At 40.6% G+C, this 52,839-nt stretch carries 79 protein-coding genes; 73 read left to right on the top strand and 6 right to left on the bottom strand.

Translation table 11 applies throughout. The annotated features are described in order from the left end of the window. Nucleotides 1–98: 98 nt before the first annotated feature. The 4 genes from NSS92_RS19420 to NSS92_RS19405 all read right to left on the bottom strand — a co-directional run bounded on the left by NSS92_RS19420 (nt 99) and on the right by NSS92_RS19405 (nt 3,035). On the bottom strand, nt 99–1,382 hold the full coding sequence (locus NSS92_RS19420; RefSeq protein WP_165379112.1) for a tyrosine-type recombinase/integrase: 1,284 nt from the start codon (nt 1,380–1,382) through the stop codon (nt 99–101). Next, complete coding sequence (locus NSS92_RS19415; RefSeq protein ID WP_340870426.1) at nt 1,375–1,869, bottom strand: ImmA/IrrE family metallo-endopeptidase; 495 nt, start codon at nt 1,867–1,869, stop codon at nt 1,375–1,377. Before NSS92_RS19415 ends, NSS92_RS19420 begins: the two co-directional genes overlap by 8 nt. Nucleotides 1,870–1,946: 77 nt before the next feature. Next, a complete protein-coding gene (locus tag NSS92_RS19410) occupies nt 1,947–2,597 on the bottom strand; it encodes a hypothetical protein (RefSeq protein WP_340870424.1) in 651 nt (216 codons plus the stop codon). 18 nt (nt 2,598–2,615) lie between these two features. Further along, complete coding sequence (locus tag NSS92_RS19405) at nt 2,616–3,035, bottom strand: helix-turn-helix domain-containing protein (protein ID WP_340870422.1); 420 nt, start codon at nt 3,033–3,035, stop codon at nt 2,616–2,618. Between the two features lie 121 nt (nt 3,036–3,156). Here NSS92_RS19405 and NSS92_RS19400 point away from each other — a divergent pair, with 121 nt between their 5' ends. The 54 genes from NSS92_RS19400 to NSS92_RS19135 all read left to right on the top strand — a co-directional run bounded on the left by NSS92_RS19400 (nt 3,157) and on the right by NSS92_RS19135 (nt 35,371). Beyond that, nucleotides 3,157–3,396, top strand: a complete 240-nt coding sequence (locus tag NSS92_RS19400) for a helix-turn-helix domain-containing protein (RefSeq protein ID WP_003213298.1) — start codon at nt 3,157–3,159, stop codon at nt 3,394–3,396. A gap of 54 nt (nt 3,397–3,450) precedes the next feature. After that, a complete protein-coding gene (locus NSS92_RS19395; RefSeq protein WP_340870420.1) occupies nt 3,451–3,648 on the top strand; it encodes a helix-turn-helix domain-containing protein in 198 nt (65 codons plus the stop codon). A 108-nt stretch (nt 3,649–3,756) separates the two neighbouring features. Further along, nucleotides 3,757–4,002 carry a helix-turn-helix domain-containing protein gene (locus NSS92_RS19390; protein ID WP_234879704.1) on the top strand — a complete coding sequence of 82 codons (246 nt, stop codon included), beginning with the start codon at nt 3,757–3,759 and terminating at the stop codon, nt 4,000–4,002. 2 nt (nt 4,003–4,004) lie between these two features. Then, the gene (locus NSS92_RS19385; protein ID WP_340870417.1) at nt 4,005–4,280 is read left to right on the top strand and encodes a hypothetical protein; all 276 of its coding nucleotides are present in this window, start codon (nt 4,005–4,007) and stop codon (nt 4,278–4,280) included. After that, nucleotides 4,281–4,457 carry a hypothetical protein gene (locus tag NSS92_RS19380; RefSeq protein ID WP_187442205.1) on the top strand — a complete coding sequence of 59 codons (177 nt, stop codon included), beginning with the start codon at nt 4,281–4,283 and terminating at the stop codon, nt 4,455–4,457. A gap of 176 nt (nt 4,458–4,633) precedes the next feature. Continuing rightward, a complete protein-coding gene (locus NSS92_RS19375; protein WP_340870410.1) occupies nt 4,634–4,828 on the top strand; it encodes a hypothetical protein in 195 nt (64 codons plus the stop codon). After that, on the top strand, nt 4,825–5,043 hold the full coding sequence (locus tag NSS92_RS19370; protein ID WP_099681652.1) for a YqaI family protein: 219 nt from the start codon (nt 4,825–4,827) through the stop codon (nt 5,041–5,043). Before NSS92_RS19375 ends, NSS92_RS19370 begins: the two co-directional genes overlap by 4 nt. 101 nt (nt 5,044–5,144) lie before the next feature. Beyond that, complete coding sequence (locus NSS92_RS19365) at nt 5,145–5,420, top strand: hypothetical protein (protein ID WP_099681651.1); 276 nt, start codon at nt 5,145–5,147, stop codon at nt 5,418–5,420. Further along, on the top strand, nt 5,413–7,377 hold the full coding sequence (locus tag NSS92_RS19360) for an AAA family ATPase (RefSeq protein WP_340870404.1): 1,965 nt from the start codon (nt 5,413–5,415) through the stop codon (nt 7,375–7,377). The genes NSS92_RS19365 and NSS92_RS19360 overlap by 8 nt, the downstream gene beginning before the upstream one ends. After that, entirely contained in the window at nt 7,370–8,287 is a 918-nt protein-coding gene (locus tag NSS92_RS19355; protein ID WP_340870402.1) for a recombinase RecT, read from the top strand. The genes NSS92_RS19360 and NSS92_RS19355 overlap by 8 nt, the downstream gene beginning before the upstream one ends. After that, nucleotides 8,284–8,988 carry an MBL fold metallo-hydrolase gene (locus NSS92_RS19350; RefSeq protein ID WP_340870399.1) on the top strand — a complete coding sequence of 235 codons (705 nt, stop codon included), beginning with the start codon at nt 8,284–8,286 and terminating at the stop codon, nt 8,986–8,988. Before NSS92_RS19355 ends, NSS92_RS19350 begins: the two co-directional genes overlap by 4 nt. A 201-nt stretch (nt 8,989–9,189) precedes the next feature. After that, nucleotides 9,190–9,993 (top strand): hypothetical protein, encoded by an 804-nt coding sequence (locus NSS92_RS19345; RefSeq protein ID WP_340870397.1) that lies wholly within the window; start codon nt 9,190–9,192, stop codon nt 9,991–9,993. Nucleotides 9,994–9,995: 2 nt separating this feature from the next. Continuing rightward, the gene (locus NSS92_RS19340) at nt 9,996–10,283 is read left to right on the top strand and encodes a replicative helicase loader/inhibitor (RefSeq protein WP_340870396.1); all 288 of its coding nucleotides are present in this window, start codon (nt 9,996–9,998) and stop codon (nt 10,281–10,283) included. Next, a complete protein-coding gene (gene dnaB / locus NSS92_RS19335) occupies nt 10,255–11,547 on the top strand; it encodes a replicative DNA helicase (protein WP_340870392.1) in 1,293 nt (430 codons plus the stop codon). The genes NSS92_RS19340 and dnaB overlap by 29 nt, the downstream gene beginning before the upstream one ends. Before the next feature lie 14 nt (nt 11,548–11,561). Further along, complete coding sequence (locus tag NSS92_RS19330; RefSeq protein WP_340870390.1) at nt 11,562–11,759, top strand: hypothetical protein; 198 nt, start codon at nt 11,562–11,564, stop codon at nt 11,757–11,759. Next, nucleotides 11,756–12,415, top strand: coding sequence for a hypothetical protein (locus tag NSS92_RS19325; RefSeq protein WP_340870388.1), 660 nt, complete (start codon nt 11,756–11,758; stop codon nt 12,413–12,415). The genes NSS92_RS19330 and NSS92_RS19325 overlap by 4 nt, the downstream gene beginning before the upstream one ends. Then, a complete protein-coding gene (locus tag NSS92_RS19320) occupies nt 12,412–12,903 on the top strand; it encodes a hypothetical protein (RefSeq protein ID WP_340870387.1) in 492 nt (163 codons plus the stop codon). The genes NSS92_RS19325 and NSS92_RS19320 overlap by 4 nt, the downstream gene beginning before the upstream one ends. Before the next feature lie 18 nt (nt 12,904–12,921). Further along, nucleotides 12,922–13,623: a hypothetical protein gene (locus tag NSS92_RS19315; RefSeq protein ID WP_340870384.1), complete on the top strand. Its 702-nt coding sequence runs from the start codon at nt 12,922–12,924 to the stop codon at nt 13,621–13,623. A 287-nt stretch (nt 13,624–13,910) separates the two neighbouring features. Further along, nucleotides 13,911–14,192, top strand: a complete 282-nt coding sequence (locus tag NSS92_RS19310; RefSeq protein ID WP_340870382.1) for a hypothetical protein — start codon at nt 13,911–13,913, stop codon at nt 14,190–14,192. A gap of 73 nt (nt 14,193–14,265) precedes the next feature. Next, nucleotides 14,266–14,469 carry an XtrA/YqaO family protein gene (locus tag NSS92_RS19305; RefSeq protein WP_034282417.1) on the top strand — a complete coding sequence of 68 codons (204 nt, stop codon included), beginning with the start codon at nt 14,266–14,268 and terminating at the stop codon, nt 14,467–14,469. 32 nt (nt 14,470–14,501) lie between these two features. Next, a complete protein-coding gene (locus tag NSS92_RS19300) occupies nt 14,502–14,726 on the top strand; it encodes a hypothetical protein (RefSeq protein ID WP_340870380.1) in 225 nt (74 codons plus the stop codon). Between the two features lie 208 nt (nt 14,727–14,934). Then, the gene (locus NSS92_RS19295) at nt 14,935–15,135 is read left to right on the top strand and encodes a DUF6877 family protein (protein ID WP_340870378.1); all 201 of its coding nucleotides are present in this window, start codon (nt 14,935–14,937) and stop codon (nt 15,133–15,135) included. A 20-nt stretch (nt 15,136–15,155) separates the two neighbouring features. Then, the gene (locus NSS92_RS19290; RefSeq protein ID WP_106065062.1) at nt 15,156–15,368 is read left to right on the top strand and encodes a hypothetical protein; all 213 of its coding nucleotides are present in this window, start codon (nt 15,156–15,158) and stop codon (nt 15,366–15,368) included. 1 nt (nt 15,369) lies between these two features. Next, nucleotides 15,370–15,678 carry a hypothetical protein gene (locus NSS92_RS19285; RefSeq protein ID WP_106065063.1) on the top strand — a complete coding sequence of 103 codons (309 nt, stop codon included), beginning with the start codon at nt 15,370–15,372 and terminating at the stop codon, nt 15,676–15,678. A gap of 280 nt (nt 15,679–15,958) precedes the next feature. Continuing rightward, on the top strand, nt 15,959–16,318 hold the full coding sequence (locus tag NSS92_RS19280; RefSeq protein ID WP_106065064.1) for a hypothetical protein: 360 nt from the start codon (nt 15,959–15,961) through the stop codon (nt 16,316–16,318). Between the two features lie 2 nt (nt 16,319–16,320). Then, nucleotides 16,321–16,584, top strand: coding sequence for a hypothetical protein (locus NSS92_RS19275; RefSeq protein WP_340870373.1), 264 nt, complete (start codon nt 16,321–16,323; stop codon nt 16,582–16,584). Nucleotides 16,585–16,600: 16 nt separating this feature from the next. Continuing rightward, nucleotides 16,601–16,942 (top strand): hypothetical protein, encoded by a 342-nt coding sequence (locus NSS92_RS19270; protein ID WP_340870371.1) that lies wholly within the window; start codon nt 16,601–16,603, stop codon nt 16,940–16,942. Between the two features lie 17 nt (nt 16,943–16,959). Further along, the gene (locus tag NSS92_RS19265) at nt 16,960–17,370 is read left to right on the top strand and encodes a hypothetical protein (RefSeq protein WP_340870368.1); all 411 of its coding nucleotides are present in this window, start codon (nt 16,960–16,962) and stop codon (nt 17,368–17,370) included. Next, nucleotides 17,367–17,717 (top strand): hypothetical protein, encoded by a 351-nt coding sequence (locus tag NSS92_RS19260; protein ID WP_340870365.1) that lies wholly within the window; start codon nt 17,367–17,369, stop codon nt 17,715–17,717. The genes NSS92_RS19265 and NSS92_RS19260 overlap by 4 nt, the downstream gene beginning before the upstream one ends. Further along, nucleotides 17,714–17,923 carry a hypothetical protein gene (locus tag NSS92_RS19255; protein ID WP_340870363.1) on the top strand — a complete coding sequence of 70 codons (210 nt, stop codon included), beginning with the start codon at nt 17,714–17,716 and terminating at the stop codon, nt 17,921–17,923. The genes NSS92_RS19260 and NSS92_RS19255 overlap by 4 nt, the downstream gene beginning before the upstream one ends. Before the next feature lie 33 nt (nt 17,924–17,956). After that, nucleotides 17,957–18,160 (top strand): hypothetical protein, encoded by a 204-nt coding sequence (locus tag NSS92_RS19250; RefSeq protein ID WP_262089546.1) that lies wholly within the window; start codon nt 17,957–17,959, stop codon nt 18,158–18,160. A 70-nt stretch (nt 18,161–18,230) separates the two neighbouring features. Further along, complete coding sequence (locus NSS92_RS19245) at nt 18,231–18,614, top strand: ArpU family phage packaging/lysis transcriptional regulator (RefSeq protein WP_340870357.1); 384 nt, start codon at nt 18,231–18,233, stop codon at nt 18,612–18,614. Between the two features lie 90 nt (nt 18,615–18,704). Beyond that, nucleotides 18,705–20,411 carry a ribonuclease YeeF family protein gene (locus NSS92_RS19240; protein WP_340870437.1) on the top strand — a complete coding sequence of 569 codons (1,707 nt, stop codon included), beginning with the start codon at nt 18,705–18,707 and terminating at the stop codon, nt 20,409–20,411. Nucleotides 20,412–20,423: 12 nt separating this feature from the next. Continuing rightward, nucleotides 20,424–20,828, top strand: coding sequence for a hypothetical protein (locus NSS92_RS19235; protein WP_340870355.1), 405 nt, complete (start codon nt 20,424–20,426; stop codon nt 20,826–20,828). A 476-nt stretch (nt 20,829–21,304) separates the two neighbouring features. Next, nucleotides 21,305–21,487 carry a hypothetical protein gene (locus tag NSS92_RS19230; protein WP_165379089.1) on the top strand — a complete coding sequence of 61 codons (183 nt, stop codon included), beginning with the start codon at nt 21,305–21,307 and terminating at the stop codon, nt 21,485–21,487. 90 nt (nt 21,488–21,577) lie between these two features. Then, entirely contained in the window at nt 21,578–21,922 is a 345-nt protein-coding gene (locus NSS92_RS19225; protein WP_041506882.1) for a hypothetical protein, read from the top strand. Between the two features lie 55 nt (nt 21,923–21,977). Beyond that, nucleotides 21,978–22,493: a ParB N-terminal domain-containing protein gene (locus NSS92_RS19220; RefSeq protein ID WP_340870348.1), complete on the top strand. Its 516-nt coding sequence runs from the start codon at nt 21,978–21,980 to the stop codon at nt 22,491–22,493. Beyond that, on the top strand, nt 22,490–23,101 hold the full coding sequence (locus tag NSS92_RS19215) for a Mom family adenine methylcarbamoylation protein (protein ID WP_340870345.1): 612 nt from the start codon (nt 22,490–22,492) through the stop codon (nt 23,099–23,101). The genes NSS92_RS19220 and NSS92_RS19215 overlap by 4 nt, the downstream gene beginning before the upstream one ends. 135 nt (nt 23,102–23,236) lie before the next feature. Further along, on the top strand, nt 23,237–23,485 hold the full coding sequence (locus tag NSS92_RS19210; RefSeq protein ID WP_340870343.1) for a hypothetical protein: 249 nt from the start codon (nt 23,237–23,239) through the stop codon (nt 23,483–23,485). 46 nt (nt 23,486–23,531) lie between these two features. Next, nucleotides 23,532–24,416 carry a phage terminase small subunit gene (gene terS / locus NSS92_RS19205; RefSeq protein WP_340870339.1) on the top strand — a complete coding sequence of 295 codons (885 nt, stop codon included), beginning with the start codon at nt 23,532–23,534 and terminating at the stop codon, nt 24,414–24,416. Nucleotides 24,417–24,424: 8 nt separating this feature from the next. Beyond that, the gene (locus NSS92_RS19200) at nt 24,425–25,729 is read left to right on the top strand and encodes a PBSX family phage terminase large subunit (protein ID WP_340870435.1); all 1,305 of its coding nucleotides are present in this window, start codon (nt 24,425–24,427) and stop codon (nt 25,727–25,729) included. Then, on the top strand, nt 25,726–27,255 hold the full coding sequence (locus tag NSS92_RS19195; protein WP_340870336.1) for a phage portal protein: 1,530 nt from the start codon (nt 25,726–25,728) through the stop codon (nt 27,253–27,255). The genes NSS92_RS19200 and NSS92_RS19195 overlap by 4 nt, the downstream gene beginning before the upstream one ends. Next, nucleotides 27,252–28,163, top strand: coding sequence for a phage minor head protein (locus tag NSS92_RS19190; protein ID WP_340870332.1), 912 nt, complete (start codon nt 27,252–27,254; stop codon nt 28,161–28,163). The genes NSS92_RS19195 and NSS92_RS19190 overlap by 4 nt, the downstream gene beginning before the upstream one ends. Before the next feature lie 70 nt (nt 28,164–28,233). After that, nucleotides 28,234–29,103, top strand: coding sequence for a hypothetical protein (locus tag NSS92_RS19185; RefSeq protein WP_340870330.1), 870 nt, complete (start codon nt 28,234–28,236; stop codon nt 29,101–29,103). A gap of 46 nt (nt 29,104–29,149) precedes the next feature. Then, on the top strand, nt 29,150–30,307 hold the full coding sequence (locus tag NSS92_RS19180) for an XkdF-like putative serine protease domain-containing protein (RefSeq protein ID WP_340870328.1): 1,158 nt from the start codon (nt 29,150–29,152) through the stop codon (nt 30,305–30,307). Between the two features lie 23 nt (nt 30,308–30,330). Continuing rightward, on the top strand, nt 30,331–31,260 hold the full coding sequence (locus NSS92_RS19175; RefSeq protein ID WP_106048419.1) for a phage major capsid protein: 930 nt from the start codon (nt 30,331–30,333) through the stop codon (nt 31,258–31,260). A gap of 5 nt (nt 31,261–31,265) precedes the next feature. Further along, nucleotides 31,266–31,655, top strand: coding sequence for a YqbF domain-containing protein (locus NSS92_RS19170; protein WP_340870326.1), 390 nt, complete (start codon nt 31,266–31,268; stop codon nt 31,653–31,655). 5 nt (nt 31,656–31,660) lie between these two features. Beyond that, nucleotides 31,661–32,053, top strand: a complete 393-nt coding sequence (yqbG, locus tag NSS92_RS19165) for a protein YqbG (protein ID WP_340870324.1) — start codon at nt 31,661–31,663, stop codon at nt 32,051–32,053. Next, on the top strand, nt 32,050–32,406 hold the full coding sequence (locus NSS92_RS19160; protein ID WP_340870322.1) for a DUF3599 family protein: 357 nt from the start codon (nt 32,050–32,052) through the stop codon (nt 32,404–32,406). The genes yqbG and NSS92_RS19160 overlap by 4 nt, the downstream gene beginning before the upstream one ends. Further along, on the top strand, nt 32,403–32,909 hold the full coding sequence (locus NSS92_RS19155; RefSeq protein WP_340870320.1) for an HK97 gp10 family phage protein: 507 nt from the start codon (nt 32,403–32,405) through the stop codon (nt 32,907–32,909). Before NSS92_RS19160 ends, NSS92_RS19155 begins: the two co-directional genes overlap by 4 nt. A 4-nt stretch (nt 32,910–32,913) precedes the next feature. Continuing rightward, nucleotides 32,914–33,369 (top strand): phage portal protein, encoded by a 456-nt coding sequence (locus NSS92_RS19150; protein WP_340870318.1) that lies wholly within the window; start codon nt 32,914–32,916, stop codon nt 33,367–33,369. A 25-nt stretch (nt 33,370–33,394) separates the two neighbouring features. Then, a complete protein-coding gene (locus tag NSS92_RS19145; protein ID WP_340870433.1) occupies nt 33,395–33,577 on the top strand; it encodes a hypothetical protein in 183 nt (60 codons plus the stop codon). Between the two features lie 2 nt (nt 33,578–33,579). Continuing rightward, nucleotides 33,580–34,926: a phage tail sheath family protein gene (locus NSS92_RS19140; RefSeq protein WP_335350960.1), complete on the top strand. Its 1,347-nt coding sequence runs from the start codon at nt 33,580–33,582 to the stop codon at nt 34,924–34,926. A 1-nt stretch (nt 34,927) separates the two neighbouring features. Beyond that, on the top strand, nt 34,928–35,371 hold the full coding sequence (locus NSS92_RS19135) for a phage tail tube protein (RefSeq protein WP_340870313.1): 444 nt from the start codon (nt 34,928–34,930) through the stop codon (nt 35,369–35,371). A 216-nt stretch (nt 35,372–35,587) separates the two neighbouring features. Here NSS92_RS19135 and NSS92_RS19130 read toward each other — a convergent pair whose 3' ends face one another. Next, nucleotides 35,588–35,644 carry a putative holin-like toxin gene (locus tag NSS92_RS19130; protein WP_229200408.1) on the bottom strand — a complete coding sequence of 19 codons (57 nt, stop codon included), beginning with the start codon at nt 35,642–35,644 and terminating at the stop codon, nt 35,588–35,590. Nucleotides 35,645–35,829: 185 nt separating this feature from the next. On the opposite strand from NSS92_RS19130, the gene NSS92_RS19125 reads away from it, so the two are divergent. The 17 genes from NSS92_RS19125 (at nt 35,830) to NSS92_RS19045 (ending at nt 50,698) form a co-directional block, all read left to right on the top strand. Next, nucleotides 35,830–36,279: a phage tail assembly chaperone gene (locus NSS92_RS19125; protein WP_340870309.1), complete on the top strand. Its 450-nt coding sequence runs from the start codon at nt 35,830–35,832 to the stop codon at nt 36,277–36,279. A 29-nt stretch (nt 36,280–36,308) separates the two neighbouring features. Beyond that, nucleotides 36,309–36,455, top strand: coding sequence for a hypothetical protein (locus tag NSS92_RS19120; protein ID WP_095117862.1), 147 nt, complete (start codon nt 36,309–36,311; stop codon nt 36,453–36,455). 3 nt (nt 36,456–36,458) lie between these two features. Continuing rightward, nucleotides 36,459–41,438 carry a transglycosylase SLT domain-containing protein gene (locus tag NSS92_RS19115; protein WP_340870306.1) on the top strand — a complete coding sequence of 1,660 codons (4,980 nt, stop codon included), beginning with the start codon at nt 36,459–36,461 and terminating at the stop codon, nt 41,436–41,438. Beyond that, nucleotides 41,431–42,093, top strand: a complete 663-nt coding sequence (locus NSS92_RS19110; protein WP_340870304.1) for a LysM peptidoglycan-binding domain-containing protein — start codon at nt 41,431–41,433, stop codon at nt 42,091–42,093. Before NSS92_RS19115 ends, NSS92_RS19110 begins: the two co-directional genes overlap by 8 nt. An 11-nt stretch (nt 42,094–42,104) precedes the next feature. Continuing rightward, a complete protein-coding gene (locus NSS92_RS19105) occupies nt 42,105–43,199 on the top strand; it encodes an XkdQ/YqbQ family protein (protein ID WP_340870302.1) in 1,095 nt (364 codons plus the stop codon). Next, entirely contained in the window at nt 43,196–43,477 is a 282-nt protein-coding gene (locus NSS92_RS19100) for a DUF2577 family protein (protein WP_003212795.1), read from the top strand. The genes NSS92_RS19105 and NSS92_RS19100 overlap by 4 nt, the downstream gene beginning before the upstream one ends. Then, nucleotides 43,477–43,905 (top strand): DUF2634 domain-containing protein, encoded by a 429-nt coding sequence (locus tag NSS92_RS19095; protein ID WP_340870299.1) that lies wholly within the window; start codon nt 43,477–43,479, stop codon nt 43,903–43,905. Before NSS92_RS19100 ends, NSS92_RS19095 begins: the two co-directional genes overlap by 1 nt. Beyond that, nucleotides 43,898–44,944, top strand: coding sequence for a baseplate J/gp47 family protein (locus NSS92_RS19090; protein ID WP_340870296.1), 1,047 nt, complete (start codon nt 43,898–43,900; stop codon nt 44,942–44,944). The genes NSS92_RS19095 and NSS92_RS19090 overlap by 8 nt, the downstream gene beginning before the upstream one ends. After that, the gene (locus tag NSS92_RS19085) at nt 44,931–45,854 is read left to right on the top strand and encodes a YmfQ family protein (protein WP_340870294.1); all 924 of its coding nucleotides are present in this window, start codon (nt 44,931–44,933) and stop codon (nt 45,852–45,854) included. Before NSS92_RS19090 ends, NSS92_RS19085 begins: the two co-directional genes overlap by 14 nt. A gap of 12 nt (nt 45,855–45,866) precedes the next feature. Further along, a complete protein-coding gene (locus NSS92_RS19080; RefSeq protein ID WP_106065091.1) occupies nt 45,867–46,250 on the top strand; it encodes a phage tail-collar fiber domain-containing protein in 384 nt (127 codons plus the stop codon). 17 nt (nt 46,251–46,267) lie between these two features. Then, on the top strand, nt 46,268–47,461 hold the full coding sequence (locus NSS92_RS19075) for a hypothetical protein (RefSeq protein WP_340870289.1): 1,194 nt from the start codon (nt 46,268–46,270) through the stop codon (nt 47,459–47,461). A 10-nt stretch (nt 47,462–47,471) separates the two neighbouring features. Further along, nucleotides 47,472–47,819, top strand: a complete 348-nt coding sequence (locus tag NSS92_RS19070) for an XkdW family protein (RefSeq protein ID WP_226803876.1) — start codon at nt 47,472–47,474, stop codon at nt 47,817–47,819. Next, nucleotides 47,809–47,997 carry an XkdX family protein gene (locus NSS92_RS19065; RefSeq protein WP_106156812.1) on the top strand — a complete coding sequence of 63 codons (189 nt, stop codon included), beginning with the start codon at nt 47,809–47,811 and terminating at the stop codon, nt 47,995–47,997. The genes NSS92_RS19070 and NSS92_RS19065 overlap by 11 nt, the downstream gene beginning before the upstream one ends. Nucleotides 47,998–48,058: 61 nt before the next feature. After that, nucleotides 48,059–48,271, top strand: a complete 213-nt coding sequence (locus tag NSS92_RS19060; protein WP_008344062.1) for a BhlA/UviB family holin-like peptide — start codon at nt 48,059–48,061, stop codon at nt 48,269–48,271. A 15-nt stretch (nt 48,272–48,286) separates the two neighbouring features. Beyond that, on the top strand, nt 48,287–48,550 hold the full coding sequence (locus tag NSS92_RS19055; protein ID WP_340870284.1) for a phage holin: 264 nt from the start codon (nt 48,287–48,289) through the stop codon (nt 48,548–48,550). A gap of 56 nt (nt 48,551–48,606) precedes the next feature. Next, complete coding sequence (locus NSS92_RS19050; protein ID WP_340870282.1) at nt 48,607–49,416, top strand: peptidoglycan recognition protein family protein; 810 nt, start codon at nt 48,607–48,609, stop codon at nt 49,414–49,416. 418 nt (nt 49,417–49,834) lie between these two features. Next, entirely contained in the window at nt 49,835–50,698 is an 864-nt protein-coding gene (locus NSS92_RS19045; protein ID WP_135032775.1) for a hypothetical protein, read from the top strand. A 39-nt stretch (nt 50,699–50,737) separates the two neighbouring features. On the opposite strand, the gene NSS92_RS19040 is transcribed toward NSS92_RS19045, so the two are convergent. Beyond that, nucleotides 50,738–51,037: a YolD-like family protein gene (locus tag NSS92_RS19040; protein ID WP_340870279.1), complete on the bottom strand. Its 300-nt coding sequence runs from the start codon at nt 51,035–51,037 to the stop codon at nt 50,738–50,740. A 320-nt stretch (nt 51,038–51,357) separates the two neighbouring features. On the opposite strand from NSS92_RS19040, the gene NSS92_RS19035 reads away from it, so the two are divergent. Together NSS92_RS19035 and NSS92_RS19030 are read left to right on the top strand one after the other, a co-directional pair. Then, nucleotides 51,358–52,476: a Rap family tetratricopeptide repeat protein gene (locus NSS92_RS19035; protein WP_340870277.1), complete on the top strand. Its 1,119-nt coding sequence runs from the start codon at nt 51,358–51,360 to the stop codon at nt 52,474–52,476. Then, nucleotides 52,466–52,627 carry a RapH phosphatase inhibitor gene (locus tag NSS92_RS19030; protein ID WP_340870275.1) on the top strand — a complete coding sequence of 54 codons (162 nt, stop codon included), beginning with the start codon at nt 52,466–52,468 and terminating at the stop codon, nt 52,625–52,627. The genes NSS92_RS19035 and NSS92_RS19030 overlap by 11 nt, the downstream gene beginning before the upstream one ends. Nucleotides 52,628–52,839: the final 212 nt, after the last annotated feature.

Raw genomic sequence — 52,839 nt, 5'->3', positions numbered from 1 at the left:
AGGATGTTTCAACAAATATTATTATATTTAATTCCCCCTTAGAATACAAGGGGGAAGGCTATTTTTTTATTTTTGATGAGAAATCTTTCAATTTTGTATTATGCATTATTTTTAACCTTGGGGACGACTTGGGGACGGAAATTTCCTATCTCTGAATTTGTGTTTCTCAGATGTTTAGGATCAAACTTGTTAAAGTGATTCGCTGCACTCTTTTTCATTTCATCTGTTACATGGCCATATATATCAGATGTTGTTCGGGCGCTAGCGTGTCCTGCACGTCTTTGAATAGCACTTATGCTCTCACCGGCTTCCATCAATAAAGCAACCATAGTGTGACGCAAATCATGTAAACGGATATTTTTTATTCTATACTTTTGTGTAATTCGATTCCATTTGGTCGTTGGTGTTGTAAAGTAATAAGGCTTTCCAAACCCACTATGAAAGATGTATTGATGATCTCCACCCTCCCAGGCATCTTTTAGCTTTTCCTTCTCTCTTTTCCACATATGATAGTATAGAGACAATTCATTCATATACCAATCTGGCATCTGAACAAATCGTTTTGAACTTTTTGACTTAGGGTCTTTCACATGCGGTTTACCTTGAATGGTCTTTGAAAGAGATCGGTTTATTCTAAATCCACCAGCATCCCAATCCACGTCTAAATGCCATTCAAGCGCTAGACCTTCGCCTCGTCTCAATCCTCCTATCATCGCTGCTAAGAAATAAAGTCTCCATTTAATATCAACTTCTTCATATAGAATCTTAATACATTGAGCAGCTTCATCAGCTTCAAAATAGTTCATTTCCTTCTTCTCGTTAATTGGCAAGGGCAATCCCTTCATTGGATCAATCTTGATAATCTTCCATTCTTCAGCTGCGGTTTTAAAAACCACCTGTAGTAATTTAAAAATATCTAATATTGTTCTTTCTCCTAACCCCCCTGGCTTACCATCTTTTCTCGCACCATCCTTTGATAAATCATCTAAAAAGTCTACGATATGTAAACTCTTTATTCGTTCTATCCTCATATGTCCAAAAACGGGGAGGATATGATTTTTTAAGTGACGCCAATAAACGTCTGATGTTGTCAGAGAATACGGTTTTCCGCTCTTTTGATAGAGCTTTTTTTCTTTCCACTTAGCGATAAAAGATTCAAATGTTAATTTTTCAGGTTCTATGTATTCTCCAGAATTGACTTCCATCTTGAACTGATAAAGCTGATCAGAGAGGTACTCCTGTAATTTTCTTTTTGTTTTTAACAGTTTATGATCTTCTATACGAATAGTTTTATATTTTCTTAACCTTTTTCCATTAGCATCATATCCAGTTTCAACAACTAATCTAAAAGAATTACTTCCTCTTTTTTCAATGCTAGCCATATAAAACGCTCCTTGTCTGAGAAAAAACTTTTTGATTGTAAAGGTTTAATCGATGCTTCGCAAATGATGGAGTAACTTTAAAAGTTTTAGTTAAAAATTGAATTGCTTGGTCAGGGTCTACAGGTATATTTACTGATCTCAACATAAATGTTGGTACTGCAAAATGGTACATAAAATTATTCGACTTCCATTCTTGATATAACCTAAATGAATCGGGCATCATAAGTTGATTTCCCTTATGAAAAAGAATGTGGCCAACTTCATGACAAAACTTTTCCCATCTAATGCTTTTATTCAATCTCTTATCTAAGATAATAATTTGGATATCCTGATTAATTATGGCTCTTGATGAAATTTCTTTATAACAAACTTCAATCCCTAATTTTTCAGAAATAGTATCAATGGATTGTTCAGAAGGATTTAAGATTTTCATTTCTGCATATAGTCTATTAACGTTATCTTCTAAATGAGTATAGGTATATTTCAATTTAATAAGCTCCTTCAAATTAGTTTTGGGAACTAGTGTTCTGTTTTTGGGTAAAAATAAATACTCTTATTGAGCATTTATTTTAAATTAACTGTTAATTCTTTTGGTTCGGAAACGCTATCCAAATTTTCGTCAAATGGTGCACTCATCACAATTCTAACGCTTTTTATTTTAGAAACATCAGATTCTATAGGTACAGCAATTTGATAATCTCTTTTCGCATTACCAAAAAGTTTCATATCATATTGTTCAGTGTCAGTATAAAGGTTATTACTACTGACCTTAATCTGTTCTTTAGTGTCTAAAATTAAATGACTAATACCAGAAAAATTGATAGTTTCTTTATCTGTATTCTCTACAGAAAATTTAATATCAATAAAATGAAAAGGGTTTGTTAAATCAATATCCGTTAAACTTTGATAGTCACTTAGGCGATCATCAGGAATATTTGACAACTTCATTATGTTGACATGTTCAAAATTTATATTAAGCGGGCCCATTTTCTGTGATTCAATTTCTTCTTGGCTTTTTAAGTAATTAAATAATTCTCCTGTTTCATCATCTTTGTAACTGTCATTTTTCTGTTCTTCATTAGTTTCTTTTTGCTTTTTCTCTGAAACTTTTTCTTGTGAGTTTGCCGAAGGTTCATCCGTTGTCTTAGTTGAGTTACATCCAGCTAAGAAAACGAGCAATGATAGGCAAATTACAAACATTGATTTCTTCCTCATAATTGCCCCCTAAAGGAATCATTTGTTCTGTTTTTTCTCTCTCGCTTTTCTCTTTTTAAACAACTCGTATACCACTTCAAATTCTTCAATTAATTCTTCCACATCTTCTGGCTTACTATCGAAGAATAATCCGTCATGGGATTTTGCCCACTCATAAATCTTTCTTTGATGCTCAGTGAGTTTAGGAGTTTCAGAATTACTTGTCTCATTCTCATCGATGTAACCAGCTATGATCATTAATTTTTCATAATCACATTGGTATGCTTTAGAAATTAATTTTAGTGTTTCTGGAGTTGGTTTGATTTCTTTACCTGTCCTTGGGTCTTTTCCGTTTTCAATTTTCCCAAGATAGGTATGGCTTATGCCAATTCGTTTGGCAGCTTCTCTTTGAGACATTTTTCCTCTTGCTTTTATCAAATATTCTCCAAGTTTGGACATTAGCATCACCTGTAATACGTAGTTTACATTATATTTAAATTCTTTAAAACAGAAAATGTGTAAATCATGATTGACACTACTGTAAACCTTGTGTTACTATTTGTTCAAGGAGGTGTAACACATGGTTTTCACTAACAGATTACGTGAGATCAGAAAAGGTGTTGGAATGTCAATATCTGAATTGGCAAGAAGAACTGAAATGTCTCGCGCAAACATTACGAAAATTGAGCTTCATGGACAAGAGCCATCTGGTTTCACTATGCTGAGAATTGCAAGTGTTTTAAATAAAGATCCAAGGGATATTTTTTTTGAGTCGAGTGGTACACAAGAGTTACAAAATGAAAAAGAGAATACCGGTTAATAAAATGATTTTTGCGGTTCTTATGGTTTACAAATTCTGAAGGAGGTTCTCAAAATGCCCAAAAAATCAACTATGAGTGTTCAAGAAACGGCTGATTTTCTTGGAGTCCATCATGACACGGTTTACACAATGGTGAAAGAGCGGCAAATACCATTCTTCCGAGTAAGGAAAAGAATTTTCTTTACACGAGAAGTTCTAGAAGAATGGCAAATGTCACAAATGGAAACCAACTTTCAGCCAGTGAATGATTAAGAATTTACCACCTTAGAATACAGCGGATTTATGAGATTTGCTGTTCCAATTCGGAACATGTTCCAGATAGGAACAGTGAAAGGGGGTGGGGAGGTTGTGAAGTTGGGTGTGGTGCTTCGTAAAGCGCGATTGCAGGCAGGCATTTCCCAAGAGAAGCTTGCGGAAATGCTTAGCCGATCTCGCAGTTGCATCTCAAAGATCGAGAATGATCAAAAGATGCTTGATGTTCCTACATACGTCAGGTGGATGGAAGCAACTAATGCAAAGGAAGCAATGATTGCAACATTATGCGGCATTGATCCGCTGGCTGTCACACAGCAAATTACAGCCATTATGGCTTTGTTTGGAGGATGAAGATGAAGAAACGAAATTCGATTTTCAAAAGCATTGATAACGACGGAATAACAAGAGAAATGATTTGCATCGAGGTTTTACAAGAAAATTTAATGGATGCATTAAAAAACAAAAATACAGCACAAGCACTAGAGATTCACAAAGACATTGAAAAATCAATAAAGCAAATTCAGCAATATGAAAAACAATCAACGGTGAAATTGTTGAAGGCAGCTGCAAAGATTAGGCCAGTAACATATCCAAAATCACTAAAAAACAAAATGAAAGGGTTGATTTAAATGAAATTTGTATTCGTAGCAAGTCGCTTAATGAAAGCAAAGGAAGTTATTGAGGTATGCAATGAGCGATTCAGCGAGGAAGGCGAAATTGCATTGGCTAAAGCTGAATTGCAGGTCAAAGCTCGTTTAGGTTTAGAACAAAGAAAAAAGCAGCAAGCTCCTACACTCACTGCTTAAATCGAATATCGAAATGATCGAATTTATTATATCGCTCTTTAAAGAGCACGACAAGTATTATTCTTGTCGTCCGGCTAGCGGATGGCCGATGCACACACACCCATCCATTCCAATTGAACACCATCCGCAGTCGGACGATGCGAATAAGCATCAATAAATCATAGGAGGACGAATCGATGAGAGAAAAACCTGTAATTCAACCCTTTTCAGAAAAACGTGAAGATCAAGTCCGTTTAACGAAAGTTGGAGGATTAATTGTGATTACTTTTCATGGGGAACCTATTTTCTTTTTCCCGAATCAAGAGTCGTATGAAGAATATAAAAAGCTCACTGCTGATGCGATCCGAAGAAAGGTAGGAGTAATAGCATGAACATTGAACATCCAATGATCACTCAAATAAATGCTACTGGATACCCAAAGGGCGTCGAAGTTGTTGATGTTGTAGGAACTGATTACTTCGGGGATGAGATCTTCTCTAATGACGAATACGTCATTGATGAGAATGTTGGGGAAAAGATTCTCCTGGATAATTTGAATCGTTACTTGAAGGAACAGCTCGATTTTACCTTTGTGAACACAAAATAAAAAGGTTCACTCCCACAAGTGAACCTTTCCCAAAAATTACAGAATAAAGTGTCAACCCCTATTATAGCAGGTTGGCACTGTAAATCAATGGAGGCATTGATATGAAACTCACTGATAGGCATTTGGAAATTATGAGAAGAATCGGTTCGGGTGCAACGATATGGGGCTACATGGAGGCACGTTTGTTAAGAGAGGTTCAGTCTTTTGATCCATCATTCATCAAAATTATTACAGGTGATGAATTGGAAAAGCATGATCCTAGTGTTGCTCAATTAACAGGAGTAGATCAACTCCCTTACTTTGGAGCTTTTCTAACAAGCGATGGTTTTGCCTACCTTGAAAGAAATTCAAAAGAAGGTAGTGAGAGTATTGAATAAGACAATCATATTATCAGAACTCCATCTTTCAAACTTCAAGGGTGTAAAATCTTTCACTCTTGAAACATGTGGAGCCAGTGCAAAAGTCTATGGTGATAACGCTACAGGCAAAACAACGTTGTTTGACGCTTTCATCTGGCTGCTCTTTGATAAAGACAGCCAAAACAAAAAAGACTTTGAGATCAAGACGCTCTCAAAAGATAACAAAGCGGTAAGCGGCGTTGATCATGAGGTATCGGCTGTCTTGCTAATTGATGGAAAGTCAGTTGAGCTGAAAAAGGTCTATTCAGAGAAATGGACCAAGAAACGGGGATCAGCAAAGCAAGTCTTTTCTGGCCATACGACTGACTACTACGTCAATGACGTGCCGGTTAAGAAAAAAGAGTTTACAGAGAAGGTCAATGAGATCATCTCTGAGAATATTTTCAAACTCATTACGTCCCCAAGTTATTTCAACGAACAAATGAAGTGGCAGGATCGCCTAAACGTTCTCATGGAGATCGGTGGTGCTGTGACTGATGAGGACGTTATTTCAGAAAACAATTCATTGTCAAAGCTTCAATCCATCTTAGATGGAAAAAGTCTGGATGAGCAAAAGCGCATTCTTACTGAAAAACGTAAAAAGATCACTAAGAACCTAGAGCAATATCCGGTAAGGATAGATGAAATCAACCGCTCTATTGATGATGTCAGTGATCTTGACCATGAACAACTGAAAGAAGAGCTAAAAGCTCTGGAGTCATCACTTATGGCATTGGAAGAGAAAGTTCGCTCTATCAAAGCAGATGAAGGTGCAGATCGTAAGAAACGCATGCTTCAACTCGAAGGTGAGCTACAGCAAATCAAAAACGAACATGACTCTCAACGGTTTGAGGTCATTAACAAAAAGAAAGAAGCCTACTACCTAGAGAAAAACAGTCTTACTCAAACCCAAAATGATCTCATTAACTTGATCACGAAGAAGAAGCACTTAACATCTTTTCTCTCTCAAATAGATAAAGAACGTTTGGAGTTACGAGAAGAATGGTCTAAAAAGTATGAAGAATCGTTTGAGGATCATCAAACAGATTGTCCAACATGTGGACAAGCATTGCCGGAAGAAAAAATTCAAGCTGCTATTGAGAAATTCAATTTACAAAAAAGTGAAGCCCTAGAGCGAATAGTCGATAAGGGGAAAAAATTAGGAATTGAATATGAAAATAAGGCAAATGAGTTGTATGAAGTTGACGAGCAAATTCAAAAGTTGAATTTGGAAGAGAAATTTAAGGCTTCAGCTGTAGAAAAACTGAAAGAAGATATGGAGCAAGCTGAAGCGTCCATTGCTCCGCTTTCCGAAAATCCATTGTATCTAGCCAAGATAGAGGAGCTCGAAAAGATCAATAACGAGATCCAGTCAGATGAGCAGGAGACAAGTGGAGCTGTTCAAACGATTAATGAGCAGATCAAGGAAAAAAAGCAAGAAATGAAATTGGTTCTTAATGATCTACTTTGCATTGATAAAGCCAAACAAGCTCTGAAACGGATTGAAGAGCTAAAAGATGAAGAACGTAAAATGGCTGATGACTACAATGAGGTCGAGCAAGAGTCATTCCTGATTGAAGAGTTCATCAGAACCAAGATGAACCTTATGGAAGAACGGATAAACAGCAAATTCAAGTATGCCCGCTTCAAGCTCTTTGAAGAGCAAGTCAACGGCGGTTTAACAGAAACATGCGAAACGCTGTATGAAGGTGTGCCTTACTCTAAAGGCCTAAACAATGCGGCACGTATTAATGTCGGTTTAGACATCATTAATACGTTAAATGAGCATTATGGTATTTCTGCGCCGATCTTCGTTGATAACAGCGAGGCGGTCACGAATCTAATCGATGTGAATGCTCAAGTTATTAGCTTGATCGTTTCTAGGCAAGACAAGGAGCTTCGAGTGATAACAAATGAGGAGGATACGAATGAGTAATCAGAATCAATTGGCACATTTACAAAAAAATATTACAGATGATGTGAACAATAGTTTAAGCAGGTTAAAAGATGAAGGATTGGTTCTTCCATCTAACTATAATGCTAGCAATGCATTAAAGAGTGCATTTTTTAAACTTCAAGATCTGAAGGATAAAGATGGAAGACCTGCATTAGAAAGTTGCTCTCGTGAATCTATTGCTAATTCATTATTGGATATGGTGGTACAAGGTTTAAGCCCTGCAAAAACACAATGTTACTTCATTCCATACGGAAAGCAATTACAACTAAATCGTTCATATTTTGGTACACAAGCAGTCTTGAAACGCTTGACCAATGTTAAGGATATATGGGCAAACGTGATCTTTGAAGGCGATGTATTTGATTATGAGATTGATGGAGGTCGGGAAAAACTTATCAAGCATGAAACGAAGTTTGAGAACAGAGATAAGCCGATCATCGGGGCTTATGCAGTAGTGAAGACCATTGATGATATGGAACTGCTAACCGTCATGACAAAAAAAGAAATTGAAACTTCCTGGAGCCAAGCAAAAACAAAAGGCGTTCAGAATAAGTTTCCACAGGAAATGGCCAAAAGAACCGTTATCAATCGTGCAGCGAAGAATTTTATAAACACTAGCGATGACAGTGATCTCCTTGTCCAAGCAATTAATAATTCTACTGAAAATGAGTATGACAACGATCGGGTGGATGTTACCCCGGATGAAGTGAAAAAAGAGATTAGCGAGAATGCTAATTCAGAAATTATTGATGTTGGTTTCAATGAACCTGAAGACTCAGAACAGCATCAAGAAACACCTGAAATAAAGCAGCGTGAAGAACCTGAGCCAAAACCATCAAATGAACATGATTTAAAGCCGTCTGCATTGAATGAGGAACCACCATTTTGATTGAAATAAACGCTGTCTCATCAAGTAGTAAGGGGAATTGCTATCGGGTGACTGATGGTAAAACCCCGCTCCTTTTGGAGTGTGGTATCACCTTTAAAGAGATGCAACGTGCTTTTGATTTTAAGATGAGCTTCGCTGGTTGCCTCATCACTCATGAGCATGGTGATCATTGCAAGGCTTTAAAAGATGTTCTGCGTGCAGGAATCGATTGTTATATGTCTCATGGAACGGCAAAAGCTCTTGGAGTGGAAAATCACCACAGAATCAATCTTGTAAAAGCTCGACAGGCGGTTAGGATCGGCACGTGGCTTATTATGCCCTTTGATGTGCAACACGACGTATCAGAGCCATATGGCTTCCTATTGGCTAATGAGGACGGAGACAAGCTGCTCTTTGCCACTGACACCTATTACATCAAATATAAGTTTCCTGGACTCACGCACATCATGGTTGAGTGCAATTACTCTGAAGCGATCTTGGATGCAAATATCGACAATGGGAGCATCCATAAAAGCATGCGTAACCGGCTCATCCAGTCGCATTTCAGCCTTGAGAATGTAAAGACATTCCTTGCTGCAAACGACTTGTCAAAAGTGCAGGAAATATGGTTGTTGCACCTATCTGACACAAACAGTGATGAGCGGTTGTTTAAAGAAGAAATAGCAAAACAAACAGGAAAGGTTGTCTATGTAGCAAAATGAGCGATCTTTTTAAAACAGCTTATCCCTATTGTTTTATTACGATGGCCAGATCAGTAGCTCCAGACATGCGGAAAAAGGTATTGGCCATGTACATAAGCACGTATATGGCCAAGTATGAACCGCATCTCGAAGTAGTAAAAATTGAAGGTAAATACGCTATTTGTAGATTCAAAAGCAAATAGTTGGGAAGGAGGAATTTGTTTGTCTACTGGATGGATAAAACTACATAGAGCAATTAGAAATCACTGGCTCTATGAAGAAGAAAGAACTTTTTCAAGATATGAGGCATGGCTCGACCTTTTAATGATGGCAAATCATAAAGATGCAAAGGTGAAGCTAGGACTGGAAATAATTCATGTTCCTGAAGGAAGTTTAATCACCTCAGAATTGAAACTAATGGATCGGTGGAAGTGGGGGAAAGCCAAGACAAGAAACTTTCTGAAACTTCTCGAAAACGACGAGATGATTATTAAAAAATCAGACCGCAAGAAAACCACCATAACCATTTGTAATTACAGTGTTTATCAAGAAAAAGAAACCAAAGTTAGACCGCAAGCAGACCACGAGCAGACCGATCATAGACCGATTGCAGACACAAACAAGAATGTAAAGAACTTAAGAAATAAAGAAGAGGAAGAAGAGAGATCGCCAGTAGGAAATGATTCTCCTTTCCGACAAATCGAAGATAAATACTTGTCTCGAAAAGGTGGATTGATGATCACTCCTAATGATGCTCAAGCCATTGAGAGGATCATTCAGGAGAAGATACCCCTTGAAGACATAATGAAGTGGATCGACGAGATATTCGATCAATACCGACCAAGACATAGAGCGGACGGCATTAAATCGTTTTCTTACCTGGAGAAGGGCATTCTTGATCGATGGCATGCCAAAAACAATCAACCTAGCAACATATCTGAATTTAAACCTAAGAAACAACAAGACAACTTATCAGCATTAGCTCAATACGCCAAAGAAAAAGGCATTAAATTTGGAGGAGGATGAGCATGACTGAAGAACAAGCGATGAGCATCTTAACCAGGATAGCAGCTGCGTATCCGAGGTTCGAACTCTCTACAGATGAGATCGGAAAAGAAAGAATAAGACTTTGGCTTGAGCATCTAACTGCACTGCCATATGAACCTGTTTTAAAAAAGATCGATCAGCATATTGCTGAAAAACGTTTCCCTCCTGCTATTGCGGAGATACAAGTACATCAACCAGAGCAAAATGAATTCTTAGCGAAGCAGAAAGAGTGGGAAAAGAATGCAAAATTTGCGAAACGTAGAGGCTGAACAGTTTTTATTGGGCTGCATAATCCTTGAAGGCGATCTAATCAAGGAAACAGCCCTAGAGTCTAAGCATTTTGCTGAAAAGCGTCACAAGCAAATTTTTGAAGCGATGAGGGAAGTGGACAAGCTAGGTAAGCCTGTTGAAATGGCCAATATCGCTGCATCTATGAGGGACACATTAAATGAAGTTGGTGGATTTGAATACTTAACTAACCTAGCAAGTGCTGTTCCATCTACTCATTCATTTGAAACCTATGAAACATTAATTTACGAGGCTTTTAGACTTAGAGATGTGCAGAGTGCTGCTTTAGCATTTGCCAGTTCTCCTACTGATGAGGGCATCACTGAGCTTTATCAAAAAACAATTGAAGCTCAAGAGGTTGGTGTAAAAGAGACTCGCACGAAAATGGATGTATTAACCGAGATTTTCATGAGCATGGAAGAAGATCATGGTGATCTAACTGGAGTCAACACGGGTCTTGCGGATCTTAATGCCATGACAGGCGGTTGGCAAAAGAGTGATTTGATTATTGTGGCTGCTCGTCCATCGATGGGTAAAACAGCATTCGCTCTTAACCTTGGCTATAATAACGCGCTAAATGGCGGAGTAACGGACGTATTTTCGCTAGAAATGTCTGATACACAATTAACACACCGAATGTTAAGCAGCATAGGGAGTATTGAAGGCACGAAGTGGAGGAATCCAAAGAGATATTTCAGCGAGGATGATTATGATAGAGCCAACAAAGCTATGGGTGAATACGAAAAATTAGACATTTATATTCATGATCACCCCACTCAAACCGTCGCAGACATTCGCTCTAAAATCCGTAAGACAAAGAAAGATCATCCTGATCAAGATCATTTAGTCATCATTGATTATCTTCAGCTTATCACTCCGATTGGTAAAGCTGAGAGCAAAAACCATGAGGTTGGTGAGATCACGAGAGAACTTAAAAATATGGCTAGAAGTTTCAACGTTCCGATCATCTTGTTATCCCAGCTTTCTCGCGGCGTAGAAAATCGAAATGATAAACGACCTATGATGTCTGATCTGCGAGATTCAGGGAGTATCGAGCAGGATGCCGATATCGTGACCTTTCTTTATCGTGATGATTACTACAACAAACAAAGCGAAGCTAAAAACATTGTTGAAATCATTTTTGCAAAACAACGGAATGGATCAACAGGAACAATAAACGCAGTATTCGTGAAAGAGTATGGAAAGTTTGTAAATCTATCGCGGCAAATGGAAGCCGCGATGTGAAATGAGGAATGAACATGTCAATCAATAGCAATCAGCGCAAACAGTTCCTTCTCAATGAACTGAAGCGCATCGGATATAAACCGGAGAATGAAAGTCTCGCTGATAAATCTCTCTATGACCTCGAAATGCTAGTCATTTCAGCCAAGGGTGAGCGAGGGAACAACATTGAGACTTACAATGCCAGGATGGAGATTGAGGAGGAAGCAGAGTGATTAAATTACAAATCAAAGACAGCACTTCTGGCAAAGAAGTGAATTTTGAAGCAGATAATTACAAAGCTGCAGATTGCAATCGTCTGATCATGCAACTGGCTGCATACATGCATGGAGGACCACTAAATATCAATACAAGTCAAAGTGCTGGACGAGTCGCTCCGCCCTCTGTGAAAAGGACGGAAGAACCAATTCATACCGATATCGTAACCAGTCAAATCAAACGGTTTCAAGAAAACCAAGATGTTTCTAAATCAAAGGATGAAAAGAAAGCTACTCCTGCTCCTTCAAAAGCAACAGAACCAAAGAGAACGAGACCAAGATCAACTGCTCTTTTGAATAATGAACGGACTTTGAATGCGAGCATCGGGGAACACGTAAGCTTGATGGATCAAGTCAAAAGCATAGCTCTAGTTCAAAAGGAAAATCCAGAACCTGACCGCATGAAATGGAAGACTAAATTTCAATGCCCTGAGTGTGGATTGAAAGAGGACAAGCAGGTTTATAAGGGCTTTAGATACACCGCATGTGACAACTGTGAAACAAAGGTGAAAATCATGCCTGCTGATATGAAAAACGGTTGGGATCATGAAGATGAAGAAGGGTACTTGTACCATGCGACTAGTCGTTATGTTTTAGGAGGGAAAGAACAATGAGATTTGTCGGGATTGATCCTTCAACGAAAACAGGGCTCGTGATTCAAGATGCAATAGGAAATGTAATTCTTACCAAAGAAATCACCTCGGTTGTAGAAGAAGATCCGCAACGCTTTATGGACTTGGCCAGCCAAATAATAAATTTAATAGAACCAACTGACTTTGTATGTATTGAAGGGTTTTCTTACGGTTCTAAAGGATCGTCAGTAGACACTCAATACGGCATTGGTTGGTTAATAAGAGCGAGGCTTATAAACAAAAAAATAGATTATGTTGACGTTCCTCCAACCACTTTGAAGAAGTTCGCAACAGGAAAAGGAAACGTTAAAAAAGATCAAATACCTGTACCTGTTTATAAACGTTGGGGATTTGAACATAAAAGTGACAACGTGATAGACGCATTCGTCTTGGCTCAAATAGCTCGTTCATTAAAAACAAAAGTAGATTTAACAAAGTATCAACAAGAGGCTTTGAAAAAAATTTCTTAATTACCAGGAGGAACAAATATGTCTTTTATAAATTTTGATGGTTTCGTTAAAAAAGTGAATCACAAGCCTAAAGGTGTCACTGAATTGGTGCTTGAAATCTCCACCAAGGAGCTAGGAAACAGTATTCAAAATCTAGCTGAAATGATCGACAACGATGTGCGTGTTGAAATTGAGAGCGATATTGTCCGCTATAACGTGCAGATCAACGCAAACACCGAACGACCAATTGTAAATTATCAAGTGGATAAGAGCGGCGTGGTTCACATAGCTGATCCTGAGCCGGAACAGTTAGAAGCTGAATTGGGCTTACCTGCAGAAAAACCAAAAATCGAAGAAAAACCGATGGAGATTAAGCGTGAAGTGGTGGATCAATTCATCGTTGAAGGTATGGCTCCACAACAGGAAGGTTTCCCTGAGAATATGGCAGAGATCGCGAAGCGACGTATTGAAGGTGAATCATATCGCAAGTTGGCCACAGAGCTTGAGATGTCATCCGGCACCGTTGTTGATCTGATCAATGACTACCGAGCAGCAGTTGCCCCGCTTGCTGAAAAATGGTGGGACTGGAAGCAGGATCAAGCCAACGAAGCTGAACCGTTGCAAAAGGAAAATGCTGAAGAAGAAGCAGCTGAAGGTGAAAAGGGTTCAGAGGATAGCGTTTCAGATGAATATGATCTTCCTAAAGATGATCAAAAAGATGAGGAAGACGGGGCTGCATAAGATGGCACGCAAACGATCAAAACGGTGGTTCTTGCTTTATCGCGAAGAGGATGGACAGCACGTCCACCTCTATGAACCACTTAAAAAATATGAACTAGTCAGTAGGATTAAGAAAGGATGGAGGCTTGTCAGATGATTAATAAAATCAAGTTTTTCTTCAAACATAAACACTTCTTCTGCTTCAAATGTAGAAACATAGTTTCAGTGCAACGAGGTTATTGGTTGGAATTTAGCACGCGGGTTTTCAATGGTCCTTACTGCTCGAAGTGCGGAAGGAGCTTCAGGAAATGAAACAGATTGTAGAAGGCGATTGGGTGGAAGCTTTGGGTGAAGTTGATCGCAGAATGTTTCATATATCTGGTTACGTCGTGAAAATCTCTGAAGGTGAGATTTTAGTTAAGACAACTAAAGGAAAATATACGGCTGTTCCTAAACATTGGGTTAAAAACTTAGGTGTGGCGGTCACTGAAGCTGGCTTAAAGGATCTGATTAATTTGTCTTTAGACATAAAGGACGAACACCTATTTAGAATGTGTATACGTGATTTGCAAGCTCTCCAGGGCAAATAAAAAGAACCAAAGCACAAGGCTCCGGCTCTAATGAATCTCGACAATTCATTATAACATGGGAGGCCTTGTGCGCATGAATAATCCTTACAAACATATAGACTCTAACATCTCAATTAATCAGCTTTTTGAAAAAGGAGAAGTTAAAGTCATCATCCTAGATGGCCATTCCAACGAAGCGTTTTTAGCTGAAGCACCTATTTACGGGAAAACGGAAATCACTACACGTGACGGCCAATTCACAAACTTAAATTATTCGAGTTCACACAAAATAAAATAGCAGGAGTTTCCTCCTGCAGGGAGGCAGTCAAAATGAAAGAAATCTGGTATTCAAAATCTCCGGATGCTGAATTTTGTATCGTCAATACAGCGAGCGGATACGTTGCCTATTGGCGATCTGAGATGCTAACAGATGATAAATGGAGTGAGCATGACACGTACCCTTCCTATCAAGCAGCACGCCGTAATATCGGTCGAGTCGGTTGCGCCGGAAGTATGAAAAAGGTTGAGCGGTTGCCATGGGAAATCGTGGCATGATCTTGAAGGGAATATGTCTCACTAATGAGTTTACACCGTTAGAAAAGGGCGTAGAATACTTTCTCTTTCCTCTCGGTTCCGCTCATTATTATGTATCAAAATTTGATAGTCCTGGCTCACACTATGGAGCATTTGAAGCCAGGCATTTTTTAATAAAGCAAAAAGAACAACACCAGGAACAGCTGACACTGTTCTGAGGGAGGGTCATATGGAATTTAAACCATCTGAAAACATGTCGTATGAAGGGCTTTGGATGGCGCTGGATGACATCAAACGACGAATAGGGGATGCGGTGCTGTCTGGTGATCGCATCAATAGTCCTTACATCAAAGGACAAAGAAAAAAAGCTGAAACAATTAAAGGTGAGCTGCTGCGCCGATTTAATGAACAGGCCAAGCGAGCAGAGTGAAAAAAGAGAGGGAGATCATTATGGAATTAAAGAATATTTTTGTTCTAAAAGTATTGGATAAATTCACTTGTGGAAAGTGGGATCACTATCCAACGGCGGAAGAAACGAAACAAGCTTTACTTAAACAATTCGGGTCCTACACACAGTTAGGAAGTGCCCCTATTACATTTGTAGTAATTAAGCAACAGACGTTTTATCAAGGCGATATACAAGATTTGCAGGAGGGCCTCTGATATGAAAACTGTGCCAGCGATTGTATTTAAAAATAAACATACTGAACGCTATCTAAGCTATGGACCTGATTTTATGGATTTAACCGATCCTAACGGAGATGTAAAAGAAATTACAGATGCGCTGTGTCTCATTAGAAAAGATCGTGAGAAACCAAGTGATCAAGATTTAACCGATTTTTACAACCTTGTGTCTCAACACAATGCTCCGCTTGATATTAACGATCTCAAAAACTGTTACGATCCGGCTCATGTTGATTATACAATCGAAGAATTTGAAAGGATCAAGGCAAGACATGAGGCGGAATATTGATGGTGAAAATATTAGAGAATCAAACGCTCTATCAATGTGAACTCTGTGGGAAACGCCTTCTTACCCCGCATGGAGCCAAGTTACATGAAACTAAGTATTGTTCAGTTGTTAGACAGAGAGAAAAGAGGAAACGTCAGGAATCCTGTGAACATAAGCAAATGGAAATGAGCTACTGTCCTATGGCAGGAGAGGAACACTTGTTGGAACCTGACTATTATTATTGTGTAGATTGTGGCATGACAGAAATGGATATTAGGCAGCAAAAAAAGGAGAGGGCACAATGACCAAAAATAAAGCATTTCAAATAACTCTATCATCCGGCGAAGTGATCATGCGAAACAGTGAAGGCATTTGTGCATCTAAGTGTCCTGGAATTGATTATGAAATGGTCGTTTCTCAGGATTATGTCATCGATTGTTTAGTGCAAAATATTCAGGAATATAAACAGCAGAAAGAAAGAACATTGCAGAGGCATTATGACATGTTTTTGTCATTATATCGAGAAGCAAAGCAGAATTATTCAAATGATTGGGAATTAAAACATGATTCCCCTGCCAACTATGCTGAACATGCAAAAACTGTTTATACCTTAGCTTTAGGGCTGGGATTTGAGTTGAAAAAAGAAGCGGAAGGGGAATGAAGATGAAATTTTTTAAAATGAGAAATCCATATTATGCACTCATTAAAGCGAACACAAAAGAAAGTGCAATTAAACTCTATTTAGACGATGTAGCAGCTGACGAAGGTGATCTATACATGAAAGAAGTGTCAGCTATCAATGCTGCTGTAACTTATGGAGTTTTGTTAGCAGAGACCGATGATGCCGAGATAACAAAGGTAGAAATGATTGAGAATTTAGAGGATGAAGAAGAACGTGTTTTATTAATGGACGGCAGCTTGCTGTGAGGAAGGGGAATGAATCATGGGATTAGATTTTACTCATTGCGAAGCACATTGGGCATACAGCGGTTTCGGTAATTTTAGAAGAAAGTTAGCTGCATGTATCGGAATGAATTTAGATGATATGCAGGGCTTTGGTGGGGATATACCATTTGAGAACTATGATGATGACATCATTCCATTGCTGGATCATTCAGACTGTGAAGATGACTTACCGCCTGACGTTTGTAAAACCGTTGCTGCTAGATTGCGTCAACTTGTCCGCAATTGGCCGGATGATGATCGAGATAAAATCAACGCTCTCTATCTTGCAGAGGGAATGGAACTAGCACATCAACAAAATGAACCATTGGAATTTAGATAAGAGGAGGACGATGACAAATGAAAAAACTACTAATCACACTAACTATTATTATTGCGGCGGTGCTTTATGCGCCGTCTGCTGTGGCAGTAACGAGCGGATATAAAACAATTGGAGGGCATACAGTCAGCGTATCAACGGATGCCAATTCATACACCCCACGTGCTAAAAGCATTGATGTCACAGCGCGTAAAACTGGTTCTGAAACGGTCTATTATCGTTTCACTTTGCAAAAACGAGTAGGTGGCAAATGGAAAGATCAGCGGTTTAGTCTAGTGGGATCATTCAAGACCGCCACACCTGCAAAGGAATTTTATACAGTCAATCACACTGCTGGCACGCATCGAATCAAGATGACAATCTATAAATATAAAAATTGGACAGGTGTCAAAGGCAATATCTACACGCCCGCTTTCGAGGTGAGAAAATGACAATCAAATTATCAAACCTACCTGACGAAACAAAAATAATCAACGAGAGCGGCTTTCTTCTCCAAACAGTCGCGGAAACAAAAGAAGACATTTTGGAGCGAGGGGAGCATCATCACGAAGATACATGGTTTCTCTTCTTGCATGAAGACGTTTTTGGAGACGAAGTGGAAATAGATATTCTTCCAGCCTGCTTTAAAGGATTTTTCAAATTTGATAGATCAGAACTTGTTGCTATCAAAGACAACATTCTACACACAAAAATGCACGGCCATAAGCTAACAGAAACAGAAAAATTGATTTTAGCAAAGGTTGAAGCTGCTATATCAGAATCGGAGGTAGCGGAATGACGAAAATGACTGCAAAGAAAATGGCCGATATGTTAGAAGACTATGAACAGAAAGCTTATGCAGAATATTTTGGAGTAGATTGGCTTTCCGATGTGGGAGAAAATCTTAAAAATTACATGATTAACTGTCATCTTGAAAAACGTGATCCAACCTTTGAAGAATTAATGCAATGGATCACTGATCTTCATATTAAGGCAATGGCTTGAAAACTAAATAAGTCCAAGACGGAGGTAACGCAAATGATGAATGTACGATTTGTTGATGACAATTTTAAAGAAATATCTACTCAACCGATTGATATTAAAAAGGTTGATAACTTGATTCGTTTAGTTGCAAAGTATGGGATTGCTGATTTAGATGGGGATAAATATAAATACGAATCAGCTATCTATCTGCCGTTGGAGAATGCGTTTGAGATCAGAGTCTTTCCAATAGAAGAATAAATCATATGACATAGATCGGTGCAAAATTGCCCTGGTCTATGTCTTTCATTGTTTATAGGAGGTTGAGGAAATGGGAGCTGAACAATTGTGTTTACTGCCAGGGATCGATGAGAAACAAGTCCGAAATGCTCTGATCAAGGAGCTGAAGGTTTATAGAGCCCTGAAGGTGAAGGAAGAAAACAGAAAGGAACAGGAGGCAAACGGTGCAACAGGTCTTTTTCCTACTCTCAGGAACCAGGAAGTTTTAAATGAACTGAAAGTCCGGCAGATAGAAAGAGCGTTAGAAAACAGCCTAGACGAAATAGAGCAAGACATCATCCGGATGAAATACCTGACACCGCGTGTGGTGAAGGATTTGGAGGTGTGTGAAGAACTGGGTCTGAAGAAAGACCGGTATTACAAATTGAAGAAGCAAGCGACGTTTAATCTTTCAACAGCACTCGGAATCATATGAGTGCTGTTTTTGTATCTTTATTCCTATTTAATGGTAAACTTCATATTGGTAAAATTGACCTTGTCAATGAATAGGAGGGAGTGACTTCTTCTGGGGAAGATACTTGATGCAAAAGCACTAACCAGTGCCATGGATACAAGAGCGAAACACTATCAGGAACTCCGCGAACAAATGATTGATTTAAAAAAGGCACTACAAGGCGTGGCAAACCTTGGTGATGATTTCACTGGTAAAGGTGCCGATAATATTAAAAGCTTTTATAAAGAGCTGGCTGGAAATGTGGACATGTTTATCAGCTTCATTGATAAGCAAATAGCTTTTCATGAAGGTGTATCTGGGACACTTGATGATACGAGCTTTGGCGGCGATACCTTTATAGAAGAGCACTTTTTAGACAATGCGGTACATATGGGCATCAAAAATGCCAAAAGCATTGTGAAGGATCAAAAAAATGCGCTTAAAACGATTTTTGAAGATATTGATGACCTCATTTCTCTGGAGGTATTTGATAGCCAAACCTTTGATGAAAAGATCGAAGATGCGGAAGACGAGCGAAAGAAAACGGTTAAAGATTTAATAGAACTTGATCAAAATTTAAAAGATGAATATGCTTTGTCAGAGACAGAGCAACAAGCTACAATGGCATTGTACGCAGAAATGATCAATGCCACGAATGACGGGAAATCCATTTCACCTATGAATTTTGATAAAAAAGCATTTCAAGATAGTGAAATCTATAAGGCAAAAAGTGATATTGAGAAGCAAACTGCAGAATATCTCAAAATCAAAAAAGAACAAGAAGAAGCCCGCGAGATCGCAAAGGAACAAGAAGCACTCGCCAACCGTCCTTGGTATGAAAAAGCCCTCGATTATGGGGGAAACATTGTAAATGAGTTAACAGGTGTGAATGATGCAAAACGAGCCGCAACAGGCATTGATCCAATCACAGGCGAGGAACTCACCGCAGGACAGCGAGTCGCCGCAGGCGGCATGGCAGCAGCCGGCTACATCCCTATCGTCGGTTGGGCAGGACGCATTTTCAAAGGCGGAAAGGCCGTCTATAAAACAACTCAAGCCACATCAGCCGCAGTCAGGGCAGTCGACATTTACAAGACATCACAAAAGTCTTTTGACGCTTTGAAAACATCCCAAAAAGGTTTATATGGACTGACCGCCACCAATGGCTTCAGCGAAGCGATTACAGGCCGAGACATGTTTGGAAACAAGGTCTCGAAAGAACAGCAGGAAGCAAGTATGAATGCAGCGCTTGCAATGCTTTTACCGTTTGGTATGAAAGGACCTGTAAAGAAAACTCCAGGAGTTATCCAGAAGTCAAATAAACAAATTAGTGAAAGCTATGATGAAATAAAGAGATTCAGGGAAAAAGCGGGATTAAAACCTTATGCTATTGATTCTGGTGATACGGTAGCAGCAGTTAAAGTTAACGACAGGACATTTTTTGGAGTGAATTCCACGATCACTAAAGAGTCGCAAAAAGCAACAAGAGAGCTAAGACAAAAGTGGTTAAAAGAAGTACAATGGGTTCCACCTAAAAAGAGTTCCCCTAAACATTTAGGCCATGCTCAGTCATTGACACATGCAGAATCTCATTCATTAATTAGAGCTTTTGAAAAGGAAGGTCAATTACCGCAAAAAGTAACTATGTTTGTAGATAGGAAGACTTGCAATATTTGTAGAGGAGAAATGCCAGCCTTGCTAAAAAGGTTGGGGGTTGATGAATTAGAAGTTTATAGTGGTGGATTAGAAAAACCTTTAGTTATCAAAGCAACTAAATAAGGAGGAAATTTCGTGATTGTATATAATGGACCAGTTGAAGAACCAATTGAAAACCCAGAAGAAGAATTTATTAAAAATATTTTCTTTGAAAAAGAAGCGGATTATTGGAAACAAGGAAGTGGAGATTCTTGTTTTGAGGTAGAAGGAGAAAATGAATGGCTTATTTTCTTTTATGATGAGCCATATGGATTCTTTATCATGAGACATCCTGATTATTTAGTCCCTTTGAAAAAGGATGTTGAAATAGAAACAATAGAGCATTTGGTTGGTGGAGAACCAATGAAAGTACCATCATGCAGTTATGTAAGTCGAGAAGAAGCATATAGAATTGTTCAACACTTTTTAAGTACAAAAACTATGCCTGATTTTGTTGAATGGGTTGATTTATATGACATCGATTTTGAACATGATTTTTAAAACTAGAGTGTCCATCTTTATGGGCACTTTTTTATTTGCATTGCCGAGAAAAAACCGAGAAAAAGCCGACAAAAAGGGGGATAAAAAGGGGACCTTTTTTCCTAAGTGGATCATCGTATGATAGAGACAAGCAAAACGAACGTGAATATTTTGTCCAGAAGGAAGAACCTGCGGACGCTGATCATTGAGCACTTTAAGTGCCTTGATTGGTGTCCGCTTTTTTTATTGGGAGACGCGTCTTTCCCTTATCAATGGCGTATCTGGATACGGAACAAAGGTGTTGAGGAATGTGGCCATACGAGAGGGACATTCTGAGCCTGGATAGCAGCTGGTCTGCGGCGGCCGTATCGAGGACAGTTTTTCATTTTACTTGATGATTGACTGTACTTGGCATCCTCTCGGAGTGTAGTCATCATTGCAAAATCTATTTAAGCGAATAGCGTAAGGTGGTGCTTATTCGGCAAGGAGCGAGTGAAATGAAGATCAGGGATTCTGTTTCTAAAGAGACATTAAAGCAATTTAAAAGCATTGCTCCTGGTTCTAATAGAAAGAAGGAGAACGATGCTGATCCCATTACGAAAAGGGATTGGGAAGAAATCATGGGAACGAGACGCGAAACGTACCAACGACAAGGCGGCCGTATCCGAAGAAAACGATAAATTTTGGGAACAGTCGTCTTTTGGGTGTATGGCTGCAGGTGCTTTGGTGAGGGATAGGAGCGCAAAAATATAAAAAGGGAGATGATGAGCATGGCATCAAAGTTTGGTGTATCTGCTAATCCGAAAAAAGCGAATCATACTTTAGGAAAGGACAAGGTTGTGGTTGTTGCGATTCAGAATCACAATGATTACATTTGTGGGCCAAACCTTATTCCTCAAAGAAAGGTTGAAGGGAAATGGGTCACAATCAAAACGAATTCACCTAACCCGCTTAACCCAGCAGAGAAAAAGTATGATGAATTCGATATCAAGGAATCACTAGGTAACAAAAAAGGTACGTATCGATTCAAGGTGGATGTAGAGCGATATGACAAACATGGCAACCATGTTGAAACTGTCGGTACATTCTACACATCGGAATTTTACATCAAGTAAGCAGCTGATGCCGCCTTTAGGGCGGCATCATTTGTTTTTATAGGAGGAAACAGCGATGAATATCAAAACAATTCCCGTACATAAAATTAACCCATCAACATATAACCCCCGAATTGATCTACAACCAGGAGATCCCGAGTATGATTCACTAAAACAATCTATAGAAAAGTTTGGATACGTTGATCCGCTCATCTGGAATGAACGGACTGGCCATCTTGTAGGCGGTCATCAACGTTTCAAAGTATTAATGGAAGACAATCCAACAGAAATTAAAGTGTCTGTCGTGTCTCTTAATGATCAGGATGAGAAAGCATTGAATATTGCCCTTAATAAAATAGATGGCGATTGGGATGAAGAAAAACTATTAGTTTTATTAGAAGAACTCAAAACGATCGGAGAAGTAGATTTAACTCTTACTGGGTTTGATGATGTAGATTTAAAAAAAATGTTAGGTGATATAGATATTCCGAACTTTGAAGAAGGCACTGAAGATGATCAAGGTGATCTTGGTGTGCTAAGTACAAAAATAATTGTTTGTCCGCATTGTGGAGAGGAGTTTGAAAGAGAGTGAGTGATCTTAAAGTCGCTTGGGCTACTCATGAAGCAGCTAAATTCGCATGTGAACAATTTCATTATAGCAAATGTTTACCAGTAGGAAAGTTAGTCAAAGTCGGAGCTTGGGAAGATGGGAACTTCATAGGTGTTGTTATTTTTAGTAGAGGTGCAAACAGTAGAATTGGCTCTCCATATGGATTAACACAAAAGGAATGTTGTGAATTAACTCGTGTAGCATTGACTAAACATAAATCATTTGTTTCAGAAATTTTAGCAAAAGCAATTAAATTTTTGAGAAATCAATCACCTAATATTCAATTGATTATCAGTTATGCAGACGCAGAACAAAATCATCATGGTGGTATTTATCAAGCAACAAATTGGATTTATGAAGGGAAAACAGATGGAGAGCATTACTTCATTATTAACGGTAAGAAAACTCATCCAAAGTCCATTCATTCTAAATATGGTAAAGGTAGTCAAAGGCTGGAATGGTTAAAAGAAAATATTGATTCTAATGCTCAAAAACATATTACTATTGGCAAACATAAATATTTAATGCCATTGACGAAGAAAATGCGAAAAAAAATTATTCATCTTCATAAGCCATACCCGAAACAGTAAAAAAAGAGGGTGCTGACAACACCCTCCCTTCAAAGACAGAAAGAACCTCCCTGCCTAAGAGCGTGATCAAGACGCGGCCGCGTTTGTGGGAAAATATCACGCTCTCATCCACTATTGTAATGGAGGTAAGGGAGAATGACAACAGAAAATACAAACACACGTTCCCTTTCTGACGAAGAAAAGAAAGAAATGCTTATGATTCTTCAAGCTGAACAGGCTGAAGGTATTGATAAATCAAAAGAGAACTATCGCAAAATTGCACAGGCTTGTATCTCTCAATGGGTGAGGGATTTTAAAGAAGGCAACATCAAATTGTCTTCAGTAGAAGATCTGAAGAAGCTCATAGAACTCGACATCGATCTTCAGAAGCATGACGATATTTGAAAACAACTCAAACTTAATTCAACAGCTCGGAGGTGGGTGATATGTAATGGCTAGACCGCGAAATCCCAAAAGAGATCAGGCATTCCAATTGTGGAAAGAAAGCAACGGAACCTGTTTGCTGAAAGACATTGCTGAAGAATTAGAGTGTTCACAATCGCTTATCCGCAAATGGAAGAACCAAGACTCTTGGGATGAGAAATTGAATGGTAACGTTACTAAACCGAAAGAAAAAACCAATGGTAACGTTACTAAACGCCCTGGTGCTCCAAAAGGGAGTAAAAACGCTAAAGGCAATAAAGGTGGGAAGGCACCGCCAGGTAACCAAAACGCTAAAGGGAATACTGGTGGTGCTCCAAAAGGAAACAGAAATTCTGTGCGAACAGGTGAATTTGAATCGATCATGTTCGATTATATGGACGACACAGAAAAGGAGCTCTTTGAGCAGATTGAGACCGATCCGCTCTATCAAATTGAATTGACCATACGTGAGCTTAGTATTCGAGAGCGGCGTATGATGCATAGGATCATGAAGTATGAAAATGGTTTAACCGATAATCAACGACGGGTTCTTCAGCAACTTAGAAAAACAAAAGATGTCGCACCTTCGACAAGTGAGAATGGTGTTGTCAAATACGTTCCAATCATCAATGAACGTCTTGTAGTCACTGAAGTGGAAGAAACTCAATTACCTGTGATTGACCGCATCCTTGAAATAGAGGAAGCATTGACGCGAGTAACAGACAAGCGTCTTAAAGCCATTAGGCAGAAACACGACATAATGAAAACTATGTCAGAGCATGAATTGAGACTTCGTGGTCTCGATCTTGCAAACCGAACACGAGAAGCAGAGCTGGAGCGGATCACCGCTCGACCTGTTGATGACTCTGTACAGATCACAATTAAGAGAGCAAAGAAAAAAGGTGATGGCTGATGCATCTGATGGAAAAAGAGGTCAATCCACACTTTGAGGACTTTCTTTTTGACTGGAACCAGAAGTTTCAGTTCCTAGTGGGAGGTTACGGATCATCTAAGAGTTATCACATCGCATTGAAACTCATCCTAAAGCTGCTTGATGAAAAGCGAACTGCTCTTGTGATTCGTGAAGTCTATGACACGCACAGAGATTCCACATTTTCTTTATTTGAAGAGATCGTTAATGATCTTGGACTCGATCATGTGATCCAGTGTAGAACATCACCGCTCATGCTTAAATTCCATAATGGGAGCCGGATCATCTTCAAAGGGTTGGACAAGCCAGCAAAATTGAAGTCGATCAACAACATCTCGATCATATGGATTGAGGAATGTTCCGAGGTTAAGTACGAGGGATTTAAGGAGCTGCTTGGTCGTTTGCGTCATCCAACATTACAGCTGCACATGATCTTATCAACGAACCCTGTCGGCCAGGATAATTGGACGTACAGACATTTCTTTAAGGATGATCAGAACAACCGATTTATCCTGGATGACGAGACTTTATACAAAGAACGCACCATCGCTATCAATGATACGTACTATCATCATTCTACAGCTGAAGACAACTTGTTCCTTCCGGTCAGTTACATTAAGCAGCTGGACGAACTAAAAGAATATGATCCCGACCTTTATCGAATTGCGAGGAAAGGTCATTTTGGCATAAACGGAATTCGTGTGCTGCCACAATTCGAGGTGCAGCCGCATGAAGATGTGATGCTGGCCATCTCAAATATTAATCGTCCTTTGCTTAGAGCAGGCATGGACTTTGGTTTTGTTGATTCATATAACGCAGTTGTTAGGTTGGCTGTGGATCACGAGAAGAAATATCTATATATCTATTGGGAGTATTACGATCGCGGCAAGACTGATGACGTAACTGTCGAGGACTTGAAAGAGTTCGTTGAAACAAAAGAGTTGATCAAGGCTGATAATGAGCAGAAGACAATCGCATATTTCCGCAAGATGGGATACAACATGGTGGCTGCTCATAAGTTCCAGGGATCACGCTTGCAGTACACCAAGAAGATCAAGCGGTTTAAGAAAATCATTTGTTCCGACTCATGCAAAAACACGATCTATGAGCTTCAGCCGCTCACGTACAAGACAGACAAGCACGGCAATATCATAGAGGACGAGTTTCAGATTGATCCTCATACTTTTTCAGCCATCTGGTATGCGTTAGATGATTATGAGGTCACCGATCTGAAAGAGCAGCCTAAAGAGCGGAAACGCCCTAATAGAGAAAGGAGGTCGATGAGAAGGCTATGACAAAACATGTGAAAGCTACTGTGTTTAAAGCAGACATCTCTCAAACTACGAAACAAATTCATGATGATAGTTTTAACTATGAGGCTGATGGATTGATCGAGCCTCCATATAATATCCAAGAGCTCAAACAAATAGCCGAGTATTCTACCATTCTTCAGCAATGCATCGATGCGTATAAAACGAATATTCTAGGATTCGGCTTGGGAGTTGAATACACTTTCGACTTTAACGCTGAGAATGCACCAGAGGGAAAGAAAGAGGCAGCTGAGAAAGAATGGACCCAACTTGAAGAGTTCGTCAGATATATGAACTATGATGAGTCAGCCGAAGTAGTTCTTGGTTATGTAATAGAAGACCGAGAGAAAACCGGTAATGGATTTGTCGAAGTGCTTCGAGAAGGTACAGGGAAGCCTGCAGGCATTGAATATCTGGATGCACAATACTTACGTGTTTGTAAGCTAAGCGATCCCGTTGACGTCGAATTCCGATACACAGAAAACGGCCATGTGAAGTCATTGCAACGGAAGAAACGATTCCGTAAATATGTGCAGCAGGTCAACACTAAAAAAGTATTCTTCAAAGAGTACGGCGATCCAAGAACAATGAATGCTGCTACGGGAGAATACAGCGAAGACACCCCTTCTGATCTTGTAGCAAGTGAAGTCATCCACTTCAAGATTGGCAGCGGTACATATGGTGTTCCTCGTTGGATTGGTAACATCGTCAATATGTATGGAGCGCGCAAAGCTGAAGAACTGAACTATCTGTATTTTAAACAAGGGCGGCATGTACCAGCTGCCATCACAGTGGAAAATGGGATGCTGTCTGAATCTTCGTATGAGCAGCTGCAAGAGTACATGAATGGCATCGAGGGTTCAGACAATGCACATAAATTCCTTTTGCTTGAAGTCGAAGGGATTCCTAAAAAGAAAAAGGACGAAGTAAGCAATGACGAAGACCCTGCACCTGTGAAAGTTGAAATAAAATCACTGGCCGAGATTCTTCAGGAGGATGCGCTGTTCCTTGAATACGACGAGAAGACGAGAAACAAGATACGTTCTTCTTTCCGTCTGCCGCCGATCTACACAGGCGAATCACAGGATTATAACAAGGCGACAGCTGACACCGCTCGTAAGACAACTGAGGAACAGGTATTTCAGCCAGAGCGAATGATCATCACTGGCAAGCTCAATACACTCTTTCTTCCTGATCTCGATCTCTGGCATGTGCGGCTCATTTTGAATGGTCCAGACTTTCGTGATCCGCTCGAAATTGCAAAGGTTCTTACACCGTTTATTCAAGCAGGAGCGGTTTCACCGAATGACCTGCGTGATCTGGCTGGCCGTATTCTTGGTAAGACACTTGAAGAATGGCCAGAGGAAGAATATCACCGACCAATTGAGGCGAAGCCAAAGGCATCAACTAGCTTGCTTGATACGGTTCTTCAAAAGTCTGCGGGCACTAACAATGAATTGGTATCTATCCTCAAAGACCTTAGGGATGAACTAGAGGAGATCCGCAAATGAGCAAGATCGATCAGCTGATAAAAAACATCAATACCTTTGTGAAAAAAGCTGAGGAAGATGAGGTCAAGGAACTTGAAGCAGCTGTAGCAGATTTCCCTGAACTGGAGGATATCCCTTCTTTGGTGGAAGAGTACGAGAAAACCGCCGCAAAACTTCTCAGATTGCAACGCAGGACGTTTTTAAATGCTTTGAATGGTTTTATATCCAAGGATGATTCGGAGACGTTAGAATCAATTCTAGCGTTCTTCCAAAATGACTTGTTTGCAGCTGATGAATTTGCGGAGTTGTTCGGAAAAGAAACGGCTGTCTTTCTAACACTTACGGTCACGCAGTTGGCCGAGAAGATCATGCATTCCATCGATGCAGATATTCCATTCAAGGTTCTTTCTGAGAAAACTGAACAATGGATTGAATCATGGTCTCAGGAGTTGGCGCAGCTGATGCAGCTGAATACTCATGAGGCTATTGAACAAACCTTGAAAGATGGTATAAGAGAAGGCCGCTCTATTCAAGAAATTGAACTAGAGCTAAAGGACCTTCCTGAATTCAGCCGGAAGCGCGCACGTGTCACAGCTGTAACCGAAGTGTTGACCGCTTCTTCTGTTGCTCAACATGAATCCTATGTCCAATCCCCGGCAGTAACGGGGAAGAAGTGGAAGCACAGCGGTGGGAAGAAGAATCAGTCAAGAGAAAGTCATGTGCAGTTGGATGGAACTATCATCCCTCTCGATGAAGAATTTGAGATACCAGGCAGCGGAGAGCGGTGCATGTTTCCAAGAGATACCACGCTTTCTCCTAAAGAGAGAGTAAATTGTCATTGTGCGGTTGGTCCTGTGGTTGATCCTGTTATTCTTGGTTTGTCAGCTGAAGAAAAAGAAGGTTTAAGACAACAAGTAACTGTAAATTGATTTGATTTTTCTAAGAATAATTAAATCATTCTCTCCTAAGAATATTACTATCTGAAAAAGGAGAGATATTATGTCACCAGAAGAAACTGAAGTTGATTGGAAAGATTGGATAGTCAACATCGCTATTAATTATGCAGTTCCATTAGCTGGAGAATATTTATCTGATCTAATAAGACAGCATTTTTCTCAAAATCAAAATAAAATGGAGCTTATGTTTAAAAATGCTGTTGATGAAGTATGTTCTAGAGTAGCAGAGCTTCTAGACGATGCATTTAAAAATCAATATTTGTCCGATTGTAGACATGTAAGTAATCAATTAAAAATATATCAAGAGACTCACGATAGAGATGTAATTACAAATGCACAAATTGAATCTTCAAGACTGGCTAGTCGTTTATACGATATGGGATATAAAGCTACAGGAGGTTTTTTTATTGCGGCAAACATGCATTTAGTTTCTTTAAGAGCTCTATCGGAGGTAGACTCCACATATAGAAACACATTGCAGGGGTTTACACAAGATTATATTGAAAAAGGCATGCATTTGAATTCTAAATTGAATGACATAGTAACATCAATTACTCCAGATGAATGTAAATGGGTTACAACTCCATACGACATGTTGGATGGCAGTGGTGCATATCATGATAAACTTCCTGAATTCAGAAAGAGGTATATGGAGATAACAGGTAAAAAAGATAACGAGATTCCTCAGTATGTTACTACGGGGTGGTATGTTCTTCTTTACCAAAAAAGACTTTATCCATACCAAGGTGCTGATTATTTACTGGAATTAGACAATGAACGTAGAGAAGTAGTTCTACAAGCTTGTACAAAAGCTAGGCAAAATCTCATTGAGGAAAAGGCTAATCCCATTAAGAATATTATAAATAGTACAGAGAATGTGTTAAACAATTGGAGAAATTGGAGAATTGAATAAGTGTTGCGAAAACACCTAATCTTATATTTGAAAGGAGGTGAATGAATTGCCACGCGAATTGATAAACGCAAAAATCACACACGTTTCATACGTAGACAAAGCTGCTAATCAAAAGCAGTTTTTTTTCGTTAAGTCAGAAAAAGAAAATGACTTTCAAAAAGAGATCAAGGTCATTGCGAAGGCTGATGATGCACAGCGTCTTGTGTACGGTATTGTATACGAACCCAACGTAGCTGATGCACATGGGGATTATATGACACCAGAAGAAATCGAGAAAGCCGCTCACGGGTTCCTGAAAGATGCACGTGAGATCGATAAGCAGCATGATTTCCAAGGCGGTGTCGGTGAAGTCGTTGAATCGTACATTGCTCCGTCTGACTTTGAAATGGGCGATGAGATGATCAAGAAAGGATCGTGGGTCCTTGTGACGAAGGCTTCCGATGAAATTTGGGAACAGATTCAAAAGGGCGAGATCACCGGATATTCAATGGCCGGAACAGCAGACATAGGAAAACAAGAGCGTGAGCCAGCTTCTGAAGAGAAGGGGCTTTTTTCTTTGCTCAAAAACTTCTTTCTTAAAGGAGAAGTAAAGAACAGATATGACAAAGGCCGCATGCGTCGTGAGTTTTGGGCGGCACAAGAGGCGCTGAATTCCGTTTTGTATAAATGGGATTCTTACGACGATGAAGACTTGGAGACTGATCCTGAAAAGGTGAGGGCAGCACTGCAAGACTTTGTGGAAATCACACAAGAGATTTTGCTTACTGATGACTTGGCTGGGATCCAAAGTGATCCACCTGAAGAAGTCGCAAAAGCTGGCCGAAAGTTTTCAGCTGCTAACTTAACTGAATTGAAAAATGCAAGAGCCGCTATCGACAACTTGCTAAGTCAAGCGGAAGAGAAGGAGGAAGAAGAAGTGAACAAAGAAGATCTGCAAAAGATGCTAGATGAAACAATTGCACCGGTTGTAAAGCGCCTGGATGACCTTGAAAAGGGAGAGGGCGAAGGTCAGCTTGATCCGCAAGAAAACCAAACGGATGAAGCTGTCGCAAAAGAAATGGCCGCAGCTGTAGAAAAGGCATTGGCTCCAGTTGTTGAAAGAGTCGAAGCGCTTGAAAAAGCACGTCCGCAAGGTAATGGAGTAGGGGATGCACAACAACAAGACTTACAAAAATCTGAAACGGTATGGGGCGGCTTGCTTTAAGCCGAGAAAAAGGAGGAACTAGAGTGAGAAATCAGGAGGTAATTAACAAAGCGGAAGTGACGCTGGGTACTTTAAAGACAGGCGGTCTCATGAATCCGACCCAATCTAGCACATTTATTCGTATGGTGCAAAATGCACCAACACTGCTACAAGATGCACGTGTTATTCCAATGGATAGTGATGCACAAAAAATCGAAAAAATCGGTTTTGGTCAGCGGATTCTTCGTCCTGGTCAAGAAGGTGTAGGTTTAACTAATGAGCAAAAGACTGCGCCAACAACAAGCACTGTGGAGCTTAATGCAAAAGAAGTCATCGCTGAAGTAAATATCACATATGACACGCTTGAAAATAACATCGAGGGTGATAATTTACAAAATACTATCATGCAAATGCTTGCTGAGCGTGCAGCCGTTGATATTGAAGAATTGATTTTGAATGGTGATACGAAATCTAGTGATGCATATCTAGCGCAACTTGATGGTATTCGTAAGCAAGCAACATCTCATATCGTAGATGTAGCTGGTGAACCACTTACACGCCAAGTATTCAAGGAAGGTTACAAAGCTGTTCCGCCAAAATACTTGCGAGTTCCACAAGAATTCCGTTTCTACACTTCTCCAGGTCAAGAGGTCGAGTGGAAAGACAAAGTAGCGGATCGTCAGACAGGTCTCGGAGATGCAGCTGTTCAAGGCGGGCTTTCCTCTGCATTCGGTGTTCCAGTCAAAGGTATTGCAAACATGCAGCCTTATGGAATTGAAGAGGGCGGCACAGATGTTTCGGACATTTTATTGACTCATCCGAAAAACATTATCCTTGGCTTCTCTCGTAACATTCGCATTGAAGTTGATAAGGACATCCGTAGACGTAAATTCATCATTGTGTTGACTGCGAAGCTCGACAGCAAGTTTGAGGAAGAGGATGCTGTTGCTAAGATCATCAAGGTCAAGGAGTGATCAATATGTACACAGCTGAATTGATCAAGGGAAAGACATACTCTGTAATGGGTCATGTCTTTCTTTTAAATCAGGAAAAAGAAATTGAGAAAAAGGTCTTTCAATATCTCAATGGCAATGATTTTTTCTCTTGTAAGGAAGTGAAAGCTCCTGTTGATGATCCAAAAACGGATGATCAAACAAAAGAAAAGCCATCGGAAGAGGAAGAACCAAAAGAGGCCGAAGAAGAACCGCAACAAGAACAAAAAATCTACACTGAAACTGAATTGAAGGAAATGAAAAAAGATGGACAAGAAGCCGTTATTGTTGATCTTGGCGGCGATCCGTCTGAGTTCAAGAATGAAAGTGAAAGAATTGCCTTCATCCTCAAGCAACAAGAAAAAGCAGGAGAGTAAGGCTGATGCTGATCTCTCCTGAAGAAGTTAGGGCGTATAGCGTATTCGAGAGCGTGAAAAACCGCTCGGATGAACTATTGGAAAGTGACATCATTGAGGCTGAAGCTGAGGTATTTAAGATCGCAGGTCATGATTTCACAAGTGAAAAATATCAGCCGCTTCCTGAAAAGGCGAAGATCGCATTGATTAAAATGGCGCAGTTCTTCGCGCTGATCAACGGGGATGAATCAATCATCAAAGGGTACAAGTCAGAAAAGATTGGCGACTACTCTTATACACTGGCAGACGGGAACGCCGTTTCAAAACCAGATGTGTATAACCTGTTGATAGATTTCATTGAGCCAGGAGAACCGCCAGAAGATCCAGGTAACGTCAAATTAAGGTTGAGATCGCTATGAGCTATCAATCATTATTAACGGATCGATGCGATATATATCACTTGCAAACAGAGCAGCTGTCAAATAATCATTTTGGCGTGCCGGTTCAAGATGCACAGCCGATCTTTTCATATCCTGATGGGCCTGATCAAGTTGCGCAGCCATGTTATTTTACGGAGAAAAACCAATCCATCACACAGCAGGAGCCAAACGCAACCATTCATCAATCGTACCTTGTTCATTTTCCTATTACCGCTGATGTCCGAGTAAATGACAAAGTAGTATGGGAGGGCATTGCTCTGAAATTGCAAAAGCCCAGGAAGATTAAAAACCATCATATTGAGGTGGTAGCCACGAGGAGTGAAAGCCTATGAGGATAGATGGTCTTGATCAATTCATTGAGGACTTGAATGCGGCGGTGAATGGTGGATTGCAAGCAGAATATGAAGAGTGGCTTGAAGGAATGGGATATGAGTTTCTAGATATTGTTCAGGATGAAGTTATCCGAACAAAAACAGTAGATGCTCGTCGTTTGCTCAACTCATTTCAAAAGGGAGACCAAGAAAACGTCTTTTCGATGAGCAGTGGCAGCCTGACGTTGGATGTAGGGACCAACTTGGAATATGCATCTTACACAAACGATGGACACTTTACGATTGATCCTAGTAAAAATCAGGATAGTCGATGGGTTCCTGGCAGATGGGTTGGTGATCGTTTTGAATACGATCCAAACGCTGAAACAGGAATGCTCCTGAAATTTCAATGGGTTGAGGGTAGCGGCTATTGGGATAATGCAATATCCATCTTTGAACAGATGTTTGAACAATCATTGGACCGCAAGCTGCAGCAATGGATCGATGAACAATTTGGGCGGTGATTAGATGAATCAAGAAGTCGGCGCCATCATGAATTATTGTTATAGGAAGTTTCCTGTGAAGGTCTACGAAAAGAAAATTCCGGAACAGTTCCAGGTCCCATCGATGTACTTTCCGGCAGCTTGGGTCAATACAAGAAACGATACTGTTTCAACGTTTCTTAAAACCTACACGCTGCATATTAAAGTGTTTCACAAGGACTCTGAGCAGGCTCATGATGCAGCTGAATCGATTGTAGATGCCTTGTCAGCTGATCGGAATATCATTCAGATGGTTGCTGAAGACGGTGAACCGCTCGATCAATATATGCGAATCAAGAGAGCAGAAACTAGGAATGGTGATCAAGGCGTGGCAACGATCGTCCTCACATGGGATAGCGCCTATTGGTACAACCGAGACGCGCAGCCAAGTCTAGACGACATAAATTTTTCAGATGGGGTGATAAAAAGTGGCCAAGAATAAAAGCGAGCCGGTGAAAGAAGAGAAAGTGACACCAGTTGTTCCAAAGGAACCGGGGTTCTCATTTGAAGCCTTAAAGGAGCACAGCAAGGAATTGTTTGGCGTAAAGCCAGAAATTCTTGAAGGTGCTCTTTTTTATATCAAAGATCAACCAATTACAAAAACAGAAGCAAAGAAGCAGATTGATGCTTTTTTGTCTAAGGAGGTTTAAGCATGAATGGAGGTACTTTTACACCAGGTACAGAGAAAAAGCGTCCTGGTATCTACTTCAATTTCAAAACCACAGCACAGCAGCGAATTACTTTAGGCGATCGCGGCACCGTTGCGCTTCCAATCACGATGAGTTGGGGAGAGCCTAAGACGTTCATCTCTATCTCAGGCATCGAGGACTTAAATAAAAAAGTCGGGTTAAACATCGATGACAAATCACTGCTTCTTTTCCGAGAAGCGAAGAAAAAAGCACAGACGGTTCTTTTATATCGCTTGAATGAGGGTGAACCTGCAAAGGCTCAGATCAGCGAGAATTTCAACGTTCTTGCCAATTATGGCGGACAGAAAGGTAATGAGGTCACGATCCAAGTCACTGAAAACGTATTGGACAGCTCCAAGCGTGATGTGGTGACTTACGTTGGTACAGACATTGTTGATAAGCAGGTTGTCACTGATGTCAAAGAGCTGAAGCAAAACAAATATGTTTCATTCTCTGGTGAAGGTGAAGTGACAATCACTGCTGGTGTAACACTGAGCGGTGGGAAAAACGGTGTGCCAAGCGTGGCAGATTACACAGCATTCCTTGAAGCAGCTGAAACAGAATACTTTGACGTGATCGCGCTGCCTAATAACACTAGTGAGCAGTTAAAAGCGACATTTGTGGCCTTCGTCAAGCGTTTGCGTGATGATCAAGGTCGGAAGATACAAGGCGTATTGCCAAACTACGCAGCTGATCACGAAGGAATTATCAATGTCACAAGCGGTGTGCTGCTAGAAGACGGTACAGAGATCACGCCAGCCAAAGCAACTGCATGGGTGGCCGGTGCATCTGCAGGAGCCAACTTCAATCAGTCACTGACATTTGTTGAATATGAAGGTGCTGTGGATACATTAGAGCGTCTTGATAATGATCAAGTTGAATACCGCTTGTCACAAGGCGAATTCTTGTTCACGTTTGATGCGCGTGATCGGACAGTGAGCGTCGAGAAAGATATCAACTCTCTGACAAGCTACACAACCGAGAAGAACAAGACATTCGGGAAAAACAAAATTGTCCGAGTGCTCGATGCGATCAACAACGATCTCACTCGTGAATTGAAGAATCTGATTAAATTACGCAAAGCCAACGGAAATGACATTCCGGCATCTGATGATGGGCTGCAGCTGGTGAAAACACTCATCACGCAATATCTCACGCAGCTCCAAGATGGATCTGGAATCACTGGCTTTGACTCTGAAACAGATATTACGATCGCTTTAAATGAAGATCGTGACGGTTTCTTGATTGATCTAGCTGTTCAACCTGTTGATGCAGCTGAAAAATTCTATTTCAATGTAGAGGTGAAATAAGATGGCTTTTAAAGCTCAAAATACCATTTCAGGTAAGGAAGGGCGTCTTTTCCTCGATGGTGAGGAATTGGCGTTTATTAAAACGTTTGAAGCGAACGTGGAGAAAAACAAATCAGAAGTTAACGTAATGGGCCGTCGTATGACCGGTCACAAGACAACCGGTGCGAATGGTACTGGCACAGCGACTTTCTATAAAGTCACATCACGTTTCGTACAGTTGATGTTAAATTACGTGAAGAAGGGACAAGATTCGTACTTTACCATTCAAGCTGTACTTGATGATAAGTCGTCTGGCCGCGGCACCGAGCGTGTCACATTGTTTGATGTGAACTTTGATTCAGCAAAGATCGCAGGGCTTGATGTGGATTCAGAAGCACTGGAAGAAGAGGTTCCTTTCACGTTTGAGGACTTTGATCTTCCTGAAAAGCTGAAGGATTCTTTTTAACTTCTAGTTTGATTTATAGAAGAATCGAATATATAATCAATATATAATTATTTGTTGCGGTTGGTTTATCTAAATTGCAACTTGCGTAGAATAAAAAGAAGCCAGGATGCGCTAACATCCCGGCGATGTACAATGAGGCCCTCAAGGGGCTGGCTTATCAATCTGATAGTATTAAGGATAGACTTTCCCTTTTACCTACCACAGCTCAAGGGGAGTCTATTTTTTGTTTATATACGTCAACAAAGCAAGGATAAACATCCCGAATAAAAGCATTAGGGAAATCGCTTGGAACGTTGACATGAGCATCACCCCCTTCCTATCGGGGATGAGCCAGACACCCTTGAGCAAGCCGTTCATATGTACGATTTATATTATACATGAAAAGATTGGAAAGCACATTCAAAAAATGGATGTGCTTTTTTGTATTCAAAAAAACAAATCAAAGGGAGTTTTTAAACATGAGCGAAAAACAAACAAACAACGTATATGATCTTTCATTCTTTATGCCAGGACAAACAGCTGAGACAGAAGAAATCAAATCAATCATTTCAAAACGCTTTGTTGATAAAAAGGGTGAAGTGATACCATTCGTCTTCAAAGCCATTACAACTGAACGTATTGATGAACTGGAGAAAGAAAACACGACTTACAAGAATGTCAAAGGTCGAGGACGTGTGAAAGACTTGGATTCTCAACGCTTCTATGCACGTATTGCGGTTGAATCAACTATTCATCCTGACTTTAAGTCAAAAGAATTGCGCGAAGCATACGGCACACAAGATCCGGTCGAAGTGGCAAAGCGTGTCCTATCTGTCGGCGGTGAATATGCGAACTGGTTAAACAAAGCCATTGAGGTCAACGGGTTTGAAGATGAAATTGAAGACCTTGAAACAGAAGCAAAAAACTAATAAAGGACGGGAATAAAGAGGCTGTGTATTTGTATTACTGCATGCATGAGCTTCATTATTCCCCGTCCCAGCTTTTAGAGGTTTATGAAGCGCCAAGGCAATTCAAAGCCTTTTTGTTTGGGTTAATAGCCCACAAACTCGAAGTATTAGAAAAAGAATCAAAGAAAGGGGGATAAGACATGGCTCATTTGACAGCTCGGTTTGATTTACAAGACCGGATCACGCGTAAATTGCGTTTGATTAGAGGAGATATGGAGAGGCTTGATAGATTGCGTCGCAGATCAGAGCGGCCAATCACTTTAAGGATCAGGGACAATGCCACGATTGCATTAAGACGTGTGCAGCGATTTGTATTGCGTGACCTTGCGCGAACATATCAGCTGACACTGGATGTAAATGATCTGGCCACAAAAGCATTGCGAAAGTTCAATGGCTTCTTACAACGCAAGATGCCACGTACTCATAGCGTGCTGATGCGCATTAAGGATCAGGCAACACCAGGGCTTGTCAGGCTGCGTCGTTATATCAACCGTAACTTTGGCAAAGTAGAACGGTTTGCCATAACGGTCTATGATCGGGCAACAGCGGGAATCAAACGTATTGCATCCTATGCAGCACGTCAACTTGGTCGAGGCTACAGCTATACAATTAGAGCCGTTGATATGGTCCGGCGCACGGTAAGCCGTATAGCGTCGTATACTCGGAATACCCTCGGTACTGAATACAGGGTGGCGATTAATGCGATTGATCTTTTCACCGCTCCAGTTCGTGGGGCTGTCTCATTTGCAAATACCCATTTGGGACGGACTTACACAACCACAATTAAGGTCCTTGATCTTATCACAAAGCCATTACGGGGGATTGTGTCAGCTGTGACTAGCACACTTGGTTTGCTTGGAGTCGGTGCCGGTGCAACAGGTGGTATTGTTGTGCCGCTGAAAATGGTAGCGGATCGACAGAACATGACCACAGCTTTTGAAACACTTCTCGGCAGCAGAGGGAAAGCAGATGCACGTTTGGATGAACTGACGGCCTTCGCAGGACAAACGCCATTTACTCGTGATGAGATTTTCGAGTCAAGTCGTGTTCTCCAAGTATTCACAGGGAACGCTCTATCGACTACAGAAGGAATGAAACTAGTCGGGGACGTTGCTGCAGGTGTTCAACGGCCATTTTCCGAAGTTGCGCTATGGATGGGGCGTTTATATGACGGCATTAAATCGGGGCGTCCTATCGGTGACGCAACGGCAGCTCTGCAAGAAATGGGGGCGATCTCTGGTGATGCCAGAGGTAAGCTCGAAAAACTTGCAAAGAGCGGCAAGGACATAAATAAAACTTGGCCGGAAGTCACGAAGGAATTCGGCAAATACAATGACATGATGATCAAAATGTCGGACAACTTGGCCAACTTATTTCTGGGTGTCAAATCATTCATCAACAACAGCATTCTTATGCCTTGGGGTAAAGGACTTGCAGCCGCATTTCAGCCTGCTCTTGAAGCGTTCAGAACGTGGCGTGGAGAATATTCCTTTGTATTGACTGACCTTTCTAACAAAGCTGAAAAGGCTGGTAAAGCCTTTGCGAAGAGCTTTTTAAATCCGACCAAAAGCGTGTTCGGATTTATTGGAGATCAGTTTAAGATTTTGTTTCCTGGAGAAAAACTCTCCAAGAAGCAAATGAAAGAACTGAAGGTCAAATTTAAAGACAATCCTAAGTTGAAGAAGCACTTTGAACAGCTTGAGAAATATCGAGATATGAGCTTTGAGACAAGATGGAAGCTCGTCCTTGATAACACGAAGGATGTTTTCGGAGCGTGGTGGGATAAGACTGGGAAACCAGGTCTTTTCAAAATGGCCGAGAATGTCGGGAAGACTTATGGCGGTATCATCAACGGCGTGATCAACGGTCTACTTGGTATTGATGACAAATCATCCGAGGACAGTTTCACTGATGCAGGAGCCAAAGCAGGGCGTATTTTCATAGAATCATTTTTAGAAGCCCTTGATCCTGCACAATTAGGCATTCGTATCACTAAGAAGATCGGTGAGATCAACTTAAATGCCCTTACTGGCGAAGGTTCAATTGCTGGTGCTTTGATTGCTAATGCGTTTGCGCTCGCATTCCTCGGAAAAGTTGCCACTTTATTAAAGCCACTTAAATCCATTCTTTCAGGAGCTTTTGCTGTCTACAAATGGGGCAAAGGTTTAAGAGGAGGAATGGGAGCAGGAACAAGCGGTGGTGTAATTGGCGGAGCTGGTGGAGCAAGGCCGCCAAGGAACCCAAGGCCACCTGAATATCATCAACCTTGGATTAATAGAGGTGAGCCTGTACGACCACCGACAATGCCAAATCAAGGACGTGGAGGCGGTGGATTTTTAGGCAGTATCGGGAAAGGTGCAAAGAGTATCGGAAAACGTATTCCTATTCTCGGTACACTGATTGCTGCAACAGAGTTAATCGGTATGAATAATGACAACAAAGGTGAAAAGATCGGTGGGTTTGCTGGAAATCTAGGTGGCGGTATCGGTGGTGCCGCGATAGGAACAATGATCGCTCCTGGTATCGGAACAGCGATCGGTGGAGTATTAGGCAGCATCTTTGGCGGCGATCTCGGTAACTGGATCGGTAAGATGTTTGATGACGGGACCATCAAGAAGAAATGGGATGAGCTTGTCAAAGGTGCAGAAAATGCAGTCCAATGGATTAAAGAAACATGGAGCACTGTTTCCGGTTGGTTCAATGATAATGTTCTAACACCTATTACAACGTTCTTCGAAGATACGTGGACATGGATCACAGAGAAATGGGGTCAGCTTTCTTCATGGTTTATGAATAACGTCTGGCTCCCTATTTATAACTTTGCAGTACCAATCATCAACTTTGTAGTTGGTGTTTTTGTCGTGGGATGGGAATTGATTAGTACCGTCTGGGGAGCTGCATCAACTTGGTTTATGGACAACGTATGGACTCCGTACGGACAAATCGCAGTAGCTGCTATCACTCTTGTATGGAACAAGATCACCGAATTATGGAACTGGATACAAATCACCTGGTCCGTTTTCTCAGCATGGTTCATGACTTACGTCTGGGAACCATTTGGATCAGTGGCGATTGAAGCCATTGTATGGGTGTGGAATAAACTAACCGAGTTCTGGAATTGGGTTCAATTCGTATGGGGCACGTTTGCGGTATGGTTTGATACTTTCGTTTGGCAACCGTTTAAAACATACGCTTTGCCAGCAATCATGTTTATCTGGAACTTGTTTAACACTACATGGAACCGGATTAAAACATCATGGGTGGTGCTTGCAGCTTGGTTTGATGAGTATGTGTGGCAACCATATAAAAAGTATGCAGAGCCAGCGATTACCTTCGTGTGGGAGAAATTTCAGGATGCATGGAGAATCATCAAAGGTATATGGAAAGTAGTGAGTGGATGGTTTGATGAAAAAGTATTTCAACCATTGAAGAGACATGCTGAAAAATTAACAGAAATATGGAATGGGTTTTTCGGTTTAGTTGGTAAAGTAGTTGGTAAAGCAAAAGAGATTACTGGAAAAGGATTTAGTTTCTTTGAAAGAAAAGGCGAAGAAAAAACAGGTATGAAAAAAGTCCCTACTAAGGGGAAAAAGCCAGATCAGAAAGCCACAGGCGGCTATATCACCCAGCCAACCTTATCATGGGTCGGTGAAGCTGGTAACGAATTTGTCATTCCAACTCAAAATAACCGAGGGCGCGGAAAGATGCTGCTTGCACAGGCTGCTTCTCATCTTGGAATGTCTGTTATGCCAAGCGGTGCTTCACCAACATCTCCAGCAAGCTCATCTTCTCCAATGAGACCGGCAGCCGCTTCATCAGTTTCCACTTCTGCAGGTGGATCGGTATCAATTGGAGACGCGGGCAACGCATCAAAATACGGGGAACAGTTCACGTCTGAATTCGAGAAGGGACTAAATAATAAAGTCATCTCAATGGAGCAATGGAAACAAGCTAATATCAAGCAGCCATTTACTCAAATTCAGGCAGCGACTCCGCTGTATGGTGCACAAACTGTCACCGGCTTTGCGGCAGGTCAAAACATGACACCAACTGGCACAGGTCAATTCTTAGATCAAAATGTTAGACAACCTTTCTTATCCGCTCGCCAAGAGTCTCCTACATGGGGAGCTGGACTGATTGACGCATTTAACAGCGGTATGAGGTCAAAAGGAAGTGAAGTGACACAAGCAGCCAAGGACATGGCCAAGAAAGTGGAACAAGCCTTCCGCGAAGAATTAGACATTCATTCTCCTTCACGTGTCATGATGAGTCTTGGAAAGTTTGCATCGATCGGTGTCGTCAAAGGTCTTGATTCGGTTGACGTGAAGAAATTCGCTGAGAATCAAGCGGGTTCCTTAATCGCTGCGTTTAGCGGAATGGGTGCATCTAACCTGAGTGTTCAACAATGGCTCATGGCTGCTCTAATGGCAACCGGCACATCAATGAGCTGGCTACCTGGTTTGATGACGATCGCGCAGAATGAGTCACGTGGAAACCCGAAAGCAATCAACCTATGGGATTCAAACGCCAAGAGAGGAACGCCGTCTAAAGGATTAATGCAGACCATTGATCCGACCTTTAATTCTAACAAGGCAAGCGGCATGAATAACATCTGGAACCCGATCCATAATGCTGCAGCTGCTATCAATTACATCAAAGGCAGATATGGAAGTGTCTATAATACGCCTGGATTGAGAAGCATCAGAAATGGTGGACCATATAAGGGGTATGCAAACGGTGGTCTAATCACGCAAGAACAAATCGCTAGAGTCGGTGAAGGAAACAAGCGTGAATGGATTATTCCTGAAGAGCGTGGCATACGTGGTCGCTACTTGTTGGCTCAAGCTGCACAGGCTTTAGGAATGGACGTATACGATCCGGCCACTGCTGCATCATCTGAGCTTTCACAAGGGCAGGTGCAAACAGTAACAGCTGGCACAGCAAATGCACCGTCTGCTTCAGGTAGATCAAAACAGATCATCATTAATTTTAATGGTGAGCAGCATTATCATAATGGCCAAGACGCAGAAAACCTTGCAGAGAAGATCAAGCAGATGCTCATTGATGAGTTAGAGAATGAAATCAACACAGGAACGAAGGGAGTCGTGATCGATGGCTAAATCAAAATATCAATTGTGGATTTCGCAAGGGAAGGACAAATTACGATTCCCTGTTCTTCCTGAGAAATTGGAACTCAATAACAACGTACAAAATGAAACGGTAAAGGTCGCCTCTTTTGGCGAGCTCACATTCTTGGATGTACCAGGGGCTCGCCAAATTTCATTTACAGCCTTTTTTCCGAAGAAGTATACACCGATCGCTGAATATAAAAGCATTCCATCACCAGAGAATGCAATTGCCAAAATAGAGCGGTTCATGAAGTCAAAAAAGCCTGTACGCTTTATCGTTACTGGAACCAAAATCAATATGCAATGCAGCATAGAAAGCTTCAATCACAATGAAGGTACGTATGACGTCGGCGATCGTGAATTCACGCTGCAGTTAAAAGAATACAAAACCGCATCACCTAGAAAAATCAAACGGAAAGCCAAAAAGAGCAACAAAAAACGCAGCTCAAAAGGCGCACCAAAAGTGTACACCGTTAAAAAGGGTGATACCTTGTGGGATATTTCTGGCCGTTTCTATGGTGATAGCACAAAATGGCGGCGCATTTGGAATGCGAATAAAGCCGCGATGATCAAAAGAAGTAGACGCAATATTAGACAACCAGGGCATTGGATTTTTCCTGGTCAAAAATTAAAAATACCACAATAGGGGTGATCCGATTGATAGAACTCTTTGCAGTGCGGAGCGGGACCATGTATGAGCTTGTGACAGAGAGCGTCACGCTTCGTGGTCAAAGGTATCAAGCTCCCCGATCTATACAAGCAAATATCGTGACTAAACAGGGTTCACAAAAATATTACAGCATCAAAGAGGGTGACACGGTTCTTTTCAAGTGGAAAGGAAAAGAACTCTTTCGAGGTACAGTCTTTGCAAGAACGCCGAAGGACGAAAAGCTCACTTTTACTGCTTACGACATGCTTCAGTATTTGGTGAAGAACCAGGATGTCTATGTCTTTGCAAATAAGAGAGCTGATCAGATAATGAAACGGCTTGGTCAAGATTTTCAGATCCCGATGACGTCAATCGCTAACACTGGCCATGTCATTAAATCACTTGTATTCAAAAACGATACAAGCCTTTATGACATCATTTTGCAGGCTTTAAGAGAAACAAAAAAGCAAACAGGACGTAACTATCAAATCTATTCTGCTAAAGGCAAGATGGGGCTGAGAGCATGGCCTGATCCGTCCGAAGTATGGGTCATTGAATCAGGCGTGAATCTCATTGATTATCAGTACAGCACCTCGATTGAGGAAACGGCCACACGTGTGAAGATGAGAGCAACACACGTGGATAAAATTAAGGTGCTGAAGAAGGAAAAAAAGAAATCTAAGACTACTGACAAAGATAAGAAAACGACCAAACCAACAAAGCCAAAAAAACCAAAGATGGTCACGCAAAAGAAAGAGATTGAGATGCTGGCTGTGGCGAATGATAGTGCTGCTAGAAGCAAATACGGCATCCTGCAGCACGTCGAAAGAGTGTCAGGGGAGATCAACCAAGCACAGCTGCAAAAGAGAGCAGATGTCCGTCTGGCTCAAAGGAAAGGCGTAAAAAAAGAGCTGAAAAGCATTCAAGCTCTAGGTATTCCTGGATTACAAAGCGGCATGCCAATACGCATCATCATTCCTGATATCGGTATCAAAAAAACGTACTGGATCGATCAAGATAGTCACGAATTCAAAGGAACCAAACACACCATGACGATTGATGTCGTTGAAAAGAATACGATCCCAACGGGGAACCAGACATGAAACTAAGCGAGGCAATTAAGCGATTGGCTGTCGATGCTGTGGATGCACAATCGCCAACTGACTTGATACTTGGTGATGTGGTGTCTGTTTCCCCTCTTAGTGTTCGACTCAATGAGAATGATAAACTCATCATTCCTGAAGAACTTCTTATCTGGCCAGCCCGCTTAGACGAGGGAGAAGATGATGAGCTAGAAGAAGGCGATAGTGTCATGGTCCTTGCGATGACAGGCGGACAAACGTTTTACATCTTAGATAAAGTAGTAGGAGGTGGTTCATAATGGCTCTTTCACCTGAAGAAGAGATTGAGGATTTGGATGAGGACGAAGAGGATATTGTTGAACCTTCGACCACCTACCGTATCGACTTCGAGTCAGGACGTCTAACCAATGAAAAGATCAATGGTCTTGATGCCATTCGCCAATTCGTCTATATGGCCTTAAGAACGGAACGATATTCACATGCTGTTTATAGCCATGATGTAGGATGTGAGGTTCAAGAAGCTGTGTCTGATGAAGAATCAACGGATGAATACAAGGAGATGGAGATTCCGCGGCTCATTGAAGAAGCTCTTTTAGTAGATGAAAGAATTGAAAGTGTGCAAGATTTTCAAATCATTAAAGAGGGGGCAGCCTTTAAGGTGATATTTGAAGTGGTGACAGATGAAGGAACCTTGGAGATCGAGGAGGTGATTGGCGAAGATGTTTGAAGAACAGTCTTATGAAGCCATCATGGAACGCATGTTGGAAAGAATACCTGATGACATAGATAAAAGAGAAAACAGCGTGATATGGAATGCGTTGGCTCCTGCAGCTGCCGAACTTGCTCAATCTTATATATGGCTAGACCAGGTATTCGATCTTGTCTTTGCAGATACAGCTCAGGGGGAATTTTTAGATAGACGAGCTGCTGAAGTGGGGATCACACGTAAAGCGGCCACAAGTGCTGTATGGTCCGTTGATGTGACACCTAAAACTATCAGAATACCAACTGGATCAAGGTTCTATATCGACAATTTGTACTTTCAATATCAATCTGACGGCACGCTGAAGTGTGAAACGACGGGTGCTGTAGGCAACGGGAATTTTGCAGAACTGCCGCTCCTATCGCTCGATAACATACCGGGTTTAGAATCAGTCATTTTCGAGGAGCTGAAAATACCTGGTCAAGAAGAAGAAGACGATGAAGCTCTATATGAAAGGTACTTGATGAGGGCAAGGCGAGAAGCTGTCAGTGCCAATAAAGCACATTATAAAAAGTGGGCTGAAGAAGTTGAAGGAGTGGGCAGGGCAAAGGTTTTTCCTCTTTGGAATGGTGAAGGCACAGTAAAAGTTGTCATCACTGACGGGAATTTTGATGTGGCGACGGACCTGCTTGTCAATAAGGTACAGGAGTACATTGATCCGGTTCCTGGCGAAGGAGAAGGCCAAGCACCGATTGGAGCCACCGCAACCATCGAGAGTGCTAAGTGGAAAGATGTTGAGGTGTCCCTATCAGTGGAGCTTAAAATGGACTATTCACTTGAAGATGCTCAACAAGAAATAGAGGAGAAGATCAAGGCTCTCCTAAAATCACTTGCTTTCGAGGAGAATGTGATCAGAATGTCAGCGATCAACGACATTTTGTATCATGCGGATAGTGTGTCTGATTATGCGGATGTCTTGATCAACGGTGAAGCCAAAAACTTGCCCCTCCAAGACATTGAAATCCCGCGTCTAGGGCAGGTGATCGTCAATGAGCAAGTATGATGATATGAAAGCCTATCTACCCTCCTATCTAACGGAGATCACAGATTTTGATGAGCTCATGAAATCCGAAACTCCTGAAATGGAAATGCTAGACGATTCTATTTTTGATATGACTGATCAGCTTTTTCCGATCACTGCCACATGGGGTCTGAATCGATGGGAAAGAATGCTGAAGGTGCAGCGTGAATCAGGTGATTCGATTGAATTGAGGAGGGCACGTATTTTGAATCTGATGTCCAACATTCCACCGATCACGTATGCATCACTAGAAAGAGCGGTGAATCGGTTCTTGAAGAACCCTAGCGCAGTGGTTCGTTTAACGACAGGCCGCTATCATTTCTCGTTACGGGTGAACCTAGATGATCTTCAAAACACAAGGTACATTGTAGAAACGCTTGAAAACTTAAAGCCTGCGCACTTGGCTTACAAATTCACAAGCATTCATCATACGGATGTTCATGAAATCAAAGACTATCACAACCGGCTCACACTGCGCAGCAGAGTGGGATTTTTTGATCACATCCCGATCCTGCTTAATGGGGAGTTTTTACTTAATGGCACTTTTTATCTAAGCGGATCGCGCAATTCAACATATATTCCAGTACATTTTAGACAATCTTTAAAGATGGCCATGAAGCTGAAAAAAGAAATGAAAGTTCTTGGACGTACAAAATATGTCATGGTAGGAGCCAAACACGAAACTAATCAACAAGCGTCTCTTAGACTTCGATCATGTTTAAAAAATGTACTGAAAGAAAAAAAGAAAATGACATTCCGTATGGTTGCTTATGTATCAAATGAGCAAAGCGGAAGTGTAACCATTAAGCAGAAATATTGGACGCTTGATGGATCGGTACCGCTAGACGGTTCAAAATATCTAGCTGCCACATCCAAAAAAATAGATTTATAAAGGAGGATCATAATGGCTGATCAATTAACCGTTACAACGCTTTATGCTCGCCAACAAATGGCAAAGGCTAGAGCGGAGGGAACTAAGCTCACGAAAGTGGTCAAGATGGCTTTTGGGAATGGCGGAACGAAGGACGGGAAACCAATCTCCTTGGATGGCACAGAACAAGAATTAAAGAGTGAACTTGTTCAAAAGGACATTGATTCCTATAAATTTATGGAACCAGCCAAAATTCGCTACACCTGCACCATTGCTGAAGGAGAGCTTGCTGGAGAAGTCATCAACGAATTGGCTCTTGTTGATGAAGATGGAAAGTTTACGGCCATCCGTACCATGACAGACAAGCAAAAAGATGGTGACATTGAATTCATCTTTGAGATTGATGATATTTACTAGGAAAGGAGTGCTCATCGATGGATATTAAATCTCCTAAAGTGTTTGAAACAAGCGACAAAGCTCATGCGGATCTGTTCAATGACATGGTGAAGGTATTACTTGAAAATGATGCCGGGCTGTTAGAACAATTCGTTGGCCATATTGAAGATACTAAGCCGCATGCATCTGAAGCAGAGAAGAAGAAATGGAATGAATCGCAGATATATAAGATCACAGCTGATGACGGCAAATACTTGATTTCTGTTCCAGCTGACAAAAATATTTATGATGCTATTAAAGACAAAGGGACCTGTACTTTCATTGCAGCCCCAGGTGTAGAGGATTCTCCAGCGCCTAGTAACGCCTATTTGAGAGGAATACAGACTGTTGGCCAAAACAACATCGGAACCGGTTTTGCGGTAGACACGTCAGGTAATGCCTATTACTTCTACTATAATTCTACCCATATATCTATCACTTGGACGCAGCTTCCGACAGCAGCTGAAAAAGATAAATGGAACAGTGGCCAACTCTATAAACTGACGCAAGATTCCGGGGATCGCAAGCCGCTTCCAACTGTTTTGAATGGAACCGATATCTTGTCTTTACCACCTGGTCGTTATTATGCAGCAGGTCAATACCTTACAAACAAACCGACGACAAACGATTCATCGTACTTCAATATTGATGTTGAAGGCGCAGAAACAAGAAAAGACATTCGTTTATGTAGAAGTTTTGACAATCTGTACTGGTTCGGAACCGTTCATACTGGCGGCGTCTTTAAAGGGTGGAAACAAGTTTTAACAGTGGAGGATATGGCAAACAGCACTTTTGTTGATACTTATGATCAAGATAATTCATCTATTTCAGCCGCAGAAAATGTTGCAACAAAGCTTGTTTTTGGCGCAACACGAGCGGATGAATTATCAGAGTATAACCGCTCTCGTGCTGAAATCACACTGAAAAACAGTGGGCTTTATTTGATCAGACTTTATGTCACTAGTAATAACATTACAGTCGGATCAGATAATATCTTGGCCTGTTATGTCAACGGATCAGAATACCAGAGGTTTGGAAACTGGAATCCAGCGACATCATCAAGTACGTGCGTGCTTTATTTATTACAAAAATTTAAAGCTGGAGATAAGGTAACTTTCTATATAACGCCAAGAGGGACCAACAAAACAGTATCAATAAACACAGCTTATGTAACGATGTCTCAATTGAGATAGGAGGGAAAAAATGAATAAGGCGCTAGCGATCAAATATTTATACCCAAATGCGGAACTAGGTGAGGATTATTCGGTTCGGGATGATGGAGAAGGACAATTTATAGACAAGTGGTTATTAACCGAACCTATACCTTCAGATGAAGAGTTGGATGCTGCATGGCAAGAGTATTTGAAATTAGACAATGAACAGCCTATGACTCAGGTTGAAAAACAATTGCTTCTTATTGGAGAACAGTTAGCGAAAGAAAAAATCGCTCGCCAACAGACAGAAAGAGTAAATGCAACGTTAGGGCAGCAGCTTGCAGAAATGCGAATAGAAATCCTTAAATTAAAGGGAGGGTTTACAGATGAATCTTAATTTCTGGGTGTTAGCGTTATTTTATAAATGGGCCACTACTGAAATGGTTAAACAAGCAATGTCGTTTAAGGATTGTTCAATTGAAGAACTAGAAGAGGGCGTTCAAGAGGAATATGTTACACATGATCAATACAAAGAAATAACCGGTGAAGTATATAAAACGCCAGAAGCCGAGTAGAAAGGCTTTTTATTTTGCCTTCTTTAAGGAGGTGGACAAAGTGAAGGAGTAGGTGAGTATGGTGGAAATGGATTTGACTCAATATTTAATGACACAAGGACCCTTTGCGGTTCTTTTTTGTTGGGTACTGTTTTACGTATTAAACACAACAAAGGAAAGAGAAAACAAGCTCAATGAGCAAATCGAGGCGCAAAATGATGTGTTAGCAAAGTTTAGTGAGAAGTACGACGTAGTGATCGACAAACTCGATAAAATTGAACGGAATTTAAAATAATAGGGGGAAACAATTATGAAAAACTTCGACAAAGGCACGGTGATCCGCACGGTGCTTCTATTTATGGCATTGATCAACCAAACGTTAATTCTATTTGGCAAGCCAATCTTGCCGATCAGCGAGGACCAAGTGACATCTTTGGCTGAAACGTTGTACCTTGCTTTCTCAATGATCTTCACAATCGTAACAACCCTGGTGGCATGGTTTAAAAACAACTATGTGACTGACAAAGGCAAGTTACAAAAAGAAGTCCTGAAACAAAAAGGATTAACGAAGTAAGGAGCTGCCATGAGGTGGCTCTTTTTATATTAAATTGATCAAAGGAGACGATGAACGTGGTAAAGATCATTCAAGATTATATTTCAAAGAGCAACGGGAACAGACCAGGCAACTATATGAAACCTTTATATATTACGGTTCATAACACTGCAAATACGTCCAAAGGCGCCAACGCAGCGAGTCACGCTGCATTTGTCAAAAGGTCTAGTACAGCGGTGAGCTGGCACTACACGGTGGATGAAAATTGTATCTATCAACATTTGCCTTTGAACGAAAACGGATGGCATGCGGGAGACGGTCGGGGAACCGGAAACATGAAGTCGATAGGCATTGAGATTTGCGAAAACGTAGACGGCAATTTTGAAAAAGCGGTCGAAAACGCTCAATGGCTAATTCGTCAGCTGATGCAGGATCAAGGTATTCCGTTGGCCAATGTTGTTCCCCATAAAAGATGGAGCGGTAAACAATGTCCACGAAAGCTGCTTAATCGCTGGGACAGCTTCAAGGCGGGTATTGCAACCGCTCATACAGGGGAAAAGGCAACAGCGAAGCCGGCGACACCTGTAAAAAACACACCATCCAAGCCAAAAGCGAGTAAGCCTAAAAAAACGTTTAACTTACCATCTGGCATCATTAAAATAACAAAGCCTTTGACAAAGGGCGCTGGAGTAAAAGCATTGCAGGAGGCTCTGGCTGCTGTGTATTACTACCCCGATAAAGGCGCAAAAAATAACGGTATTGACGGATACTATGGTCCAAAGACAGCGAATGCGGTCAAACGCTTCCAGCTCATGCATGGTCTTGTTGCTGACGGCATCTATGGTCCAAAGACTAAAGCAGCTCTTCAAAAAGCATTAAAAAAATGAATGAAGTAAATCCCCTGTCCTTTGTAGGATGGGGGATTTTTTTGTTTGTTGATTAGTAAGGTCAAACAAGTAAACTTTCTAACAAATCTAAAGCATTTGCACCAATAAAAAACATACATATTCCTATATATATTCATGATCTTTATTGTTAAAATAAGGGTTAATACGTATTGAGAAAGGGGAAAAAAAATGATCTTTATAATACGTTTAATCAGCCTAATGATAATAACGGTTTTCGCTATCTACTTAATAAATTTGTACATACCACAATTATTGATAGCAGTATATATTCTATCAATAGGAGCTTTAATATTCTTATTGTTTTATACGTTTTATAATTTTGTAAAAAAAGGGAGGGAAAGATAATATCTTGTAGAAGTCTGTAGAAAGCGAGGTAATAAATAGGAGGATTACAAAATTGAAAAGATTAACTACTTTAGTCCTGTGTTTGCCGTTAGTGTTTAGTCTATTTGGATTTAACCCAAAAGCTGAGGCATCTGAAACATCTGAAAAAGATGAAATTAGGCAGTACCTAGAAACCAATGTAGCATTATTACGACACACCTTTGACAATCTCCCAAAACAATCTACTAAAGATCAAATTGATAGAGCCATCGAAGAACACTACAAAAAATACCCAACACCTCAGAGAATAAAAAACACCTCATTAAATGAACTTGATGTCTTTCCTGAACTAGAAGAAAAGTATAAAAAATTAAAAGATCAGGATATTAAACTACAATATTCCACTGACGAAGAACTAAATAAAATGGATATTCTTGAAAAAGTCTATACTTTTAAGAAAGATAACTCTACTGTAAGAGTGTTTCTCGGAGATATAGGTGACATAGAAGTGATGGAACACACTTCTACTCCGGACAACTCAACTTCAAAAGATGCAAGTACCCAAGCTGTTACGAACATGGAAAAAAACACAGCTACAGCTTATGCTGTACTCGGTGGCGCTAGGGTATATAATGTTTGGGCTGAAGGGAAATTTGAGTATAACAAGAAAAAGAAAACAGTAAAAGTTGTACACAAAGATGGAGATTATAGAAAGTTTATCGCTGGTTCCCTGCTATCTATTGAAGAAAAGAAAATGGGCGCATCAAGAGTTGCTGACCAAGGTAATTACGTTTATAGGGAAGTATATACAAGGATTTATGTAGAAGCCATTTTAGGTTTTAAATTTGGAGGAGTTGTGTTCAATTCTGGTCTTGCCGAAGTGTATGTAGGTGCTGGTTCTAATGGTGCTACTTATGGAGGGCAAAAAAAACTATAAATAATAAATTACCTCGCTAAAAAACACCCTTACTCATTGTTAGGGTGTTTTTACATTTAGTATATCTGCAAACCGTATAAAGTTTGTGTCACCACTATCATCCTTCACACGAAATTCCTTTCGTAGATGATCCACATATACAATGCGCCCGCTTACTTTGCGCACAAAGCCGTCATCATATAACTCAAAATCCAGCGGCAAGTCTTCGCTCATTGCCGAAGATATAATGAACTCGAATTCTTCGACTTGTTCTTCGCTTAATACCGGACGTTCTATCTTCTGCTTCGCAAGGTGTAATTGACGCAATGCCTCGTTATGTTCAGGCAAGATGAATTTCATCTTCCACCTGTTTTGATCCTTCCGATCATCCCACATACTATCACCTCAAAAGGAATTATAACCGAATGTTTGTTCTGTGTCTAAGTTTGAGTTATAATAAATTTATATACGGTTTACCCGCGGAAACGGGGATTTAAAAAATTCGTATATTTCAATGATTTACTTCTTTATCAATCCACTATTACTCATGTATTACTCACACGGCTCCTTTGCAGGAGCTCTTTTTTTGTTCTTTTTGCGGTATCTTTTCGGTGCTTTGTAAATTCCTGTATGTAATAATATATGTAATATAAGGGAATTTTGTGGAAGGGGAGTAAGGGATGGAGAAAGTTCTTTCTTCACATGTTGGTGTGAAAATAAATGAATGGTATAAAATGATTCGGCAATTCAGTGTTCCAGATGCTGAGATTTTGAAAGCTGAGGTAGAACAAGAAATTGAACGAATGGAAGAAGACCAGGATTTACTGATTTACTATCAATTGATGTGCTTTCGCCATCAACTTATGCTTGATTATATAAAACCCTCAGAGCAGCGCTCTATATCCATTGCAGACTTAGTTGATAAAATAGAAAACTCCAATCATAAATTGTCCGGCATGCTGCAGTATTACAACGCGTTTTTTCGCGGAATGTATGAGTTCAGTATAAAAGAATATGTACAGGCAATCCAATACTATAAAATAGCCGAGAAACAACTTACGCTAGTTATAGATGAAATTGAGCAAGCCGAGTTTCACTTCAAGGTGGCTGAAGCCTACTATATTATGAAACAAACTCATGTTTCCATGCATCATATCATTAAGGCGCTTGAAATTTACGATCAGTATGAGTTATACAAGATTAGAAAAATTCAATGCTTATTTGTAATTGCAGGAAATTATGATGATTTGGCTCGACACGATAAATCAATTCCTCATCTAAAGAATGCAATTAAAATTGCAGAGGAAATTGGAGATCAAAAAATCCTAACTAAAGCATTTTTGAATATTGGCCATACATTTGATAGAGACGGTCAATGGGATGAAGCTATCAATTATTTTGAGAAGGCTATTCAAAAGGCAGATGATGATTCGGAGCTTCTTACCAAATTGTATTTTGCGATTAGCTGTACGCAATTTAAAGCAGGAAGACTTAAAGAAGGAGAAGCATCTTTAAAACAAGGAACTAATATACTTGAGGAAGCCCCTAATAAGCTTTATGAAAATCTATTTACCTTCTTAGAAGCGGTTTATGTTAATAATATAAATGAGGAGCAGCTGGCCGAAGTGTTTCAGTATCTAGAACAGAAACAGCTTTTCGCTTACGCTGAGGCATGCTATATAGTGTATGCAGATGAGTATGGGAAACAAGGTCAATTTGAAGAAGCAACAGCTGCTTATCAAAAGGTATTAGAAACACAACTCAAAATTCAGAGAGGGGATTGTTTGTATGAGTTTTAAGAAGGGTTTTACGATGATTGCTCTAACTGTGGTTGCAGCTGCAGGATTGTACACTATTGCAACTGATCGAAACACGACATCGATAGAAATACAAAAAATCGATCGAAACACGACTATGATCGATCGAAACACAACTTCTCAAAACGTATAGGCAAAATTAAAACAGACCCTGCATGGTCTGTTTTTTTATGGGGACGGATTGGGGACCAACCCTTTCAGTTTTGTTCAGAAATGAAAATATTTATTCAGAAAGGCTCATCATAGAACCTTGTTAAATCAGTCTTTTTCAGAGAACGTCTGTTTGCTTCGGGTGATGTCGTTCACCCTGCCAGCGTAGCGCTCTCCCAGCTGAGCTAATGCCCC

The sequence above is a fragment of the Bacillus sp. FSL M8-0166 genome, assembly GCF_038008825.1.
Taxonomy (GTDB): Bacteria; Bacillota; Bacilli; order Bacillales; family Bacillaceae; genus Bacillus; species Bacillus safensis.
The sequence above is the reverse complement of the archived record's forward strand: the minus strand, read 5'-3'. Positions and strand labels throughout refer to the sequence as shown.

Bases quoted from the DNA above. Each gene is read 5' to 3' on its own strand.
- NSS92_RS19275 (WP_340870373.1), top strand. From the start codon at position 16,321: ATGAAATTTTTTAAAATGAGAAATCCATATTATGCACTCATTAAAGCG.
- NSS92_RS19065 (WP_106156812.1), top strand. From the start codon at position 47,809: ATGAATCTTAATTTCTGGGTGTTAGCGTTATTTTATAAATGGGCCACT.
- NSS92_RS19150 (WP_340870318.1), top strand. From the start codon at position 32,914: ATGAATCAAGAAGTCGGCGCCATCATGAATTATTGTTATAGGAAGTTT.
- NSS92_RS19070 (WP_226803876.1), top strand. From the start codon at position 47,472: ATGAATAAGGCGCTAGCGATCAAATATTTATACCCAAATGCGGAACTA.
- terS (WP_340870339.1), top strand. From the start codon at position 23,532: ATGGCTAGACCGCGAAATCCCAAAAGAGATCAGGCATTCCAATTGTGG.
- NSS92_RS19400 (WP_003213298.1), top strand. From the start codon at position 3,157: ATGGTTTTCACTAACAGATTACGTGAGATCAGAAAAGGTGTTGGAATG.
- NSS92_RS19095 (WP_340870299.1), top strand. From the start codon at position 43,477: ATGGCTCTTTCACCTGAAGAAGAGATTGAGGATTTGGATGAGGACGAA.
- NSS92_RS19315 (WP_340870384.1), top strand. From the start codon at position 12,922: ATGTCTTTTATAAATTTTGATGGTTTCGTTAAAAAAGTGAATCACAAG.
- NSS92_RS19125 (WP_340870309.1), top strand. From the start codon at position 35,830: ATGAGCGAAAAACAAACAAACAACGTATATGATCTTTCATTCTTTATG.
- NSS92_RS19355 (WP_340870402.1), top strand. From the start codon at position 7,370: ATGAGTAATCAGAATCAATTGGCACATTTACAAAAAAATATTACAGAT.
- NSS92_RS19290 (WP_106065062.1), top strand. From the start codon at position 15,156: ATGGAATTAAAGAATATTTTTGTTCTAAAAGTATTGGATAAATTCACT.
- NSS92_RS19170 (WP_340870326.1), top strand. From the start codon at position 31,266: ATGTACACAGCTGAATTGATCAAGGGAAAGACATACTCTGTAATGGGT.
- NSS92_RS19190 (WP_340870332.1), top strand. From the start codon at position 27,252: ATGAGCAAGATCGATCAGCTGATAAAAAACATCAATACCTTTGTGAAA.
- NSS92_RS19230 (WP_165379089.1), top strand. From the start codon at position 21,305: ATGAAGATCAGGGATTCTGTTTCTAAAGAGACATTAAAGCAATTTAAA.
- NSS92_RS19260 (WP_340870365.1), top strand. From the start codon at position 17,367: ATGACAATCAAATTATCAAACCTACCTGACGAAACAAAAATAATCAAC.
- NSS92_RS19135 (WP_340870313.1), top strand. From the start codon at position 34,928: ATGGCTTTTAAAGCTCAAAATACCATTTCAGGTAAGGAAGGGCGTCTT.
- NSS92_RS19055 (WP_340870284.1), top strand. From the start codon at position 48,287: ATGAAAAACTTCGACAAAGGCACGGTGATCCGCACGGTGCTTCTATTT.
- yqbG (WP_340870324.1), top strand. From the start codon at position 31,661: ATGCTGATCTCTCCTGAAGAAGTTAGGGCGTATAGCGTATTCGAGAGC.
- NSS92_RS19330 (WP_340870390.1), top strand. From the start codon at position 11,562: ATGTCAATCAATAGCAATCAGCGCAAACAGTTCCTTCTCAATGAACTG.
- NSS92_RS19220 (WP_340870348.1), top strand. From the start codon at position 21,978: ATGAATATCAAAACAATTCCCGTACATAAAATTAACCCATCAACATAT.
- NSS92_RS19365 (WP_099681651.1), top strand. From the start codon at position 5,145: ATGAAACTCACTGATAGGCATTTGGAAATTATGAGAAGAATCGGTTCG.
- NSS92_RS19210 (WP_340870343.1), top strand. From the start codon at position 23,237: ATGACAACAGAAAATACAAACACACGTTCCCTTTCTGACGAAGAAAAG.
- NSS92_RS19255 (WP_340870363.1), top strand. From the start codon at position 17,714: ATGACGAAAATGACTGCAAAGAAAATGGCCGATATGTTAGAAGACTAT.
- dnaB (WP_340870392.1), top strand. From the start codon at position 10,255: ATGCAAAATTTGCGAAACGTAGAGGCTGAACAGTTTTTATTGGGCTGC.
- NSS92_RS19110 (WP_340870304.1), top strand. From the start codon at position 41,431: ATGGCTAAATCAAAATATCAATTGTGGATTTCGCAAGGGAAGGACAAA.
- NSS92_RS19075 (WP_340870289.1), top strand. From the start codon at position 46,268: ATGGATATTAAATCTCCTAAAGTGTTTGAAACAAGCGACAAAGCTCAT.
- NSS92_RS19280 (WP_106065064.1), top strand. From the start codon at position 15,959: ATGACCAAAAATAAAGCATTTCAAATAACTCTATCATCCGGCGAAGTG.
- NSS92_RS19250 (WP_262089546.1), top strand. From the start codon at position 17,957: ATGATGAATGTACGATTTGTTGATGACAATTTTAAAGAAATATCTACT.
- NSS92_RS19160 (WP_340870322.1), top strand. From the start codon at position 32,050: ATGAGCTATCAATCATTATTAACGGATCGATGCGATATATATCACTTG.
- NSS92_RS19245 (WP_340870357.1), top strand. From the start codon at position 18,231: ATGGGAGCTGAACAATTGTGTTTACTGCCAGGGATCGATGAGAAACAA.
- NSS92_RS19195 (WP_340870336.1), top strand. From the start codon at position 25,726: ATGACAAAACATGTGAAAGCTACTGTGTTTAAAGCAGACATCTCTCAA.
- NSS92_RS19080 (WP_106065091.1), top strand. From the start codon at position 45,867: ATGGCTGATCAATTAACCGTTACAACGCTTTATGCTCGCCAACAAATG.
- NSS92_RS19030 (WP_340870275.1), top strand. From the start codon at position 52,466: ATGAGTTTTAAGAAGGGTTTTACGATGATTGCTCTAACTGTGGTTGCA.
- NSS92_RS19265 (WP_340870368.1), top strand. From the start codon at position 16,960: ATGAAAAAACTACTAATCACACTAACTATTATTATTGCGGCGGTGCTT.
- NSS92_RS19405 (WP_340870422.1), bottom strand. From the start codon at position 3,035: ATGTCCAAACTTGGAGAATATTTGATAAAAGCAAGAGGAAAAATGTCT.
- NSS92_RS19090 (WP_340870296.1), top strand. From the start codon at position 43,898: ATGTTTGAAGAACAGTCTTATGAAGCCATCATGGAACGCATGTTGGAA.
- NSS92_RS19370 (WP_099681652.1), top strand. From the start codon at position 4,825: ATGAACATTGAACATCCAATGATCACTCAAATAAATGCTACTGGATAC.
- NSS92_RS19340 (WP_340870396.1), top strand. From the start codon at position 9,996: ATGACTGAAGAACAAGCGATGAGCATCTTAACCAGGATAGCAGCTGCG.
- NSS92_RS19100 (WP_003212795.1), top strand. From the start codon at position 43,196: ATGAAACTAAGCGAGGCAATTAAGCGATTGGCTGTCGATGCTGTGGAT.
- NSS92_RS19040 (WP_340870279.1), bottom strand. From the start codon at position 51,037: ATGAAATTCATCTTGCCTGAACATAACGAGGCATTGCGTCAATTACAC.
- NSS92_RS19185 (WP_340870330.1), top strand. From the start codon at position 28,234: ATGTCACCAGAAGAAACTGAAGTTGATTGGAAAGATTGGATAGTCAAC.
- NSS92_RS19410 (WP_340870424.1), bottom strand. From the start codon at position 2,597: ATGAGGAAGAAATCAATGTTTGTAATTTGCCTATCATTGCTCGTTTTC.
- NSS92_RS19200 (WP_340870435.1), top strand. From the start codon at position 24,425: ATGGAAAAAGAGGTCAATCCACACTTTGAGGACTTTCTTTTTGACTGG.
- NSS92_RS19380 (WP_187442205.1), top strand. From the start codon at position 4,281: ATGAAATTTGTATTCGTAGCAAGTCGCTTAATGAAAGCAAAGGAAGTT.
- NSS92_RS19385 (WP_340870417.1), top strand. From the start codon at position 4,005: ATGAAGAAACGAAATTCGATTTTCAAAAGCATTGATAACGACGGAATA.
- NSS92_RS19300 (WP_340870380.1), top strand. From the start codon at position 14,502: ATGAAAGAAATCTGGTATTCAAAATCTCCGGATGCTGAATTTTGTATC.
- NSS92_RS19225 (WP_041506882.1), top strand. From the start codon at position 21,578: ATGGCATCAAAGTTTGGTGTATCTGCTAATCCGAAAAAAGCGAATCAT.
- NSS92_RS19115 (WP_340870306.1), top strand. From the start codon at position 36,459: ATGGCTCATTTGACAGCTCGGTTTGATTTACAAGACCGGATCACGCGT.
- NSS92_RS19310 (WP_340870382.1), top strand. From the start codon at position 13,911: ATGAAACAGATTGTAGAAGGCGATTGGGTGGAAGCTTTGGGTGAAGTT.
- NSS92_RS19270 (WP_340870371.1), top strand. From the start codon at position 16,601: ATGGGATTAGATTTTACTCATTGCGAAGCACATTGGGCATACAGCGGT.
- NSS92_RS19140 (WP_335350960.1), top strand. From the start codon at position 33,580: ATGAATGGAGGTACTTTTACACCAGGTACAGAGAAAAAGCGTCCTGGT.
- NSS92_RS19395 (WP_340870420.1), top strand. From the start codon at position 3,451: ATGCCCAAAAAATCAACTATGAGTGTTCAAGAAACGGCTGATTTTCTT.
- NSS92_RS19295 (WP_340870378.1), top strand. From the start codon at position 14,935: ATGGAATTTAAACCATCTGAAAACATGTCGTATGAAGGGCTTTGGATG.
- NSS92_RS19285 (WP_106065063.1), top strand. From the start codon at position 15,370: ATGAAAACTGTGCCAGCGATTGTATTTAAAAATAAACATACTGAACGC.
- NSS92_RS19420 (WP_165379112.1), bottom strand. From the start codon at position 1,382: ATGGCTAGCATTGAAAAAAGAGGAAGTAATTCTTTTAGATTAGTTGTT.
- NSS92_RS19320 (WP_340870387.1), top strand. From the start codon at position 12,412: ATGAGATTTGTCGGGATTGATCCTTCAACGAAAACAGGGCTCGTGATT.
- NSS92_RS19085 (WP_340870294.1), top strand. From the start codon at position 44,931: ATGAGCAAGTATGATGATATGAAAGCCTATCTACCCTCCTATCTAACG.
- NSS92_RS19305 (WP_034282417.1), top strand. From the start codon at position 14,266: ATGAATAATCCTTACAAACATATAGACTCTAACATCTCAATTAATCAG.
- NSS92_RS19155 (WP_340870320.1), top strand. From the start codon at position 32,403: ATGAGGATAGATGGTCTTGATCAATTCATTGAGGACTTGAATGCGGCG.
- NSS92_RS19375 (WP_340870410.1), top strand. From the start codon at position 4,634: ATGAGAGAAAAACCTGTAATTCAACCCTTTTCAGAAAAACGTGAAGAT.
- NSS92_RS19035 (WP_340870277.1), top strand. From the start codon at position 51,358: ATGGAGAAAGTTCTTTCTTCACATGTTGGTGTGAAAATAAATGAATGG.